Raw genomic sequence first — 54913 nt, 5'->3', positions numbered from 1 at the left:
ATCATGCCCTGGATGCGGTCGAGCAGCAGGGCGTCGTAGAGCGGCTCCAGCCCGCCGGCCTGGCTCACGCGATTGCTGGCGGTGAGCTGGTCCACCATGCGGTTGGCGTTGGCGCTGTAGCGAAAGCCACGGATGACGCCCAGCTGGAAACGCTCGTTGCGAGCCACGTCGGCCAGCTTGGTGACGCCGGCGTCCTTGCGCACCAGCAGGTAGTACTTGTTGCTGAAGTACCAGGCGAAAGAGGCGAACTGGTCACGCTGCGCATTGGTGATGCCCGAGAGACTGAAGTCGAGCGCGCCGGATTCGATCAGTTGCCAGATGCGCGCACGCGACATCAGGCTGACATTGACCTTGCAGCCGCTGCGCCGGATCAGTTCATCGGCAAAGTCCTTGTCGATGCCGGTGTCGGTCGCCGATGAATAGAGCAGGCCGTGATCGTGCAGCGCCAGCGTATAGGGACGCGAGCAGTCGGGGCCGGATGCGGCAGAAGGGCTTGCGGCCAGGCTGGCGGGGGAGGCAGACAGCGCCAGACTCACTATGGTCGCGCTCGCGCAGACGCGCAGGACGCGCTGGCGAAAGAAATGACTGAAAATACCGCCCCCCCAATGGATGCTCAACATTCGGATGCGGCCGGGGCGTGGCGCAACGATGCGTTCGAACCCCTCCGACATCCCTCCCTGAACGGTCGCGTAGCAACCGTTTTTATTCATTTACTGATTTCCGGACCTGAAGGAAAACTGGTCATGTGGTATGACAACTCTAACCAACAATTGTGCCGGAAGGCGCAACAGCACTGGCTTAGCGCCTGATCAACGTCGGGGGATGTTACCCGAGCACATTCCAATGTGCAACATAATGCGGGGCGCTTTCCACAGCATTTAAGGGAGGTGGGCGCAGGGGCAACTGCGCAGCCGCGCAGCGCTGCAGCGCTGCGCCAGCTCGTCAGTACGTCCGCTACGCCCAGAGCGGCGTAGGCAAGGACGAAGCGCTTCAGATGAACATGCCGCCCGAGACTTCCACGCGCTGGGCATTGATCCAGCCATTGTCCGGTCGCAGCAGCGAGGCAACGGCCGCGCCGATGTCGTCAGGCAGGCCGGCCCGGCCCAGCGCGGTCTGGTTGGCCACGAAGCTGTTGAGTTCGGCATTGTCGCGCACCCGGCCGCCGCCGAAGTCGGTTTCGATGGCGCCCGGCGCCACGGTGTTGACGACGATGCCACGCGCGCCGAACTCCTTGGCCATGTAGCGCGTCATGACTTCGATCCCGCCCTTCATGCTGGCGTAGGCCGCATAGCCAGGCAGCGAGAACCGCGCCAGTCCGCTGGAAATGTTGATGATGCGGCCACCCTGCGCCAGCAGCGGCAGCAGCGCTTGGGTCAGGAAGAAGGGGCCCTTGAGATGGACCTTGAAGAGCTCGTCGAAGACCGCCTCGCTGGTTTCCTCGATGGTGGCATGCATGCCTATGCCGCCATTGTTGACCAGGTAGTGGAAGTGCTCGGCCTGCCAGTGCGTCTTGAGCGCCTCGCGCACGGCCTGGGCAAAGGCGGGGAAGCTGGCGCTGTCGGCCAGGTCCAGTCGCAGCGCCACGGCCACGGCGCCCAGCGCCTGGAGTTCCGCCACGGTCGACTCGGCGGCCTGTTGGTTGCCGACATAGGTGAGGATGACGCCGACGCCATCGCGGGCCAGATGCACGGCTGCGCTCTTGCCCAGGCCGCGGCTGCCGCCGGTGATCAGGGCAATGCGGGGGGCTTGGGTGGGGGTATTCATGTGAGGCTCCTTGGTGTTGGGATGAAGTGATGGACAACGGAGCCCAGTATATTGAGAAGATTTTTCTTAATAAATTTCGTAATTGCTATTAGACTTTTCAATATTCAATAATAATCATCCATCTACTCCCGGGCAGGATCATGCATCAGCTAGACACCCTCAGGATCTTCCAGCGCGTGGCCGAACTGGCCAGCTTCAGCGGTGCGGCGCGCCAGCTGGGCCTGCCCAATGCCAGCGTGTCGCTGGCCATCCAGCAACTGGAGCAGATGCTGGGCACGCGCCTGCTCCAGCGCACCACCCGGCGGGTGCAACTGACCGCCGACGGCGAGGCCTTCTACCGGCGCAGCAGGGAATTGCTGGACGAGTTCGAGTCGCTGCGGGGCATGTTCCACGATGGCGCCCAGGCCTTGACCGGTCGGTTGCGGGTGGACATGTCCAGCGCCATGGCGCGCGAGGTGGTGCTGCCGGCCTTGCCGGGCTTCCTCGAAAAGCATCCGCAACTGGAGATCGAGCTGTCGGCCAGCGACCGCCGCGTGGACCTGGTGGCCGAGGGCTTTGATTGCGTGCTGCGCACCGGCACGCTGGATGACTCCTCGCTGGTGGCCCGTCCCATCGGCCATCTGGTGCAGATCAATTGCGCCAGCCCGGATTACCTGCAGCGTTATGGCACGCCGCAGACGCTGGAGGACCTGGCGCAGCACCGGCTGGTGCATTACCGCCAGGTGCTGGGCGGGCGTTCACCCGGCTGGGAATGGTTCGACGGCCAGCAGACCCGCAGCCTGCCCATGGCCGGCAGCATCACCGTCAACAGCACCGAGACCTATTACGCCGCCTGCCTGGCCGGACTGGGCCTGATCCAGCTGCCGCTGGTGGGCGCGCAGAAGCGGCAGATGCTCGATGGCGGCCACGTGGTCGAGGTGTTGCCGCAATATCGCCCCGCCCCCATGCCGGTGAGCCTGCTCTATGCCAGCCGTCGCCATGTGCCGGCGCGGCTGGCCGCCTTCATGGACTGGCTGCATGCCCTGATCTTCCCGCTGACCGAGGAAGGCGGCCTGACCCGTTGATGCGGCCAGCACGAGCGGACATCAGGCCAGCAGGGTGCGTCCCACCGGTTCGATGCTGACCGTGCCGCGCCCGATCTCGATGACGCGCCCGCCGACGCGGATCGCGCCTTGTTCGGACACGTCCAGATACAGACGGGAAGGGCGCTCCACCGCCGCTCCCTGGTCGATGGCATGGCGCGCCGGCAAGGGGTGGCCATTGGCAAGGAGCCAACCGCCCAGGTTGGCGCAGGCCGAACCGGTGCCCGGGTCTTCGGCTACGCCGCCGCCTTGCTTGGTGAAGAAATAGCGCGACAGCACCTGACCCGGTTCGGCCGGATCGAAGGCGAACAGATAGGCGGTCTTGCGCCCCAGGCTGCTGACCGGCCACTGCTCCAGACGGCTGCTGTCGGGCCGGGCGCGGCGCACCGCCTCGGGCGTCTTCAGCGGCACCAGGAACTGGTCGGCGCCGGTATCGACCCACACCGGATCGCCGGCCAGGTCGCTTTCCTGCAAGCCCAGCAGCGCTGCCGTCTGGGCGCGCGAAAGCGCGGCCGGGGTGGTCCTGGGGCCGCCGGGGCAGGGCGCGGTGAAGGTCCAGATATCGCCGCGCGCCTGCACCGGTACGACCCCGGCCTTGAATTCCAGCGTCAGTGCATCGCCACCGCCCAGCAAGTCGCGCACGACGTGGGCGCTGCCCAGGGTGGGATGGCCGGCGAAGGGCATCTCGTAGCCGGTGGTGAAGATGCGCACCCGCGCATCGGCGACGGTCGAGGGCAGGATGAAGGTGGTCTCGGAGAGATTGAACTGCAGCGCCAGCGCCAGCATGGTGGCGTCATCCAGGCCACGGGCGTCTTCGAACACGCACAGGGGATTGCCGCCGAAGGTCGATTCGGCGAAGACATTGAGCAGGCGATAGGCGTAGGTGGCAGGCATGGAAGTCTCGCAGCGGGTTGATGAGCCTCCGGGAGGCGGTCTTGAGGACGTGGCCACCGAAAGCAGGAAGGCCGATTGTAGCCACGGCTCCCGCAGCAAGACAGATACAGTTCACTCGTCCACGGCGATACAGTCACGGCCCAGCTGTTTGGCGCGGTACAGGCGGCGGTCGGTCTGTTCCAGGAAAGCGATGCGCTGGTCCATGGGCGAGGGCAGTATGGTGGTCACGCCCAGGCTGATGGTGATGTGCTCGGAAATCTGCGATCTGGCGTGCGGGATGGCCGCTTCGTTGATCAGCGCACGGCAGCGCTGGGCCACCTGCAGGGCGGCCTTTTCATCGCACTCGGGCAGGATCAGCACGAACTCTTCGCCGCCATAGCGTGCAAAGAAATCGCGGCTGCGGGTGGCGCTCTGGCTCAACAGCTGCGCTACCTGCCTGAGGCATTCATCGCCACGGATATGGCCGTAATGGTCGTTGTACTGCTTGAAGTAATCGATGTCGAGCATGATCAGCGACAGCGGCGCGCGCGTACTCACCGCATTGGCCCATTCCACCTCCAGCGCTGAATCGAACATGCGGCGATTGGCCACGTTGGTGAGACCATCGCGATAGGACAGCGCCTCCAGCTCCTTCTGCAATTCGATCAGGCGCGCCTCGGTCTTCTTGCGCTCGGTGATGTCGAACATGAAGCCGATGAGCGCATTGGGGCTGCCGTCAGGGTTGCGCACCACGTGCACCACGTCGCGAATCCAGATGTGTTCGCCATCGCGGGTCAGGGCGCGGTAGTCGGCTTCGTGATCGGCGCCGGCCTTGGATTGCGAGATGCAGAAGTTGACCACCGCCTCGCGATCTTCTGCGTGGATGCGCATGGCCCAGTCCTCGGCCGTCTTCCAGCTCTCCGGGGTCCAGCCCAGCAACTGCTCGATCTGCGGGCCGATGTAGGTGAACTGCATGGTGCTCCAGTCGATCTTCCAGGGAATCGCCTTGGTCGATTCCAGCAAGGTCTTGTAGACGGCGCTGTCGGGTTCCATCTGGTCCTGGGTCGGGTTGCTCATGATTCTTCGTGGCGCTTTCGTTGCGGTTCGTTGCGCCTTTGTGGCGCTTTGCTTGTCGTCGGGAAATGCTGTCAGTGCAGCACAAAAAATGTGCCGGCAAGCATAGCGCGCCTTGCTGTCAAAAAGCTGAAGAAGCGGCGCAAACCCTTGCGGGAACTGCTCGGGATTGCTGTGTAGAAAGTTGCTGTAACCCATTTTTCTTCTGCAAACGGGTGGGTCATCGTTTTTTCTTATACCCCTATCCTCATTCGGTATTTCCGGATTCTCCAGCCCTGCGGATAGACTTCAGTCACAGCAGTTTTCGAGACGGAGATTGTTGTGTTGACCGCTACCACGGTCGAAGTGTCTGGCAGTGATGCACCGTACCCGGCGCAGTAATGGCAGACGCTATCTGAAACAAAAATTTTGGAGACAAGCAATGCAGATCCGTTCGGCAGCTGAGCCTGCCGCAGCGACCACGCCTACCGTAGAAGGCGTTGGCGGCTGCGACCAGGCTGCGACCCAAGTGAGCGCTCACTGGCCGGTCCCTTCTCCGGAGTCTTCGGTGTCTTCCGATACTCCTGAAGCGGCCCCCCTTGCGAAAGACGGCTTGCCTACCGTCCTCGCCCCCTCTACCGATGAGGTCCCGCTGGCCCCGGTCAGCCTGGACGACAAATACACCGCCACGACCGGCGCCATCTATCTCTCCGGCATCCAGGCCCTGGTGCGCCTGCCGCTGCTGCAGCAGATCCGCGACCGTGCGGCGGGCCTCAATACGGCCGGTTTCATTTCCGGCTATCGCGGTTCGCCCCTGGGCGGACTGGACGAGGCGCTCTGGCACGCCCAGCCGCATCTGGCGGCGCACCGCGTGAAGTTCCAGCCGGGCGTGAACGAAGACATGGCCGCCACCGCCGTATGGGGGACGCAGCAGGTCAAGCTGATCGGCCCCTCCGACTATGACGGCGTCTACGCCATGTGGTACGGCAAGGGGCCCGGCGTGGACCGCTGCGGCGATGTGTTGAAGCACATGAACCATGCCGGCACCTCGGCCCATGGCGGCGTGCTGCTGGTGGCCGGGGACGACCATGGCGCCTACTCTTCGACGCTGCCGCACCAGTCCGACCACATCTTCTCGGCATCGATGATCCCGATGCTCTATCCCTGCAATGTGCAGGAATACCTGGACCTGGGTCTGCATGGCTGGGCCATGTCGCGCTATTCCGGCTGCGTGGTGGGCTTCAAGGCGCTGGCCGATACGGTCGAGTCGAGCGCCTCGGTGGATGCCGATCCCTTCCGCGTCCAGATCAGGCTGCCCAGCGACTTCGTCATGCCCGAAGGCGGGCTCAATGCACGGCTCTCCACCGACACGCTGGGCGTACAGGCGCGCAAGCAGGAAGCGCTGATGCAGGACTACAAGATCTATGCCGCGCTCGCCTACGCCCGCGCCAATCGCCTCAACCGCGTGATGATCGATAGCCCCAAGGCGCGGCTGGGCATCATCGCCTCCGGCAAATCCTATCTTGATGTGCTGGAAGCCTTGTCCGAACTGGGTATCGACGAAGCCTTTGCGGCCGAGATCGGTCTGCGTCTGTTCAAGGTATCGATGCCCTGGCCGCTGGAACCGGATGGCGTGCGCGAGTTCGCCCAGGGCCTGGACGAAATCCTGGTGGTGGAAGAAAAACGCCAGATGGTCGAGTATCAGCTCAAGGAACAGCTCTACAACTGGCGCGACGATGTGCGCCCGCGCGTGATCGGCAAGTTCGACGAGAAGGGCGAGTGGGTGGCCCCGCGCGGCGAGTGGCTGCTGACTTCCAAGGCCGATTTTTCGGTGGCGCAGATCGCCCGCGTGATCGCCGCGCGCATCGCGCGTTTCCATACCAGCGACCTGATCAAGGCGCGCCTGGCCTTCCTCGACGCCAAGGACGCGGTGCTGTCCAAGGCCGTCAACACACCGCCGCGCCCGGCCTATTACTGCTCAGGCTGCCCGCACAACAGTTCCACCCGGGTGCCCGAAGGCAGCTTCGCGCTGGCCGGCATCGGCTGTCATGTGATGGCCACGGCCATCTATCCCGAATTCAACAAGCTGACCACCCACATGGGCGGCGAGGGCGCGCCCTGGATCGGGCAGGCGCCTTTCTCCAAGGTGCCGCATGTGTTCGCCAACCTGGGCGATGGCACCTATTTCCATTCGGGCTACCTGGCCATCCGCGCCGCCGTCGCGGCCAAGGTCAACATGACCTACAAGATCCTCTACAACGATGCCGTGGCCATGACCGGTGGCCAGCCCGTCGATGGCACGGTGTCGGTGCCGATGATCGCCCAGCAGATGGCCGCTGAAGGCGTGCAGCGCATTGCGCTGGTCTCTGAAGACCCAGGCCGCTACGCCGATCGCAGCAGCCTGCCCGCCGCCGTCACGGTGCATGACCGCAAGGACATGGATGCGGTCCAGCGCGAACTGCGCGAGCTGCCTGGCGTCACCGTCATCATCTATGACCAGACCTGCGCCGCCGAGAAGCGTCGCCGCCGCAAGAAAGGGGAATATCCCGATCCCAACCAGCGGCTCTTCATCAACGCCGCCGTCTGCGAGGGCTGCGGCGATTGCGGCGTGCAATCGAACTGCACCTCCATCCTGCCGCTGGAGACCGATCTGGGACGCAAGCGCGTCATCGACCAGTCTTCCTGCAACAAGGATTATTCCTGCGTGAAGGGCTTCTGCCCCAGCTTCGCGACCGTCACCGGCGGTAAGCTCAGGAAGTCGCGCACCGGCGTCTCCCGGCAGGAAGAGCGGGATGACTTCGGCCCCTTGCCGCAACCGGTCTTGCCGGCCTGCGACACGCCCTTCAACATCCTCATCAATGGCATCGGCGGCACCGGCGTCATCACCATCGGCGCGCTCATGGGCATGGCCGCGCACCTGGAAGGCAAGGGTGCGTCGGTGCTGGACATGACGGGCATGTCGCAAAAGAATGGTTCGGTGACTTCCCACGTGCGCATCGCCGCCCGCCGCGACGCCATCCGCGCCCAGCGCATCGCCACCGGCGAAGCCGATCTGGTGCTGGGTTGCGACATGCTCACTGCGGGCGCCTTCGACGCCATTTCCAAGATGCGGCCCGGTCGCACCCGGGCGGTGGTCAACCTGCACCAGCAACCGCCGGGCCAGTTCGCCAGGAATCCGGACTGGCAATTCCCGGTCGAGGAGGTCAAGGCGCTCATCGTCGAATCGGTGGGCCAGCAGGCCGACTTCATCGACGCTACCCGCCTGGCCACCGCCCTCATGGGCGACTCCATCGCCACCAACCTGTTCATGCTGGGCTATGCCTGGCAGCGCGGCGAACTGCCGTTGACGGAGGCGTCGCTGCTGCGCGCCATCGAGCTCAACGGCGTGGCCGTGCAGGCCAACAAGACCGCCTTTGCCTGGGGCCGCCGCGCCGCCGTCGATCTGGCCAGGGTGGAACAGATCGCCGTGCCGGCGCAACCGATGCTGCTGCATCTGCCGCAAAGCCTGGACCAGCTCATCAAGCGCCGCGTGAGCCTGCTCACCGACTATCAGGACGCCGCCTATGCCGCCCAGTTCCTGGAAGTGGTCGAGGCCGTGCGTGCCGCCGAGGCGGCGCTAGGCGGCGACAAATTGGCCACGGCGGTGGCGCGCAACCTCTCCAGGTTGATGGCCTACAAGGATGAATACGAAGTCGCGCGGCTCTATACCAATGGCCAGTTCCAGAAGGAACTGGCGCAGCAGTTCGAGGGCGACTTCAGCCTCAGCTTCCATCTCGCGCCCCCCCTCCTGGCCCGCAAGGATGGCCAGGGCCACCTGCTCAAGGCGCGCTACGGCGGCTGGATGATGCAGGCCTTCAAGCTGCTGGCGCGCATGAAGGGCCTGCGCGGCGGGCTGCTGGACCTGTTCGGCCACACCGAAGAACGGCGCATGGAGCGCGAGCTGATCGTCCAATACCGCCAACTGGTGCTGGATCTGCTGCCGCGCCTGACGGCCGCCAACCTGGCCACGGCCATCGAACTGGCGCAATTGCCGGAACAGGTGCGCGGCTACGGTCACGTCAAGCAGAAGGCCGTGCACGCCATGCGCACGCGCCAGCAGCAACTGCTGGCGGTGTTCGCACAGGCCGGCCAGTCAAGGTTGGAAGAGGCGGCCGGAGCCGAGGCTGGCGCGCTGTCGTTATCAATGTCGCGCCAGTGACAACTGCCCTGCATGATTTCCATTAAGCTACAGGCCACTGGCGGGATACCCTGAGCCCGCAAGGCCAAGACAAGACAACGAACAGGAGACAAGCATGGATTTTGAACTGAACCAGGACCAGCTCGCCTTCCAGCAGAGCGCACGCGACTTCGCGGCGGGCGAGATGGCGCCCTTCGCCGCCAAGTGGGACGAGGAGGCGCATTTCCCCCTGGACGTGATTGCCAAGGCGGGCGAGCTGGGTTTCTGCGGGCTCTACACGCCCGAAGCCGATGGCGGCCTGGGCCTCTCGCGCCTGGACGCCACGGTGGTCTTTGAAGAACTGGCGCGGGCCTGCACCTCGACGGCGGCCTACCTCACCATCCACAACATGGTCAGCTGGATGATCGCCAGCTGGGGCCAGCCTTCGCTGAAGGCGCAATGGTGCGAACAGTTGGCGGCGGGCCGCAAGATCGGCTCCTACTGCCTGACCGAGCCCGGTTCCGGTTCCGATGCAGCCTCGCTCAAGACCACTGCGCGGCTGGAGGACGGCCATTATGTCCTCAACGGTTCCAAGGCCTTCATCTCCGGCGCGGGCAGCACCGATGTGCTGGTGGTGATGGCGCGCACCGGCGGCGAAGGCGCACGCGGGGTCTCGGCCATCGTGGTGCCGGGCAATGCGCCCGGCGTCAGCTATGGCAAGAAGGAAAGCAAGATGGGCTGGAACAGCCAGCCTACCCGCACCATCAGCTTCGACAACGTCAAGGTGCCGGCGGATCATCTGCTGGGGCAAGAAGGGCAGGGCTTCATCTTTGCCATGAAGGGGCTCGATGGCGGGCGCATCAACATCGCCACCTGTTCGGTGGGCGCGGCCCAGGCGGCGCTGGATGCGGCCCATGCCTACATGAAGGAGCGCAAGCAGTTCGGCCGCCCCATCGCCGATTTCCAGGCGCTGCAATTCAAGCTGGCCGACATGCAGACCGAGCTGGTGGCTGCGCGCCAGATGGTGCGCCTGGCGGCCACCAAGCTGGACGCCGGTTCGCCCGAGGCCACCACCTATTGCGCCATGGCCAAGCGGTTGGCCACCGACCTGGGCTTCCGGGTCTGCAACGAAGCCCTGCAATTGCATGGCGGCTATGGCTACATCCGTGAATACCCGCTGGAACGCTATTTCCGCGACGTGCGCGTGCACCAGATATTGGAGGGCACCAATGAAATCATGCGCGTCATCATCTCGCGCAAGCTGCTGGACCGCGACAACCTCGACGACATCCGCTGACCTATTGCAAGGAAGAGCATGACCACCTATACCAACCTGAAGCTGGAAAAGACCGGCCACACCGCCGTGCTGACCCTGTCCAACCCGCCCGCCAACACCTGGACCCGCGCGGCGCTGGCCGACCTGACGCGGCTGGTCAAGGAGCTCAACGCCGACCGCGACATCTACACCCTGGTCGTGACGGGCGAAGGCGAGAAATTTTTCTCGGCAGGCGCCGACCTGAAACTCTTCGCCGATGGCGACAAGGCCATGGCGCGCGAGATGGCGCGGCGCTTCGGTGAAGCCTTCGAGACCTTGTCGGCGTTTCGCGGTGTCTCCATTGCCGCCATCAATGGCTATGCCATGGGCGGCGGGCTGGAGTGCGCGCTGGCCTGCGATATCCGCATCGCCGAGGAACAGGCGCAGATGGCCTTGCCCGAAGCCGCCGTGGGCTTGCTGCCCTGCGCGGGCGGCACCCAGAACCTGCCCTGGCTGGTGGGCGAAGGCTGGGCCAAGCGCATGATCCTGTGCGGCGAGCGCGTCAATGCCGAGACCGCCCTGCGCATCGGCCTGGTGGAAGAAGTGGTGCCGCGCGGCCAGGCCCGCGAGCGTGCGCTGGCCTTGGCGCAGCAGGCGGAAAAGCAGAGCCCCTCGTCGGTGGCGGCCAGCAAGCAGCTGATCCAGGGAGCGCGTCACAATCCCCTGGGCACGATCCTGCAGACCGAACGCGAACTGTTCGTCGATCTCTTCGATACGCAAGACCAGCAGGAAGGCGTCCAGGCCTTCCTCGAAAAGCGCAGTCCGCAATGGAAGAATCAGTAAAAGCCATTGAGCAAGGGCTGACGTTTTCTGCACCATGACCTGGTTTGACGCCTGAAACCCGGGCCTGGCGCGGTATGCCTGCGTGGGCGATCCGCTGTTGGATGAGCGTCGACGTTTTGTGTTAACGTGGGCGGCTTCGATCACCAGCGAGTCCGCGCATGCCTATCGTCTATCGCACCGACCACCGCATCACGGTGGAGCAATTCATCGATATCCTCTCCCGCACCTCGCTGGGAGAGCGCCGCCCACTGGACGACCGCGCCTGCATGCAGGCCATGGTCGAGCACGGCAACCTCATCGCCACTGCCTGGGACGGCGAGCGCCTCATCGGCGTGGCGCGCTGCGTGACCGATTTCGTCTATGCCTGCTACATGTCGGAGCTGGCCGTGGATACCGGCTACCAGCGCCAGGGCATCGGCAAGGAATTGATCCGCCATGCGCGCAGCCGCCTGGGGCCGCGCTGCCGCCTGCGCCTGCTGGCGGCGCCCGAAGCCACCGATTACTACGCCCATATCGGTTTCGCCCATAGCCCGCGCTGCTGGGAGCTGACGCCCGGCCATGAGCTGGTGGACTGAGACCACCTGCCACCCTCAATGCATTACACATTCCATTGCCTTCCATGATCCAGATACACGCTTTTTCTCCCGAGCACGCCAGCGGCGTGGTCGATGTCATCCTGCCGATCCAGCAACAGGAGTTCGAGATTCCCATCACCCTGGAAGGCCAGCCCGACCTGAAGGATATTCCCGGCTTCTACCAGAAGGGGCGGGGCAACTTCTGGGTGGCGCTCGATGCGGGCAAGGTGGTCGGGACGATTGCGCTGCTCGACATTGGCAATGAACAAGTGGCGCTGCGCAAGATGTTCGTGGCGGCCAGCCATCGTGGCCGGGAACATGGCACGGCGGCGCGCTTGCTGGAAGGGGCGGTGGCCTGGGCGCGGGCGCAGGGCGTGCGCCAGATCTTTCTCGGCACCACGGCCAAGTTCCTGGCCGCGCACCGCTTCTATGAAAAGAATGGCTTCAGGCAGATCGCGCAGGAGGCACTGCCTGCCGCTTTCCCGGTGATGGTGGTCGATACCCGCTTCTACGCCCTGGACTGCGCCTGAGCGCAGGCAGGGTCAGAGACGACGCTCGCTGTCCACGCCGAAATAGAACCACTCATTGCCCGGCAGCGCGCGCGGGTTGGGGAAGACGATGTAGCCATCGCCCGGCGCTGTCACTGCTGCGCCATCGTGGCGGTGACCGATGAGCTCGCCGGCGCGCACGCGGTCGAAGCTGGCCCATTCGCGCTGGAAGCGGTCCTCAGGATGGTCCATGTCGATCACATCGACTAGCCGGATGATCTCGATGCCGTCGGCAGGCGGGGCCAGCGGCGCCTCGATCATGCCGTGCAGGGCCAGCGTCTGGCGGATGGCCTGATAGGCCACTTCCGGCGCCTGCGGGTCGTCGTGCTGCCCGCATTCCAGCGTCACGCCATACAGGCCACGGCCGCGCGCGTATTCGGTGGTGCCCACGCCATATTGCGTATCCAGCAGATCGGGCGAGACCGCACGGCCTTGCTGGCGGCGGCGCTGCACGCCACGGACATAGGCGCTCATCCATCCTTCCACCACGCGCTGGCAGCCCAGGTGCGCCACCATGCGCTGCTCGGCGGCGGCAAGGGCGAACGGTTCGACCTCGCCGGTATTGTCCTGCGGGCCCAGCATGGCGAAGGGAACGCCGCCGGTGTGGAAGGAATGCAGGTCCAGCAGCACCTCGTGCTCGTCGATCCAGGGGCAGAGCACGTTGCAGAGGCGGTCCTCGAAGTTGGCCGGGTCCGGATGCGGGCGCAGGTTGCGGTTGAGGTTGCGCTCGCCCTGGCGCTGATGGCGCGCATAGGCCAGCGGATTGGTAACCGGCACCAGCGTCAGCAGGCCGCGTGCCAGGTGCAACTGGCCGCTGTCGAGTTCTTGCCGCAGGCGCGTGATGGCTTGCGTACCGCAGGTTTCGTTGCCGTGGACGGCGCCCAGCACCAGCAGGCGCGGACCGGGTTGGAAGGCAGCATACTGGAAGCGTTGCAGGGAAGAGGGCAGCAAGGTGGACATCATCTAAATCATTTACGCAAAACGGACCATCACGATACCCCGGTTCTTCCCCGAGGGCCAGCGCCCCAGCGAGGCGACCTGGATGTCAGCGCAACTGGCCCGACCAGCCCGGTGAAGCCGTCGCCGCCACGGCGTCGTGCGCGTGCAGGCTCTCGACATGGCTGACCCTGATCGCGCAAGCGCCAAAACGCGTCTCCACGGCCTGCCGCAGCCGCCTGGCGGCATCTTCCACATACATCAGGTTGGCGCCGTTGGCCAGGGCGAAGGCCTGCTCGTCGGCGCGCCGTACTGCGGTCTGCACGGCGGTGCCCAAGGCTTGTTCGGCGGTGTCGATGAGCGCCAGCAAGGGCAGCTCGGCCGCCTCCTGCGCTACCGTGACGCCCAGGTCGGCATAGCTGCGCTGGCTGTGCGGCGTGGCGCGGCTGCCATGGCGCCCCAGCCAGTCCAGCACGGCCGGCTGGGCCACCGTGGTGTGCGGCCCGAACTCGCTGGCAAAGGCGTCTTGCAGCGCTTGCCGCGACAGCGCCGCTGAACAGGGGCAGGTGGACGAATAGGCGATGCGCACCTGCAGCGTCAGTTGCAGACGGTCTTGCAGCAGCTCGGCCCCCAGCGTGAAGGGATAGCTCTTCCATCCCGCCAGCTCCGGTGTGACCAGCGCCGCGCGCTGGTGCAGCAGCGCGAAATCCAGCCGCAGCGAGGCTGCGCGCGAACCGCAATCGGCATGGCTGGCGCGCATCTGGTCCAGCAGGGCGTGCAGCGCCGCAGGATTGAGCGTGGCCTGGGCTGCGAATCGATCCAGCAGCAGGTACAGGCGCGACATGTGGATGCCCTTGGCCTGGGCATGGGGCAGGTCCACCGCGATCTCGGCGCTGGCCGGCACGATCTGGCCGCTGTCCAGGCGCACGGGCAGGGCGATGCCGTGCATGCCGACCCAGTCCAGTGGCAAGGCAATGCTGGCGCGTTCTTCGCGCGCCACGTCGGGCAGGACTGCAGCCATGCTCACCCCCACAGCGGGAAAGGATCGCGCATGCGCGCCCAGCCCAGCGGCCCCTGGGCCATCTCGGCGTCGCTCAGCAGGCAGGCGTCCAGGCGGGCGCGCAGGGCCTCCTGGTCCATGGCCATGCCGATGAGGACCAGCTCCTGGCGGGCGTCGCCGACGTTTTCGTCCCAGTGCGCCAGGATGAAATCGACCGACTCCTGGTCTTGCGGCCACTGTTCGCGGGGTACGGCCGCCCACCATTTGCCGGCCAGCCCGTGCCGGCATACCGCGCCGGCCTGCGACCACGAGCCTGCCTGCGTTGGTCGCGAGGCCAGCCAGAAGAAACCCTTGGAACGGACCACGCCCGGCCATTCGGTGTTGATCAGGTCAAAGAAGCGTTGCGGATGCAGGGGACGGCGCGCCTGCCAGGCAAAGCTGCTGATGCCGTACTGCTCGGTCTCGGGCACGTGCTCTCCACGCAGTTCCTGCAGCCAGCCGGGGGCCTGGCTGGCCTGCTCGAAATCGAACAGGCCAGTGTCGAGCACCTGCTCCAGCGCCACCTTGCCGAATTCGGCGCGCGCGATGCGGGCACGCGGATTGAGCTTGTGCAAGATGGCGTGCAGGCGCTCCAGGTCGTCCGCTGCCACCAGGTCCAGCTTGTTGAGTACGATCACGTCGCAGAATTCGATCTGCTCGATCAGCAGGTCCACCACGGTGCGGTTGTCTTCCTCGCCCATCGATTGGCCGCGCTGCTCCAGGCTGTCCTGGGAGCTGTAGTCCTTGAGGAAGTTGAAGGCGTCCACCACCGTCACCATGGTGTCCAGCCGCGCCACGTCCGAGAGGCTGGCGCCATCCTCGTCGGTGAAGGTAAAGGTCTCGGCCACCGGCAATGGTTCGGAGATGCCGGTGGACTCGATGACCAGCTGGTCGAAGCGGCGCTCGCGGGCCAGCTTGCGCACCTCCATGAGCAGGTCTTCGCGCAGGGTGCAGCAGATGCAGCCATTGCTCATCTCCACCAGTTTTTCCTCGGTGCGGGAAAGGTCAGCACCGCCATCGCGCACCAGCGCGGCATCGATGTTGACCTCGGACATGTCATTGACGATGACCGCCACGCGGCGGCCCTCGCGGTTGTGCAGGATGTGGTTGAGCAGGGTGGTCTTGCCTGCGCCGAGGAAGCCCGAGAGCACAGTCACGGGAAGCCGGCGGTCAGCGGCCTGGCGTTGGGAGGAGGTCATGGCGATGAGCAATGGATGGCGGGAAGGGAGGATTGAACCGGGTGGGCAATCCATTTTTGCAACAGAGTTGCGAATATCTCATAAATGCAACCAAGTTGCAAATAAAGGCGTCGCCTGGTGCTGCGCCGGCCGGCCTTTCGTGCATGTGCTAGCATTGCGCCTCGCAACAAGGAGGTGTCTTACATGTCCCAGATCTTCCCGTACCGGGGAAACGCCGTCATTCCAGAACTCAGGAAACTCGACAACGGTAAATTCATGGCCTGCTTCGTGATTCACGAGGGCAAGGACGGCAGCGGCAAGCTGCGCTACCAGCGCAAGGCGCCCACCAATGAATTCGATACCGAAGACGAGGCCATTGCCTACATCCTCGACTTCTCGGGCGACTGGATCGACGAAAACCCGCTGTAAGCCCAGCCCAGGGGCGCGCGCCCATGGCTGCGCCCACCGTTCTACCGTTGGCAGCAAGGCAAGAGCCGCAGGGGCATCCGGCGGCTCTTTTTCATTGGCGCGGCGACCCCGCTGCGACAAATTGCCGCATTCGCAGCCAGACCGCCAAGACCTACAATGCGCGCTTCCCGTCAGCCAGCCCGCGCGCGCCAGATGCGCCTTCCTTCCATGACCACCCACTCCTTCCAGCCGGCCAACCAGGCCCAGGCTGCTGCACGCCGGCAAAGCGCCACCGCCTTGCAAGCGCTGCTGCTGCGCATGCATTTCTATATCGGCCTGTTCGTCGGTCCCTTCATCCTGGTAGCGGCGCTGACGGGCACGCTCTATGTGCTCACGCCCCAGATCGAGTCGCACCTGTACGCCACCCAGCTCAGGAATGCCTCACAAGGTCCGACCCAGCCGCTGGCCGCCCAGGTGCAGGCGGCCCAGGCTTTCCTGGGCCCGCAGGCGCGCCTGTTCGCGGTGCGGCCGGCCAAGGGGCAGGGCTGGAATACACGGGTCATGTTCAGCCAGCCTGGCCTGGGCGATTCGGAAAGCCGCGCCATCTTCGTCGATCCGGTGAGCCTGCAGGTGCGCGGCGACCTGGTCGTCTATGGCACCAGCGGCGTGCTGCCGCTGCGCACCACGCTGGATTACCTGCATCGCAACCTGATGCTGGGCGAGCTGGGCCGCAACTACAGTGAACTGGCCGCTTCCTGGCTCTGGCTGGGGGCGCTGGGCGGAGTATGGCTGTGGTGGCGCGCTCGCGCCCGTGGCCGCGCGCAGGCTTCGCGCCCCTTGACGGCGCGGCGTCTGCATGCGCTGGTGGGCCTATGGATCGTGATCGGCCTGGTGTTCTTCTCGGCCACCGGCCTGACCTGGTCGCGCTGGGCCGGTGAACGGGTCAACCTGATGCGCGCCCAACTGGGCTGGATCACGCCATCGGTCTCGACCCAGTTGCAGCCGGGCGCGCCAGCCATGAGCATGGGCGAGCACGCCGACCATATGGCCGCCCATGGCATGGCGATGGCCATGCCTGCGGTGGATGATCCGGCCCGTTTTGACATGGTGCAGTCGATTGCCCGCGCCGGCGGCATCGACGCGACCGAGATCGAGATCCGCCCGCCGCGCGCGGCGCAGCAAGCCTGGGTGGTGCGCGAGGTGGACCGCTCCTGGCCGACCCAGGTCGATACAGTGGCCATCGATGCCGACCGCATGCGCATCACCAGCCGCGCCGACTTTGCCAGTTTCCCGCTGATCGCCAAGCTGATCCGCTGGGGCGTGGATGCCCATATGGGCGTGCTCTTCGGCGTGGCCAACCAGATCCTGATGGCCGCATTCGGTATCGCCTTGACGGGCCTGATCGCGCTGGGCTACCTGATGTGGTGGCGCCGTCGTCCGGCTGCCGGGGCCAGCCTGGTGCCGCTGTCGGCGGCGTTCATGCAGATGTCGCTGGCCCAGCGCGCCAGCGTGTTGCTGCTGGCGCTCTTGCTGGGCTGGAATCTGCCGCTGATGGGTGCAAGCCTGTTGGTATTCCTGCTGGTGGATGTGATCCGTTATCGGCGCGCAAGGCGCTGAGCAAGCGGATCACGGAGAGCACCGAGATCAGGGATCGGTCGCAATCTGGCCGTCGGCCAGTTGTTCGAACCATTCGCTGCCGCGTTGCACGAAGGTCTGCGACGCATCCAGCCCGAAGGCTCTTTCTTCGGCGCGCCAGCCCAGGCGGTGCACCACGATCTGGTGCGCCTCGATCTGCAAGACATTGAAGGAATTGGCCTCGCCCCGGCCCCGGGTCGAGGTGGCTGTCCCCGCCTGCACGACTAGCGCCGAATAGCCGGCGATGCGGTAGCGTGCGGCGCTGCTCATGGCCGAACTGGCATGCACATGACCGGCCAGCAGCAGGTCCGCGCCGCACAGCGCAAAGGCGCGCATGGCTGGCAAGGCCTGGCCGACCAGGCCATGGTGCTGCGGCCCGGCCGGCAGGTCGAAGGGGTGGTGGGTGACGATGATCTTGACCAGGTGATCGCCTACCGCTGCCAGTTCACGTCGCGCCAGCTCGATCTGCTGGTCATTGACGCGGCCGTGCTGGATGGTCAGCGCTCGCGCAGTATTGATGCCGACCACGGCGATCTCGTCGTCCACGTACAGCGGCTGCAGATCGGGCGTGATATGGCGCTTGTACTTGCGCAGCGGTTGCAGCATCCGCGCAGCCACGTTGAACAGCGGCACGTCATGATTGCCCGGCACTACCAGTTGGGGCTTGGGCAAGGCATCCAGGAACTGGCGCGCCTGTCGGAACTGGCCGCTGCGTGCGCGCTGGGTGAGGTCGCCCGAGACCACCACCAGGTCGGGCTGCAGCTCGTGGATCTGGGCAATGAGCGGCTCGATGATGGCCGGGTCGGTGCGGCCGAAATGCAGGTCGGAAAGATGGATCACGCGGCGCATCAGGATTCTCCCCACAGCTTGTCCAGCAGGCCGCCTGTCGGCGAGCTTGCCGTCGATGCCGGCGCCTGCGGCACGATCACTTCCAGCGAGGCCGGACGGATACGGTAGGACAGCGGTGTCTGCATCAGCTGCACCTCGCCATCGGTGGCCACGCGCATGCGGCGTTTGCGGGTCTCGATGTGGATGTCGGTGGCGGTGAGCATGTCGAAGTCATGGGCTTGGCGCAGGCGTCCGAAGAGCGCATGCAGGGCCAGGCGCAGCAAACCCCAGCGACCTGTGTGGTGGCAGACGTAGAGACTCAGGCAGCCCTCGGTGAGGCTGGAGCGCTTGCCGATGTCCAGGCCGCTCATCAGGTAGGGATTGTTGCCGATGAAGACAAAGGGGGTGCGCCGCCAGTGTTCCTGCCCATCGATGGACAGGCGCACGCGCAGGAAGGGATAGCGCCGCAGCGCGCCCATGGCGGCCCAGGTAAAGGCCAGCCATTTGCCCCGGCCCAGGCGGGCCTGCTGCTTTTCGCGCTCGCGCACGATGTCCGGATACAGCCCCAGGCTGGAATTGTTGATGAAGGCGACGCCATTGACCTCGGCGCTGTCGACTCGCAGCCGGCGCCCGCTGGCGATGTTGGCGATGGCGTCCTCCAGCGTCAGCGGGATGTTGAGGTCCTTGGCAAAGTGGTTCAGCGTTCCCAGCGGCAAGACACCCAGGGCGCTCTGGCAGTGCTGGTCGGCCAGCAGCGTCGATGCGACCGCATTGACGCTGCCATCGCCACCACCCACGGCCACCACCGGCACCCGGTCACGGACTGCCTGGCGCGCCGTGGCGAGCATGTCCTCGCCGCTGCTGGCCAGGTGCACCGTGGCATTGCGGCCGTGGCGAGCGAATTCTGCGCTGATGTGGGCGGCCAGTTCCTTGGCGTGGCCACCGCCGGCCTTGGCATTGATGACGGCGACCACGTCGGGACGGGCCTGCGGGTGGGGAGGTGAAGGGCTGGTCGTGTTCTGGTCTGGCATCCGCAGCTTGTGAGAGTGGGAAAGTCAGTTGGAGCGTGTGCCGCCGTAATAGTGCCGCTGCAGTGTGAAAACCACCGTGGTCCAGAGCGCGAACCAGGCCGTTCCCAGCAGCATCGCCCCCATAACATCGCTGAGGAAATGCGCGCCCAGATAGACGCGGCTGAAGGCCGTCAGCGCCACCATCAGCAGGGCCGCGCCGACGACGGCCAGTTGCACGCCGCGTTGGCCGCCGCCCAGGCGTCGGCTGAGGGCGTCCGAGAGCGCGGGCTGATTCAGTACATAGGCCGCCACCATGGTGTAGAGCAAGGTCGCGCCGATGGTGTGGCCGCTGGGGAAGCTGTAGCTGTGCAACACCAGCAGGGGATCCTCGAAACTGGGGCGCAGCCGCGCAAACAGATGCTTGAGCAGGTAGTTCAGCAGCATGCCGCCTGGCAACACCAGCAGCAGGTCGATCACCCACGGCCACTGGCGCGCGCGCACCATGTGGCGCAACAGCAGCCCTCCCATCACCAGCACACCGATGGTGCCGTGCAGATGGGTATAGCCCAGCACCAGTTCGGTCAGGGGAGAGAAGGCGCGCTGGTTGAACCAGTCGGCCAGTTGCTGATCCAGGCGCGTGAGCGCGCCATGGGTATGGACTTCATAGGCAATGAGCGCGAACAGCAGGGCCGTGGAGAGCACGGCCAACAGACCCGTGCTCAGCGGCAGGCCCAGATGATGGTCACGCGCCAGGCGGGCGCGCAGGAAGCGCTTGAAGGCGCCGGGGGAGCGGGGGGCGGAGAGATGTCGTTCTGTCATCCGCCCATTCTAGCGTCTCCCGCGGGGGATGCGGCAAGGCCGGCTCAGTGCTGGCTAAGGGCTGGTTCAGTTCGCCTCAGGCGCAGGGATCGTTGCCCAGGGCGACGGCGCGCAGGGTCGGCAGGTCGCACAGCTCGACGTCGCGGTGGTTGACCTCAATCACGCCGGTCTTCTTGAAGTTGGTCAGCAGGCGGCTCACGCTTTCCACCGCCAGGCCCAGATAGTTGCCGATTTCCTCGCGCGTCATGCGCAGCTGGAAGCGGGTGGAGGAATAGCCGCGGCTCATGTAGCGGCTGGAGAGATTGAGCAGGAAGGCGGCCATCTTCTGTTGCGCCGTCATGCTGCCCAGGGTCAGCATGACGCGTTGTTCGCGCGAGATCTCCAGGCTCATCATGCGATGGAACTGGCGCAGCAGCGTGGGCATGTCGCGGAACAGGTCTTCCAGGCTGGCAAAGGGGATCTCGCACACTTCGCTGTCTTCCAGCGCCACCGCCTCGCACAGGTGGTGACCGGCGCCGATGGCGTCCATGCCCAACAGTTCGCCGGCCATCTGGAAGCCCGTGATCTGCTGGCCGCCATTGGGATTGTGCTGGAAGGTCTTGAAATGGCCCAGGCGGATGGCGTAGAGCATGTCGAACTTGTCATTGAGGCGATACAGGGTCTCATCGCGCTTGACCTTGCGGCGGCGGTTGATGACCTGTTCCAGCCGCTGCATGTCGCCCTGGTCCAGGCCCATGGGCAGGCACAGCTGGTGCATGCTGCAGGCCGAACAGCTGGCGCGCAGCGCATGCAGGTTGACCGGGGGCGGCGAATGCTTGTGGGTGGAAGCGGGTAGGCTGGACATAACGGTTGGAGTTCCTCTTTGTTGTGGCAGCGTCGGCTGGCCAGGGCTTGGCGTGATGATTTGTGCTTGCACCACAATCTCATGCGGCTGCGCTGCTGTATTTTCTGTCTAGTTTTACCACAATTCCCGCCAAATTGACGCATTGAGCGGGAGGGAGAGTGAAACTTTCATCGGTTCACGCAGATAGGTACTTTTCAGTTACGTGAGAATATCTTCCTGACAACTGGGAAAAAATGGTCTATTTGACCAGTTTCAACACCTCCCTGAATTGCGCATGGCTGCTCTGTCCCAGCCATTCGTAGGCCACCATCTCCAGCGTCACCGGCACCGCACCGGCGCCGCGCAGGCGCGCGAAGGCAGCGTCGCGGTCGGCCGGGCGGCGCGAACCGCAGGCCTGCAGCAGCGGATAGACCTGGTAGCCGGCTTGCAACAGCGACAACGCGGTCTGCAGCACGCAGATATGCGCCTCGCAGCCGCTGACGATGATCTGCCGCGCCTGCGGCGGCAAGGTGGCCGCCAGCCCATCGGCGCAGGCGTCGAAGTGCTGCTTGGCCAGCGTGCTTTCGCACAGCCGGGCGATGTCGGGATGATTGGGGCCGAGCTTGTCCGGCATCTGCTCGGTGGCCAGCACCGGCACGCCGAGCAGGCGCGCAATCTCGGCCATGCGCACGGCCTCGGCCAGGACCTGCGGCCCTTCATGGATGGCAGGCAGCAGCTTCTGCTGGAGGTCGACGATCAGCAGGACGGATTGGCGGGCATCGATGAGCATGGGGCCTCTTGGTTGGGCTGCTGGGCTGGCGGGTTGGCAGGAATTGAAGGTGTTGTGTCATTGACGCCAACTGGGCGCGCTCCGACAATTTTTCCATCAAAGACCGTCCGGAGCAAATCGCATGACCATTACCACCTCCACCGCCGTCCCGGCCAGTGCTCCGGATGCTTCCGGCCCGCGCAATGCTCGCGTGCTGGCGCTCTGCCAGGGCTTGTTCACCTGCGCCATCTCGATCGACCTGACCCTGACCGCATTGACCGGCTGGCAACTGGCCCCGGACAAGTCCCTGGCGACCTTGCCCTTTGCCTTGATCACGGTGGCCGGGGCGGTGGTGACCTGGTTTGCCGCCTTCCTGATCCAGCGCCTGGGGCGGCGCTGGTCCTTCGTGCTGGGCGCGGCCAGCTGCTGCGTGGGCGGGCTGGTGTCGGTGTGGTCGGTGTGGCAGGGCCACTTCTGGAGCTTCTGCGCGGGTACGGCGCTGGTGGGGGTGTTCCAGGCATTTGCCCAGTATTACCGCCTGGCCGCCGCCGACGCCGTGCCGGAGGCGGCCAAGAGCCGCGCCATTTCCACTGTGCTGGCCGGCGGTGTCATCGCCGCCCTGGTGGGCCCGGCGCTGGCGGCGTGGAGCAAGGACTGGATTCCGACGGCGCTGTTTGCCGGGGCCTACCTGGTGGTGGCGGCCATGGGCTTGTTGTCGGTGCTGGCCTTGCTGCTGTTCTATCGCGATCAGCCGGTGGCGACGGTGCGCACAGAGATGATGGATGCCGCCCCGGCGCGCGCGCTGGGGCAGATCGTGCGCACCCCGGTCTTCATGGCCTCGGTGGCCAACAACGTGGCCGGTTCCATGGTGATGATGTTCATCATGACCGCAGCACCCCTGGCGGCAGTGGCCTGCCATCATGGCATCGATGACGGCGCCGCCATCATCCAGTGGCACCTGATGGGCATGTATGCGCCATCCTTCTTCGCCGGGCGGCTGGTGCAGCGCGTGGGCCTGGGACCAGTGCTGCTGGCCGGGCTGGCGATGAACCTGGGCTGCGCCGTGGTGGCGATGCTCTCGACGACCCTGCCGGCCTTCTACCTGGCCTTGCTGTTGCTGGGAGTGGGCTGGAATTTCATGTTCGTTGGCGGCACCACGCTGCTGGCGCAGTCCTATACGCCCTCGGAGCGGGCCAAGACCCAGGGCTTCTCGGAACTGCTGCGCTATGCCGCCACGGCGCTGGCCACCCTCGGGGCAGGACCCTTGCTGGCGCGCTTTGGCTGGCAGACGCTCAACCTGGCCATCCTGCCGGTGCTGCTGCTGTCGGCCCTGGCCACGCTGCGCTGGATGATGGTGCAGCGGCGCGCCGCCACGCTGCAGCCAGCCGGGCTGCGCTAACATCCTTGCCTGGTCTTCTTTCGCCCATCCCATGAATTCCGTCCACCCGCCACGGCGCGTCGTCTTCCTCGCCTATGCTGGCATGAACCTGCTCGACCTGTCCGGCCCCATGCAGGTGCTGGCCACCACCAATCGCCTGCAGGGCCGCGAAGTCTATCGCCTGCACGTGGTCTCGGCCCAGGGCGGGACCATCCTCACCAGCGCCGGATTGCCGGTGGGCACGCAATCGCTGCAGGAGATGGACAGGCTGCTGGAGGTCGCGCCGGACCTGCATACGCTGGTTTCGCCGGGCGGCAGCAGCGGCGACCAGTTTCCGCTGGATGCCGCGCTGGTGGCCTGGATACGGCAGCACGCGGAGGCGGCGGTGCGGATCTGTTCAGTCTGCACCGGCGCCTTCCACCTGGCCGAGGCCGGGGTGCTGGATGGCTTGCGCGTGACCACCCACTGGGACTGGGCGCAGGAGTTGCAACGTCGATATCCTGCCTTGCAGGTGGATGCCGACCCGATCTATATCCGCCAGGGGCGCATCTGGACCTCGGCGGGCGTGACGGCCGGCATCGATCTTGCGCTGGCGCTGGTGGAACAGGACCTGGGCCACGCCAGCGCCATCGCCACGGCGCGCCAACTGGTGATGTTCATCAAGCGTCCGGGCGGGCAGTCGCAGTTCAGTACGCCGCTGGCGACCCAGTCGACCGGAGCAGGGCGCTTTGCCGAGCTGCACGCCTGGATCGCCGCTCACCTGGCCGATGACCTGCGCGTAGAGAACCTGGCGCACCAGGCCGGCATGAGTCCGCGCACGTTTGCCCGCCTGTATGTGGCCGAGACCGGCCGCACCCCGGCGCGCACCGTGGAACTGATGCGACTGGAAGCGGCGCGTCGCGCCCTGGAGGAAACCCGGCTGCCCTTGAAGCGCATCGCCAGCCAGGCCGGCTACGGGGAGGAGCAGAACCTGCGGCGGGTATTCCTGCGCCAGCTGGGAGTGAGCCCGGGCCAATACCGGGAGCGCTTTGCCGCTGCGCCGGCTGCCTTGAGCATGGCTCAGGCAGAACCTGCTGCCGGCTGAGCTTCCAGCGAGCCCAGGTTGGCCAGCGCATCCAGCCACCATGAGAGCGCCGGTCCGGCGCGATGATCCGGCTTGTAGACGCACTGGATCGGCAATTCGGCTCCCTGCGGCGGGTGGTGGATGGTGCTGATGCTCACCAGGCGACCTGCGGCGAGGTCTTCCTTGACCACATGCAGGGGCATGTTGCCCCAGCCCATGCCCGCGCGCAGCAGCGCGTGCTTGGTGCCCAGGTCGCTCATGCGCCAGGTCAGGCGCGAATGCACCGAGAAATCCTGGCGCGCCGTCAGTTCGCTACGGTCGCTGAGCACCAACTGGGTCTGCTGCAGCAGCATCTTCTCGGCGATCCTGCCCTTGACCTTGGCCAGTGGATGATGCGGAGCTACCACCGCCACCAGCCGTACGCTGGGCAGGGTGATGCGCATCAGGTTGGGCGGCGTGGTCGGCAAAGTGCCCAGGATGCCCAGCATGGCGCGGCCATCGATGACCCGTTCGGCCACCGCGCCCAGGGCTTCCACCTCCAGCCGCACCGTCACCGCCGGGAAGGCGGCGCGAAAGCGTTGCAGCAAGTCCACCAGGCAATCCAGCGGAAAGAACACGTCCACCGCCAGCGCCATCTCCAGTTCCTGCCCGCGCGCATAGGAACTGGCCCTGACCTGCAGCGAATCCACATGGTCCAGCACCTGGCGGGCATCGGCCAGCAGCGCCTCGCCGGGCGCGGTGAGCTGCGGCCGGTAGCCGCTGCGGTCAAACAGCAACAGCCCCAACTGCTCTTCCAGCGAGGCAATGGCATAGCTGACCGCCGACTGCGCCCGCGCCAGCTTGCGGGCAGCCGCCAGGAAACTGCCGCTGTCGGCCACTTGCACGAAGACCCGCAACTGATCCAGGGAAAGACGCTCGATATTCATGGGATGGGCCCGCAGGGGAGGAAGTGGGGGGAAATGAAACTATATCTAAAAATCAGATCATGATTATAAAAAGATAATCAGTTTTATGTTGGAAGAAACTTGCCTATTCTGTCGTCACTGGCTGCAGCAAAACGCAAATGCAAGCGCGCAAACATGAAGCCGGGGGCCATGCAACACATCAACACATGGCAAGGCAGATGAACAAGAACACTTACCAAGACATTCACACCCAACATTGAGAGGCTCACCATGATCACCCACTACTCCACCTACCGTATCGGCCGCGTCCTGCTGGCTTCGCTGTTCGTCATTTCCGGCATCTTCAAGATCATCGGCTTTGCCGGCACCGTGGGCTACTTCGGCAGCCTCGGCCTGCCGCTGCCGACCCTGGCGGTGCTGGCCACGATCCTGGTCGAGGTCGGCGGCGGACTGCTGCTGATGACCGGCCGAGGTGTGCGGCCGGTCTCGCTGGTGATTGCCCTCTTTACGGTGGGCGCAACCCTCTCGGCCCACCATTTCTGGACGCTGGAAGGCGCCGCCGCCCAGGGCCAGATGATCCACTTCCTCAAAAACGTGGCCCTGATCGGCGCCTTGCTGCTGGTTTCCTCCATCGATCCGGAAGCCCAGCCTGAGCAGGCCCGCTGATCTGAAGCGGCAGTTCTGATCCACCGAATCCACCGCAGCAACCGAATCAACCGCTCCCGCCCAAGAGGCGGGAGCCAGCAAGGAGAATGAAGATGAGCACCTCCCTCTATACCCGCCAGATCGAACGCCTGGTCAACGGCATCCCCACCCAGGATGGCGCTGGCGTGAGCCTCACCCGCGTGCTGACCCACGACCTGCAGCGCCGTCTGGACCCCTTCCTGATGCTGGATGCTTTCCATTCCGACGAACCCAGCGATTACCTGGCCGGTTTCCCCGACCATCCGCACCGTGGCTTCGAGACCGTGACCTACATGTTGGCCGGGCGCATGCGCCATCGCGACAACGCCGGCAACGAAGGCCTGCTGGAGCCAGGCGGCATGCAATGGATGACCGCAGGACGCGGGCTGGTGCATTCGGAACTGCCGGAGCAGGAAAACGGCCTCATGAGCGGCTTCCAGCTCTGGGTCAACCTGGCCGGCAAGGACAAGATGACCGAGCCGGGTTACCAGGACATCCCGGCAGCCGGCATCCCGGAGACCTCCCCGCAACCGGGCGTGAAGGTGCGCGTGCTGGCCGGCAGCGCCTTTGGCACCGACGGTGCGATCCGCCGCGAGACCACCGAGCCGCTCTACCTGGACCTGGCGCTGGAAGCGGGCACCACGCTGGAGCTGCCGATCCCGGCCACGCACAATGCTTTCCTCTACGTGTATGAAGGCGCCCTGGCAGTGGGAGGAGCCGATGGCGAAACCCGCCCGGCCGAGGCGGGACGCATGGCCGTGCTGTCCAATGTCCCTGGTTCGGCGGGTGTGACGGTGCGCGCCGAGCAGGCTAGCCGCTTCCTGCTCATCGCCGGCAAGCCGCTCAATGAGCCCATTGCGCAGTGGGGACCGTTCGTGATGAACACCCGCGAGCAGGTCGAGCAGGCCATCGATGATTTCCGCGCAGGCCGCTTCTGAGAATTTCTGAGCATTTCCGAGATCTTCAGCGCTGCCGCGCACTTGAATCCAGGCGGGCGTCTGCCTGACGTCCCGCCCCACCAGGAGAACACCATGAGCAACATCCGCCACAAGATCCACGGCCTGACCCGTGACATCGGCTTCCCCGTGCGCCGCCTGCTGCCGGCAGCCGCTGCCCGCACCGTCGGTCCCTTCGTCTTCTTCGATCACATGGGACCGGTGGAATTCGACGCCGGCACCACCGAAGGCGATGTGCGCCCGCATCCTCACATCGGCCTGGCCACCGTCACCTACCTGTTTTCCGGCGCGATGATGCACCGTGACAGCCTGGGGGTGGTCCAGCGCATCACCCCCGGTGCGGTGAACTGGATGGCGGCAGGGCGCGGCATCGTCCATTCCGAGCGCATTCCCGACGATATCCGCGAGCAGAAGGTGCCGGTGCACGGCCTGCAGATGTGGGTGGCCTTGCCGGCCGAGCAGGAGGACGGCGCACCGCTGTTCCACCACTATGCGGCCGACGAGATGCCCGATACAGTGGTCGGCGGTGCGCGCCTGCATGTGCTGGCCGGCTCGGCCTTTGGCGTGAGCTCACCGGTGCAGACCGCCAGCCCCACGCTCTATGTGGCCGGCAGCACCACGGATGGCGCTACGCTGGAGATCGCCGCCGAGGTGCAGGAGCGCGCCGTCTACGTGGTACGTGGCGAGGTGAGCCTGGATGGCGAGCGGCTGGAAGCCGGTACCCTGGCGATCCTGGAGCCGGGTGCGGCGGTGACTTTGCAGGCCGAGGGCGAGACCGTCTTCATGATCCTGGGCGGCGCGCCGCTGGATGGCCCGCGCTTTGTGTGGTGGAACTTCGTCTCGACCTCGCGGGACAAGATCGAGGCGGCTAAGCAGGCCTGGAATGCGCGCGACAAGTCGGTCTTCCCCGATATCCCGGGTGAGAGCGAGTGGATTCCGCTGCCGGCGCACTGAACGGTCCATACGCCGGCTTGAAGTAAAAACGCCTGCCGCATTTATTGCGGCAGGCGTTTTGTTGTTACTACTATGTCGCCGGCTGCGGCGCTCAGAGCAGACCGATGATGCGCCCCATTTCAGTGATGTAGGGGCTGTCCCGCAGGACCTGGTTCTCGATGCTGTCGGCAGCGCGGCGCAGGGCGTGCCAGGAGTCGCGCACCGATTCCTCGTGCGGTTGGGCATGGCTCAGGTGCTGCCGCAGGCGGGCGATGTCTTCGCGCAGTTGTTCGGCTTCGGCGCTGCCGGCGGGCAGCTTTTCCAGTTCGGTCTCGAACTGGCCGACCATGTCCAGCAGGCGCTGGTGGTCGAAACGCGGGGTTTGCGCAGGCTCGCTCATAGATTCTCCTTCGGTGATTGACCGGCGTCCATCATAGGCGCATTGGCGCCGGTGCGGCAAAAAAAGCGGTCGGGGTTTGCCCGGCATCAAGTTCTCCTGTTTGGTTGCAGAGGGACGCACTAAGTTCCAGCGCCGGCAGCCGCCCATGCTTTGTTACACTGGCGGCTGTTTTTGCGCGCGGCGCACCCTGCGCCGCCATTGCTGATCCTGATTCATGACTCCACACGACGATTCCCTGGCCTGGCTCACCTGGCAGACTGGCTCCACCCAACAGCAGCTGCGCTGGCATTCCGAGGCCGGCAATCCGCCTCCCAAGCGGGTGCAGGAGGCCGATGACCAGATCGCCGCCGATACCGCCTACAAGCTTGCCTGCGAAGGTTGCGGCCTGCTCTGGCGGGGCGACTTCCAGAACGCCCGCCAGTTGCTGCAAGCGCTGGGCCGGCGCATCGACAAGGCGCGCGAACGCGCCTTGGCCAAGGCCAAGGACAAGCCCGCTGCCGGCGCGGTTACCGGGGCTGGTGTTGCGGCCCAGGCCTTCCATCAGCGTCGCCAGATGCAGGCCCAGCGCGCCCGCATCCTGGGCATGCTGCTCATCCCGGTCGAGCCCGGCTTCGTGGTGCCGCTGCGGCGCGCGCCAGATGTCCAGGCAGCCTGCCGCGAAGCCTATGCACCGGCCCTGGCCGATACCGCCTTCGCGGTCTCGCTGCGGGAACTGCAAGGCCTGATCGGTGCGCATGAATGGCGCAAGAAGGGCGTCGAGATCGGCGCGCTGGGTGCGCGCATCCATCCCTGGTATGGCGTGTTCTCGCCGGTGCGCGGCGAGTATGTGGACCTGGTGGCGCAGGCCGCCTTGCCGTCCACGGAACTGGCCTTCGATATCGGCGTGGGCAGCGGCGTGCTCTCGGCGGTGCTGGCGCGGCGCGGCGTGCGCAAGATCGTGGCCACCGACATGGACCCGCGCGCACTGGCCTGCGCCCGGCAGAACCTGCAGCAGCTGGGCCTGCATCAGCAGGTGCAGTTGCAAGAGGCCGATCTCTTCCCCGAGGGCCGGGCGCCGCTGGTGGTGTGCAATCCACCGTGGCTGCCGGCGCGTCCCAGCTCGCCCATCGAACATGCGGTCTATGACCCGGACAACCGCATGCTGCTGGGTTTCCTCAACGGTCTGGCGCAGCATCTCACGCCGCAGGGGGAGGGCTGGCTGATCATGTCCGACTTTGCTGAACACCTGGGCCTGCGCGCGCCCGGCATGCTGGCCGAGGCCATCGCCAAGGCCGGCCTGGTAGTGGCGGGACGGCATGACATCAAGCCGCGCCACGGCAAGGCCGTCGATCGTGACGATCCCCTGCATGCCGCCCGCAGCAAGGAAACCACCACCCTGTGGCGCTTGCGCGCCCAGGCCTGACCAGAGATTCCCGTCCGTCCAGGAGCCGCTCATGACATCGTCCCGCCTGTTTGCCATCCTCCTGTGTGCGCTTGCGCTGCCGGCGACCGCCCAGGTCACCACACGCGACCTCGGCGGCCATTACGGCACGCATCAGCAGGCCGTGCCGGTCCCGGTGCCCGTTCCGGTGCCGGACACCTTCAATCGCAACGCAGCGCCCAGCGAACCCATCACCACCAGCGGCAACAGCTGCACCTGCCAGGTGGCCGAGACCAGCGGCGGCGCCTGCATGATCTTCCTGCGCACCAATGCGGCGGACTGGATCGCCAGCAACGCGCCGCAGACGCCGCTGCGTTCCTCGGCCAGCGGACGCTACTACGATGCCCCCTTTGCCCTGGCCGCCAGCGCCTGCGCCGGGCGCAAGGTCGCGCCTGGCGGTATCAAGGTGCATTGGCTGGATCGCCGCAGCGCCATTCTGGAATGGAAGTAATCCTGCTTCAGACCGCCTCGGCCGGCGCTTTCCAGGCCGGGAAATCCAGCACCACGGCGAAGTGGCCCACCGGCAGATAGGCAAAGCGCAGTTCGCCGCCGTGGGCGCGCATGACTTCTTCGACGATGGACAGCCCCAGGCTGGCCCCCATGCGCTGCTCGCCACGCGGCGAGAAGGGCTTGCGCAGGCGTTCCCAGTCGGCCGCCGGAATGCCCGGACCATCGTCGATGAAGCGCAGCCAGTGGCGCTGGCCGTCGCTTTCCAGGCGTACCTGCAACAGGCCGGGCGCGCCATATTGCAGGGCGTTGTCGAGGATGTTCTTGATCGCCTCGCCTAGGCTGATGGCGTCGCCCCGGATCAGGCAGGGTAGCGGCGGCACGTCCAGCGACAGATCGTGGGGCGTGCGGCTGCGGTTGGAGAGCACTTCCGTCATCTGCGAACGCACCAGCTCGCCCAGGTCGATGCGGGCCTGCAGGCTGCTGTCATTGCGATGCTGGACCATGGCATGGTTGATCAACTGGTTCACCAGCGCGCCCAGGTTGCGGGTGCGCTCACGCAAGAGCGTGAGGTGGCGCTGGCGCTTTTCCTCGTTGTCTTCAGTGGCCAGCAATTCCATCTGGGCCACCAGCGCGGTCACGGGCGTGCGCAATTGATGGGCGGCGTCGCCGATGACGCGGCGCATGGTCGTGCGATGCACCGCCAGCCGCTGCATGAAGGCATTGATGGCCGAAACCAGTGCATGCGTTTCCGCCGGCACGGTCAGCACCAGTGGCGAGAGGTCGTTGAGATCGCGTTCGCGGATGGCCGCTTCGATACGTGTTAACGGGGCCAGTGCTTGGTAGAGCGTAAACATCGCTGCCACCAGCGTGAGCACGCTCATGGCCACGATCACCACCAGCGCCCGGCTGCCCAGGCTCTGGGCGAAGGACATGCGGGCGTTATTGGTCTGCGCCAGCACGATCACGGCCCAGGGATGCGGGCCTTCGACCGGCATGCGGCGGCCGATGATGGCCATGCGCACCGGCGTGCCCAGGTATTGGCCGTCACGCAGCAGCGGCCCCTGTTCCAGCTCCTGCCAGGGAATCTCGGGGCGGAATTCGGCGTCGCCGGCGATGACCCGGCCACGCGGATCGAACACCGCATAGATGGCATGGTCGCCGGTGCCCAGCATGGACAGCGCCGCCAGGGGCACATCGACATTGACCTCGCCATGGTCGTACCAGGTGTTTTCGGCGATCTGCAAGGCGCTGCCGGCCAGGATGCGGTCGTAGGCTTCGCGCGCGGCGAACTGGGTGGAAATCCAGATGGCGATCAGCAGCGCCGCCGCGCTCACCAGCAGCACCGCACCCACCCGGATGACCAGGCGGGTGTAGAGCGAACGCCCGGCGATGATGTGTTGCGTACGGCCCTGCATCAGTGCAGCGGACTGGTGTTGGAGTGGGCGGCCGCGCCGGACTCGGCCGGCGCGTGCAGCACCAGCTGGTAGCCCAGTCCGCGCAGGGTGCGGATTTCAAAGGCGGCCGCTGCCAGCTTCTTGCGCAGGCGTGCCACGTATTGCTCCACGCTGTTGGCGCTGGGATTGTCATCGACCGTGAAGAGCCGGTCCATCAATTCATCCTTGTTGAAGATGCGGCCAGGACGGGCGGCGATGATTTCCAGCAGCGTCACCTCGCGCCGGGTCAGCTCGATGGGCTGGCCGTCCAGGGTGGCGCTGCGGCTCTTGCGGTCGATCGACAGGTTGGCGCAGTGCAGCAGGTTGGTCGATTCGCCGCCGCTGCGGCGCAGCAGCACGCGGATGCGGGCATCGAGTTCGCGGAAATCGAAGGGCTTGACCAGGTAGTCGTCCGCGCCCAGGTCCAGGGCGCGCACCCGCTCCTCGATCTCGGCGCAGGCGGTCAGCATCAGCACCGGCGTATGTTGTCCGCGCGTGCGCAGTTGCTGCAGCAGGCTGAAGCCGTCCTGCTGCGGCAGCATCACGTCCAGGATCAGCAGGTCATAGGATTCGGAGAGGCGGCGGCTGGCTTGTGCGCCATTGCTTTCCCATTCCACGGTATGGCCGATGCGGTTGAGGTGGGTGACGATGGCCTCGGCCACGTCGGCAGTGTCTTCGACCAGCAGGATGCGCATGGGATCTCCGTTGTTGTTGCGATGCCGCAGCTGTGGGCGCTGCTTGGGCAGGCGCCATTGTATGCCCTAACCGTAACGGAAAAACAAGCGTCAGGATTTAGTCAGATTCGTTACAGCTTCGCGGCCTAGCATCCTCTCCAACATAAATCCTATAAATCATTTGGAGACTTGCATGAGCGACCATGCCCAAGGTGCGTCGAGCATCGACCCATCGCGCCCGCTGCTGGAAATCGACCGTGTCACCCTGCAATACAAGACCACCGATTCGTTGGTGACGGCCACGCAAAGCGTGAGCTTCAATGTCCATCCGGGCGACCGCTACATCCTGCTGGGCCCCTCGGGCTGCGGCAAATCCACCTTGTTGAAGGCCATCGGCGGTTACCTGCAGCCGACCTCGGGTGCGATCCGGCTCAAGGGCAGGGAAGTGCACGAGCCCGGTCCAGACCGCATGATGGTGTTCCAGGAATTCGACCAGCTGCTGCCCTGGAAGACCGTGCGCCAGAACGTCGAATTCGCGCTGCACGCCAGTGGCCGCCTGCAAGGCCGTGCCGCCGCCGAGCGTGCCGAGTACTACATCAGCAAGGTCGGCCTGGCCAAGTTCATCGACAGCTATCCGCACATGCTCTCCGGCGGCATGAAGCAGCGCGTCTCCATCGCCCGTGGCATGGCCATGGAGCCGGATGTGCTGCTCATGGACGAACCCTTCGCCGCCCTCGATGCGCTGACCCGCCGCAAGATGCAGGACGAGCTGCTGCGCCTGTGGGACGACACCCAATTCACGGTGCTCTTCGTGACCCACTCGATTGAAGAAGCGATCCGCGTGGGCACCCGTATCCTGCTGCTGACACCCCATCCCGGCCAGGTCCGCGCCGAACTCAACAGCATCGATCCGTCCCAGCTTGGCACGGCTGCCCAGGCCGAGCTGGAAACCCGCATCAACGACATGCTGTTCGCCCATCACTGAGCCGCGCCGGAGACCTCATCATGCACACCAATCTGCCCTTCGTCCGCCCGGAAATCCTGGTGGACCCCAATCCCAACGCCACCGCTGAAGTCCAGCGTCCGCTGTCGGCCTTCGAGTCGCTCTACCGCATGGGCTGGCTGCGCAAGACCGTGATCCTGCTGGTGCTGGCGGCGATCTGGGAAGTCTATGGCCGCTGGCTGGACAATGCCTTGCTCTTCCCCAGCTTCAGCGAGACGGTGCAAGCCTTCCTCTCCGGCATCGGCAGCGGCGTGCTGCTGGAGCGCGCGGCGGTATCGATGCAGACGCTGCTGGTCGGCTATGGCCTGGGCATCCTGCTGGCCGGGCTGCTGACCACGGTAGCCATCAGCTCGCGCATCGGCAATGACCTGCTGGAAACCCTGACCTCCATGTTCAACCCGCTGCCGGCCATTGCGCTGTTGCCGCTGGCGCTGATCTGGTTCGGCCTGGGCACCGGCAGCATCATCTTCGTGCTGGTGCACTCGGTGCTGTGGGCGGTGGCGTTGAACACCCATGGCGGCTTCCGCGCTGTTTCCAACACGCTGCGCATGGTGGGCCAGAACTATGGACTGCGTCGCTTCTCGCTGGTGAAATCCATCCTCATTCCGGCTGCCTTCCCGAGCATCCTCACGGGTCTCAAGGTGGGCTGGGCCTTTGCCTGGCGTACGCTGATCGCAGCCGAACTGGTCTTTGGCGTGTCCTCCGGCGCGGGTGGCCTGGGCTGGTACATCTTCGAAAACCGCAACCAGCTGGAAACGGCCAATGTGTTCTCGGGGCTGTTCTTCGTGATCATCATCGGCCTGGTGGTCGAGAACCTCATCTTCGCCCAGATCGAAAAGCGCACCATCCGCCGCTGGGGCATGCAGCACTGAGCCGTCGGGCCTTGTCTGCAGACAAGGTCCGCGCGAGCCATACATCAATATCCAACAATCCATACAAGACCGATAAACTGACGACCTTCAGGAGACAACAATGCAACGACGTACCTTTACCAGCCTGATGTTGGCCAGCGCCCTGGCGCTGTCCGGTGTAGCGGGCACGGCCCACGCCGAAGCCCAGGAAGTGCGCATCTCGCACGGCTATGGCCTGCTGTACCTGCCGCTGATGGTGATCCGCGACCAGAATCTGGTGGAAAAGCACGCCAAGGCCATGGGCCTGGGTGAGGTCAAGACCAAGTGGGTGCTGCTCGATGGCGGCAACGTCATCAATGACGCCATGCTGGCCGGCAACCTCGACATTGCCGGCACCGGTGCGCCGGGCTTCGTGACGCTGTGGTCCAAGGCGCATGGCATCCCGCGTTCGGAAGTGGTGGGCCTGGGTGCGCTGTCGACTTCGCCGCTCTGGCTCAACACCAACAACCCCAACGTCAAGTCGCTGAAGGACTTCACGCCCAAGGACAAGATCGCCATCCCCGGCATCAAGACCTCGCTGTCGGCGGTGCTGCTGCAGATGGCCGCCGCCAAGACCTTCGGCATCGAGAACTACGCCAAGCTGGACCCGCTGACGGTAAGCCTGTCGCACCCGGAAGCGATGGCCTCGCTGGTCTCGGGCAAGACCGAGATCACCGCGCACTTCACCTCGCCGCCGTTCTCCTACCAGGAAGCCAAGGCCCCCGGCATTACCCGCGTGCTGAATTCCACCGACGTGCTGGGCCATATCACCATCGACGTGGTCTTTGCGCTGAAGTCCTTTACCGACAAGAACCCCAAGCTGACCCAGGCCTTCATGGCCGCGCAGGAAGAGGCCAACGCCTACATCGCCAAGAACCGCAAGGGTGCGGCCGAGATCTTCCTGCGCGTGTCCAAGCTGAAGCTGCCGCAGGAGGAAGTGGAACAGATGCTGGCTGACCCTGGCACCGAGTTCACCTCGACACCGGTGGACATCATGCAATACGTGATCTTCATGAGCAAAGCCGGCACCATCAAGACCAAGCCGGCGGTGTGGCATGAGATGTTCGTGCCGGCGTTCAAGGAGCGCAAGGGGAGCTGAACGCAGATCTGCGACAGCCTGCGGTGCAGGCCGCAGCTGTCGTATCATGGGGCATCTTTGTCTGACGTACCGTTCTTATGCGTGAGAATCAGGCCCTCCACTGGATCATCGATGAAGACCGCCTCTTCACCGACATGGCCGACTCCCCCGACAATCCCTGCACCGCTTGCGGCGGTTGCTGCGCACATTTCCGGGTGTCCTTCTATTGCGGCGAGCTCAGCGATGGGCTCGGCGGCATGGTCCCGGTGGAACTGACCAGCAAGGTCAACGACAGCCTGGCCTGCATGAAAGGCACCGAACACGGCCATGGCCGCTGCATTGCGCTGGTAGGTGAACTGGGACAGCCGGGCGTGGGCTGCAGCATCTATCCTCGGCGGCCCAGCACCTGCCGCGAATTCTCTCCCTGGGAGGCCGATGGCCGTCCCAATCCCGAATGCCAGCAGCGACGCCAGGCCCTGGGCTTGCCGGCGCTGGCTGCCTTGCCGCCGGAACAGGCTGCGCCCGGACTGCCGGCCTGAGCCGCTACTGCGGCGCGGCTTGCTGGCACAACGCCATCAGCGCATCGCCCAGTGATTCCGGCCGTCCCTCGAAGAGCCTCTGCAATGCGCGCGGATCGGCCAGGTGCGCATACAGCGCACTACGCGCCGGATAGTCGGTGGCCATGCGCACGGCGGCCTGGATGTAGTCGTCCAGCGTGGCGGCAATGGTCCAGTCGGGCAGCCCGACGCGGCGGAACAGGCCCTCGTCGATGCGCTCGAAGACTTCCGGCCCGGTCTTGCAGACTCCCGGCAAGCCCACCGTGAAGGCGTCGATGATGCCGTTGGTATTGCCGAAGGGAATAGGCGAGAGGAACATGTCGCACTGGTTGAAGATCGACAGGTATTGCTGGTAAGGCTGGTGCGCATAGACCTGCGCGCTGGGCACGTAGCGCAGGATCAGCCGTTGCAGCTGCGGATACAGCAAGCCCTGCGCCTGTCCCACCAGGAAGTGCAGGCGCACTTGTCGGCCCGGCTGGCCTCCGGGCGGATTGGCCGCCAGCGCCACGATCTGCTGGCAAGCCATCAGGAAGCGCGGATTGAGCTTCATCGTCGTGGCGGCGATGGCCACATGCACCTCTGGCCGGTCACTGCGCTCCCGTGGCGGGATCTCGAACGGGAGCGCCGAGGGCCGGTAGGGCTGACCGTCAGCCGGCAGACGCAGCAATTGCTCGCTGAAGCAGGCGGGGTCGCCGACAAAGTCTTCTTCCACACTGATGTAGTCGATGTGCGGTGAATGCGTGGTGGCCGGATGACCGAGCCCGGCCACCTGCAACGGGGCCAGCCGCAGGTTGGCGGCGAACATGGTGATCGGGAACATCCCCACGCTGGGCATGTAGAACACCTGGGGCTGACGTTCGCGGGCGATATCGCGCAATTTCCGGATGCTGCCGATCAGGTCGGAGGGCTTACCCAGGTCGATGAATTCATCGAAGACGGCGCGCCCCAGCGCATCGGTATTGGCCTCGAAGCCCAGGCCCACCAGATGGAAATGCCGCCGCGCCGCTTCCATCGTCTTGGAGTGGGTGCGGTAGATCGAATGTCCGCCGGAAAACCATTCCACCAGCACCAGCATGATGGGCTTGCCCTCCACGCGTGCGGCGCCATCCTGGTCCAGGTCGTCCAGGCCTTCACTGCGCAGGGTCTTCTGCAGCAGGTGATTGATCGCGCCCTTGATGCGGTGCCGCTGCGGCAGGTCGGCGTAGCTGCAATGCATGTAGACGTCGTGCAGCACCGCCACCGGCAGGCCGGCCAGCGAATCGAGCTGTTGCAGTCGATCCGGCAGCCAGCCCAGCAGCGCTTCACGCTTGGAGTGGGCGGCGGGTGTGCCCAGGAAGCGGGGCGACATCAGCGCCAGGAACAGCGCCGCTGCCAACAGTGGGTTCTGTGCCCACAGCATCTCCACATCCAGGGGCAGCTCCGATTCGGGCGAGTAGAGCAGGCAGAACTTGACCAGGTCCAGTGGCTTGACCTCCACCGTTTGCGCCTGCGGCCCGCCCGGATTGAGCGCGCGCAGGATGTGGTCGGCATGGATGAAGGGACTGGCCGCGAAGAGCGAGGCCAGCCAGCGCTGAAAATGGATGAGCTGGCCGAAGCCATCCGGGCTGATGTGGAAGCTGGGGTCCGAGAACAGGGCCGAGATGGCGCTGGTGATGCGGGCCAGGATGTGCTGCTCCAGCGCCGCCGCCGGCACGGCTGGCGAGACCGACAACGGGAATTGCCCGGTCAGTTGACCGTAATGCCGGTCGATCAGGGCCAGCAGCCTGACCAGCTCGCGCGCAGCGGCCTCGTGCTGGCGGGCGTAGCAGAGGTACTCGAAGTTATCGAGGGAAAACGCGGGGGCGGGGCTGGCCGTCATGGCATGGTCTCGTCGTCAACAGAGGGGCAGGGCGCATTGTGCCGCGTCGGCGCGCGGCCGGCCAGCATTACTCAGCCGCAGCGGCCAGGGGCGCATGGCCGGGGAAGATCCAGCCGACCGCCTCGGGACGTCCGAAGAGCCGCTCCGCGCCATGGGCCGCGCCGGGAATCAGGCGTTGTTCGTGGCGCACCGGCCGCTGCCATTGCTGCGCCAGAAACTGCTCATAAGCCATATAGGCGAGCTGGCGCGCCACCCGGCTGGCGCCCTGCAGCGCTGCGGCGCAGCTGCGGTCCAGGAAGCGGTGCTGCGGATCGGTATCGCGCTGACCCACCATGTAGCGCACGTCGCGCCCGGCATAGCGGGCGAACAGCCGGGGGCCGTCCAGGTCTTGCCGGGCCAGGTAGGGCGGCGCTTGCTGCAGGCCATAGCGATAGTCGTCGTAGTCCGGGCAGGCCGCCGCCTGGGGACGCGCAAAGCCGCTGCCGTCGGGACGCTCCGGGCTGACATACAGATACGAGGAGGGGCTGGACACCACATAGCGCAGGTGGATGTTGCGCTGTTGCAAGGCTTCGTCCAGGCTGTTCAACATTGCGTAGCGTTGCATCAGTTGCGCGCCGGCGGAGTGACCGATGAGCACGATCTCGCGCAGGGCCGGAAAGCGCCCGGCATCGGCCAGCCAGCGCAGGAGGTCGTCCAGTGCCTGGAAGCTCGTTACGCCGGTCACACCGTCCTTTGACGCTTCGCCCTGCATCCAGGCATCGCCCGCCCATAGCGCCATCTGCGCCGAGGCCCCGCTGTCTCTGGCGGTCATGAAGCGTGGGGCCAGCAGCAAGGTGGTGGCCGGTGACAGCTGCGCCACCTCCAGCAGGCGCTGGCCGATGGCGAAGTAATCGTCGGCATTGCGCTTGATCCCGTGGACGATCACGACCGCGCGTTGCAGCGCGGCAGGCGGGTGGCTCAGGTCGGCATTGGCGTAGAGCGTGAGGGTGTAGGGCGTGGGGCCGGGCAGGGTGAGTTGCTGGGCGGCCGGGGCCGCGCTGGCGGAGCGGGCCGTGATCGGCGTCAGCATCATGAGCGCCATGAACAGCGTGACCAAGGGCAGGACAGGCAGCGAACGCAAGCGAGAGAGGATCATGGCGGTGGCGGGTGGGCATGCACATGCATGGCCCGGCAATATAGCCCGAAAAACCGGGTGGCGCTCAATGCCGCGAGCGCGCCTGCAGCATGGCCGAGGGCGTCTGGCCGAACAGCTTCTTGTAGTCGCAGGAGAACTGGCTGAAATTGGCAAAGCCCCAGGCCGCTGCGATGTCGCCGATGCTGCCCACGGCCTGGCGGCCATCGCCATGGCACAGGGCGCGGCGCACGCCGTTCAGGCGCAGCGAGCGCAGGTAGCTCATGGGGCTCATGCCCAGCACATCTTCGAAGCAGTATTGCAGCGTGCGACGGCTCACATGGACCGCCTCGCACAGCATGGGGACGGTGACCGGGCTGTCCTGGTGGGCCATGGCGAACTCGCGGGCGTCATTGACGATGCGGCGGCGGCGCAGGAAGCTGGCGCCGGCCTCGGCCTCGATCTCGCCCTCATCCAGCATGGCCAGCAGCGCCACCAGTACGGCCTCCTGGCGCAGTTGCAGCGCCGCATGCGCGCCGCTGTCCTGGCCAGCCATGGCCAGCAGGGCCGCTATCTGCTGGCGGCAATCCGCCAGCCCGCCATGATCGACCTTGAGCAGCTCGGCCTGGCCCAGTCGCTGCCAGTCCGGCTGGCAGCCCAGCCGTGCAGCGCTGGCCTGCAAGGCGTCGCGCTGCACCACGATGCCGTAGATCTCATGCGCATCCGGCGTGACCAGTTCGAACTCGCAGGCGCCCGGGCGGGTCATCACCACATCCTCGCCGACCTGGCGGCCATTGATGCGCATGCCCGTGGTGCGCGCCTCGATGCCGAACCAGTAGGCGTGCGGCCACACCTGGCACGACTGGCGCACCGCCCGGCTGCTGGCTTCGCGGAAGATCTGCAGGCCATCGCTTTGCCACTCTTGCAATACGCCTTCGAAACTGCCGCAGGTGATCTGGTCGTAGCGCTGCTCCCAGTGCGTCAGGTTGTGGGCATGCTCATCCACGTCACGCGCAACGACGGTGCGCAATGCCCGCTGAACGGGCGTGGCAGGTGTGTCAGGCTGGGACAGTAGGGAAGAGGACATGGACGGACTCCTTGATCGACCAGCGGCCCGCAAGCCGCGCAGTTTTGCCGAATTTCGATAACGCCGCCGAAATCGCCGTTGCTATATTGCGTCGCTAGGGCAGCGTATTGGCCGATATCTAGCAAGCGCCATGCCCACCAGCTCTAAAGTGGCTGCCACCAAGCGGCCTGTCCTTCGCGCCAACAGGAGAATCCGATGAATGCAAGCTCTTCAGGGCAGGGCCATACGCTCAAGCCCGTCCTGTCCACCCTGCAGCTCTGGGCCATTGCGGTCGGGCTGGTGATTTCGGGTGAATACTTCGGCTGGAGCTATGGCTGGGCCAGCGCCGGCACGCTGGGCTTCACGGTGACGGCGCTGTTCATCGCCGCCATGTACGCCACCTTCATCTTCAGCTTCACCGAACTGACCACCTCCATTCCGCATGCCGGCGGGCCGTTTGCCTACAGCAAGCGCGCCTTCGGGCCGGTGGGGGGCTATCTGGCCGGGGCGGCCACGCTGATCGAATTCGTCTTTGCCCCGCCGGCCATTGCGCTGGCCATCGGCGCCTACCTCAATGTGCAGTTCCCCCATATCGACCCCAAGCTGGCGGCGCTGGGCGCTTATCTAGTGTTCATGACGCTCAACATCGTTGGTGTCCAGATCGCCGCCACCTTTGAACTCTGCGTGACCCTGCTGGCGATCTTCGAATTGCTGGTCTTCATGGGTGTGGTGGCGCCGGGCTTCTCGCTGGCCAATTTCACCAAGGGCGGCTGGTCGGGCAGCGACGGCTTCAGCCTGGCTGCGGTGCCGGGCATGTTCGCGGCGATCCCGTTTGCGATCTGGTTCTTCCTGGCCATCGAAGGCGTGGCGATGGCCGCCGAAGAAGCCAAGGATCCGCGGCGCTCCATTCCCATCGCCTACATCACCGGCATTCTCACGCTGGTCGTGCTGGCCATTGGCGTGATGCTCTTTGCCGGCGGTGCGGGCGACTGGACCAAGCTGGCCAACATCAATGATCCGCTGCCGCAGGCCATGAAGCTGATCGTCGGCGAGAACAGCAACTGGTTGCACATGCTGGTCTGGCTGGGCCTGTTCGGGCTGGTGGCGTCTTTCCACGGCATCATCCTGGGTTACTCGCGCCAGATCTTTGCGCTGGCCCGAGAAGGTTACCTGCCGACCTATTTCGCCCGTGTCCATCCGCGTTTCAAGACGCCGCACCGCGCCATCCTGGCCGGTGGCGTGGTGGGCATCGCCGCCATCTACAGCGATGAACTGATCAAGATCGGCGGCCAGACCCTGACCGCCAATATCGTCACCATGTCGGTGTTCGGCGCGATCCTGATGTACATCCTCTCGATGCTCTCGCTGTTCCGTCTGCGCCGCGCCGAGGCTGGCCTGGAGCGGCCCTTCCGCGCGCCGCTGTACCCGTATTTCCCGGCCTTCGCCTTGTTCGGCGCACTGGTCTGCATGGCGACCATGATCTATTACAACCCGCTGATCTTCGGCATCTTCGTGGCGCTGCTGGGGCTGGGATATCTGTGCTACCTTGCCTTGGCGCGCCAGCGCTCCGGACGCGGCTTGCTGGCCTGAAGCGGGCCGGGGCGCTACAGCTTTTCAGGGAGGTGCAGATCATGGCTACACATCGTTTTCGTCACAGCATGGGGAGCGCCAGCTACGCCTTTGGCGATCTCAAGGAACTGATGGCCAAGGCCAGCCCATTGCGATCAGGCGACCTGCTGGCCGGCGTGGCGGCGGGCAGCGCCGAGGAGCGCGCCATTGCGCAGATGGCGCTGGCCGAGCTGCCGCTGAAGACTTTCCTCGAAGAGCCGCTGATCCCTTACGAAGAGGACGAGGTCACGCGGCTCATCCTGGACAGCCATGACCGTGCCGCCTTCGCTCCGGTGGCGCATCTGACCGTAGGCGACTTGCGCAACTGGCTGCTGGCTGACGACACCGACAGCGCGGTGCTGGCGGCTGTCGCACCGGGGATCACGCCGGAGATGGCCGCAGCGGTGTCCAAGATCATGCGCAACCAGGACCTGATCCTGGTGGCCAAGAAATGCCGCGTGGTCACGGCCTTTCGCAATACCATCGGCCTGCCGGGCCGGCTCTCTACCCGCCTGCAGCCCAATCACCCCACCGATGACGCCAGCGGCATCGCCGCCAGCATGCTCGATGGCCTGCTATACGGCAATGGCGATGCCGTCATCGGCATCAATCCCGCCACCGACAATGTGCCGCAGGTGGTCAAGCTGGTCGGGATGATGGCCGACGTGATTGCGCGCTACGAGATTCCCACCCAATCCTGCGTGCTGACCCACGTCACCAATACGATTGCGGCCATTGAGCGCGGCGCGCCGGTGGACCTGGTGTTCCAGTCCATTGCCGGGACCGAGGCGGCCAATCGCGGCTTTGGCATCGACCTGGCCATCCTGGCCGAGGCGCGCGAGGCGGCGCTGTCCCTGAAGCGCGGCACCGTGGGCGACAACGTCATGTATTTCGAGACCGGCCAGGGCAGCGCGCTGTCGGCCAACGCCCATCACGGCATCGACCAGCAGACCTGCGAAGCCCGCGCCTATGCGGTGGCGCGCGCCTTCAAGCCGTTGCTGGTCAATACCGTGGTCGGCTTCATCGGGCCGGAATATCTCTACGATGGCAAGCAGATCATCCGCGCAGGCCTCGAAGACCATTTCTGCGCCAAGCTGCTGGGCCTGCCCATGGGTTGCGATGTCTGCTACACCAACCATGCCGAGGCCGACCAGAACGACATGGACGTGCTGCTGACCCTGCTGGGCGTGGCCGGCTGCACCTTCGTCATGGGCATCCCCGGATCGGACGACATCATGCTCAACTACCAGACCACGTCCTTCCACGATGCGCTGTATGCCCGGCGTGTGCTGGGTTCGCGGCCAGCGCCGGAGTTCGAGGACTGGCTGCACCGGATGCAGATCTTCAACCCCGGTGGCGAGCATCAGGCGTTTCGCCTGCATGCCGACATGCCGCCTGGTTTCCGCGAGACCTTGCTACGCCTGCAATGACCATGGACGACAAGAACATTTCCCCCCGATGTGCAGAAAACGCCAGCCCTGGTGCAGAAACGGTCACGGCCAATCCCTGGGAAGCGCTGCGCCGTTTTACCGCTGCCCGCATTGCTTTGGGGCGCAGCGGCGTGAGCTTGCCGACGCAGCCGCAGCTGGCCTTCCAGCTGGCGCATGCGCAGGCGCGCGACGCAGTGCATCTGCCGCTGGATGTGGCTGCGCTGAAGGCGCAGTTGCAGGAGCAGGGCGTCTGCGCTGCCGAGGAGGTGCTGGATGTGCAAAGCGCCGCAGCGGACCGACTGGTCTACCTGCAGCGGCCTGACTTTGGCCGCAAGCTGTCGGAACCATCGCGCCGGCAACTGCTTGAACATTTCGGCACCCAGCCGCAACGCCGTTTCGATGTGGGCTTGGTGATTGCCGATGGACTGTCGGCATTGGCCATCGTGCGCAATGCCGCTCCCTTCCTGGCCGAGCTGATGAAGCGGATCGCGCCGGAGGGATGGTCGATGGCGCCGCCGGTGATCGTGCAGCAGGGACGGGTCGCGGTGGCCGATGAGATCGGCGAGTTGCTGGGCGTGAAGCTGGTGGTGATCCTGATCGGCGAGCGGCCCGGACTGAGTTCGCCCGACAGCATGGGCCTGTATCTGACCTGGATGCCCGCACGCGGACTCACCGACGCCAGCCGCAATTGCATCTCCAATGTGCGTCCGGAAGGCTTGCCCTATCCGGAAGCGGCCTACAAGCTGCATTACCTGATGGCGCAGGCGCACCAGCGCAGTCTGTCGGGCGTGGCCTTGAAGGATGAGACGGCCAGTGAGGGGGAGGCGCTGGATGTGCGGCGCAATTTCCTGCTCGGCGACGCCTGAAGTCGCAGTCGCAGTCTCAGTCTCAGTCTCAGTCTCAGTCTCAGTCTCAGTCTCAGTCTCAGTCTCAGTCTCAGCCGCAGATTGCGACAGGACCATGCCTTGACTCCCGTTCGGACTGAGTAGCGGCTTTGCCGCGTATCGAAGATACTCCGTCGGTGCGTCTTCGATGCACCGCACTGGTGCGGCTACTCAGTCCGAACGGGAGTCAAGGCATTGGCGGCGGCTGGTCCTGCAGGCAAGCCCCGCCAAAGCAAAAAGGCCGCGAACTTGCATTCGCGGCCTTTTCGTTTTGCTGCAGGGAGGGCAATCAATGACTCACTTACACTCCCGCACCGGTCAATACCTTACAGCGTTTCCAGCGTCTGGTTCAGCGTGCTGCTCGGACGCATCACGGCGAAGGTCTTCTCGCGATCCGGCAGGTAGTAACCGCCGATATCAACCTGCTTGCCCTGCACCGAGTTCAGCTCTTCGACGATCTTCTGCTCGTTCTCGGCCAGTGCCTTGGCCAGCGGGGCGAACTGCTTGGCCAGCTCGGCGTCGTCCTTCTGTGCGGCCAGTTCCTGCGCCCAGTACAGGGCCAGGTAGAAGTGGCTGCCGCGGTTGTCCAGCTCACCGGTCTTGGGCGAGGGCGACTTGTTGTTGTCCAGCAGCTTGCCGGTGGCAGCGTCCAGGGTCTTGGCCAGGATCTTGGCGCGGGCGTTGCCGGTCTTGATGCCCACTTCCTCGATGGACACGGCCAGGGCCAGGAACTCGCCCAGCGAATCCCAGCGCAGGTGGTTTTCACCGACCAGCTGTTGCACGTGCTTGGGAGCCGAGCCGCCGGCACCGGTTTCGAACATGCCGCCGCCGGCCATCAGCGGGACGATCGACAGCATCTTGGCCGAGGTACCCAGTTCCATGATGGGGAACAGGTCGGTCAGGTAGTCGCGCAGGATGTTGCCGGTGACCGAGATGGTGTCCAGGCCGCGGATGACGCGTTCCAGGGTGTAACGCATGGCGCGCACTTGCGACATGATCTGGATGTCGGCGCCGGTCAGGTCGTGATCCTTCAGGTAGGTGTTGACCTTCTTGATCAGTTCGGCTTCGTGCGGACGGTACGGGTCCAGCCAGAACACGGCCGGCATGCCGGACAGGCGGGCACGGGTCACGGCCAGCTTGACCCAGTCACGCACCGCTGCGTCCTTGACCTGGCACATGCGCCAGATGTCGCCTTCTTCCACGTTCTGCTCCAGCAGCACCTGGCCATCCAGGGTGACGATGCGCGCCACACCGGCTTGGGCGATTTCGAAGGTCTTGTCGTGCGAACCGTATTCCTCGGCCTTCTGGGCCATCAGGCCGACGTTGGGCACGGTGCCCATGGTGGTCGGGTCGAAGGCGCCGTTGGTCTTGCAGAAGTTGATCATCTCCTGGTAGATGCGGGCGAAGGTCGATTCCGGCAGCAGGGCCTTGGTGTCTTCGGTCTTGCCGGCGGCGTTCCACATCTTGCCGCCTGCGCGGATCATGGCCGGCATGGAGGCGTCGACGATCACGTCGTTGGGCGCGTGCAGGTTGGTGATGCCCTTGGCGGAGTCCACCATGGCCAGGCGCGGGCGCTTGGCTTCATCGGCCTTCAGGTCGGCCAGCACTTCGGCCTTCTTGTCTTCAGGCAGGGTGTTGATCTTTTCGTAGACGCCGGACATGCCGTTGTTGGGGTTCACGCCGATCTCGGCGAACAGCTTGGCGTGCTTGGTGAAGGTGTCCTTGTAGTAGGTGCGCACGGCATGGCCGAAGACGATGGGGTGCGAGACCTTCATCATGGTGGCCTTGACGTGCACCGACAGCAGCAGGTCGGTGTCGAAGGCGTCCTGCATCTGTTCTTCGTAGTAGGCGCACAGGGCCTTCTTGCTCATGAACATGCTGTCGATGATTTCACCGGCCTGCAGCGAGATCTTGGGCTTCAGGACGATGGTTTCGCCGGACTTGGTGACCAGGTCCATCTTGACGTCCACGGCCTTGTCCAGGGTCAGGCTCTTTTCGCCGGCGTAGAAGTCGCCGCCGTGCATGTGCGCCACGTGGGTGCGCGAGGCCATGGACCACTTGGCCATCGAGTGCGGGTGCTTGCGGGCGTAGTTCTTGACAGCGTTGGGTGCGCGGCGGTCGGAGTTGCCTTCGCGCAGGACCGGGTTCACGGCGCTGCCGGTGACCTTGGCGTAGCGCTTCTGCAGGGCCTTTTCTTCTTCGGTGGTGGGGTTTTCCGGGTAGTCGGGCAGCTTGTAGCCGCGCGACTGCAGTTCGCGGATGGCCGCTTGCAGCTGCAGGATCGAGGCGCTGATGTTGGGCAGCTTGATGATGTTGGCGTCGGGGCTCTGGGTCAGTGCGCCCAGTGCGGCCAGGTTATCGGGGACTTTCTGTTCATCGGTGAGGTACTCCGGGAATTCAGCCAGGATACGCGCAGCCACCGAGATATCGCTTTCGACGACGTCGATGCCAGCCGCGGCGGTGAACTTCTTGACGATGGGCAAGAGCGAGTGGGTCGCCAGATAGGGTGCCTCGTCGGTCAGCGTATAGATGATGGTCGGGTTGCCAGTAGTCACGATGATGTCCTTGCGTTGGTGTGTTGATGTGCTTTGGTGCGATCCCCGCAGCGCCGGATGGGCGGCCCCGGCTCTTGTCGGCCTGGACGCGCGCCACCTCCTTGTCGGCTTGCTGCGTTGAAATTCGTCTCCCGGGGCGGCATGGCTGGCGTACTGCTGCCAGAGGGCCGCGGCAAAAAACAGCGGTAGTTTACTCCTAAGCGGGAGGAAATGCTTCAACTCTTATATAAGACTTGAAGAAATTTTTGTATTTCCCTTGATTGCCTGGGCCTCGCTTTGGCCTTTTCCTGGGTTCTATTAACCTTTTTGGTTTAATCACCTATCAGGTTAGAATCGTCATGGAGAAGCATACCGCCCACTGCAAGCTGCCAGTGGTCAGGAAACTGATCGAAGCAGGGAAGGTAAAAGCGACCGCTACCGCCTTCCAGGGCGCGAGGGCGTGCGGCATCGGGGACCTTGATGGCATCTGCGCGGTGATCCTGGGGCTCAGGCCCTGTGACTTCCATAAAAGCATGACGACCCACGCCGACCATCGCGTCTGGCAGGATGTCTACCACGCCAGGCTGCACAATGGCATGGTGGCTTATCTCAAGCTCAGCGTGGTCGACGACGTGCTGGTGGTTTCCTTCAAGGAGCTTTGAAAAATGAAATGTCCTTGCTGCGGCGCAGCCGAACTGGTCCACGAAACACGTGACCTGCCCTATACCTACAAGGGCGAAAGCACTCTCATTGCACAGGTGAAGGGGGACTTCTGTCCTGCCTGCGGCGAAGTCCTGCTCGATCGGGAGCATGGCGACCGCTACAGCGAACTGATCGGGCAATTCCAGCGCAAGGTGAATGCGGCCTACGTCGACCCCGCCTACATAGCCCGGGTCCGGCGCAAGCTCGATCTCGACCAGCGCGAGGCAGGCGAGCTCTTCGGCGGCGGCGTCAATGCTTTTTCCCGCTACGAGAACGGCAAGACCAAGCCGCCGCTCTCACTGGTCAAGCTGTTCAGGTTGCTGGACCGGCATCCCGACCTGCTGGACGAAATCCGCGCCGCCTGAGCTTGCCAGATGCGCATGGCAGCGTGATTGGATAAAAAAAGGCCACAGCTCAAGCTGCGGCCCGTTCAATAGCCAGTGCAACGCTAGTACAACAACCGTATTCAGGCCGGCACCGCCTGCCGCGCCGCCTTGTTGCGGTACAGGATCAGCGTGGCGATCAGGCCGCACACGGCGGCCGTGCTCATCCAGATGCCTGGCGCGGCCTTGTCATGGGTGTACTCGATCAGGCCGGTCGCAATGGCCGGGGTGAAACCGCCGAAGACGGCCGTGGCCAGGCTGTAGGCCAGCGAGAAGCCCGCCGTGCGCACATCGGCCGGCATCACTTCGGTCAGGGCCACCACCATGGCGCCGTTGTAGCTGGCGTAGAGGAAGGACAGCCACAGTTCCACGATCAGCATCTTGGCGAAGGTGGCGTCATGCACCAGCCAGTTCACGGCCGGATAGGCGGTCAGGATGGTCAGCACGGTGAAGGTCACCAGCAGCGGACGACGGCCGATGCGGTCCGACAGCGCACCCATGATGGGCAGCCAGATGAAGTTGGACAGGCCCACGCACAGGGTCACGATCAGGCTGGCCTCGGTGGAGAGCTTCAGGACGTTCTTGCCGAAGGTCGGGGTGTAGACCGTAATCAGGTAGAACGACACGGTGGTCATCGACACCAGCATCATCCCGGCGATCACCAGCTTCCAGTTCTCGATCATGGAGCGGAAGATCTGGCCAGTGCTGGGACGATGCTTGCGGCGCATGAACTCTTCGGTTTCCTGCAGCGAACGGCGGATCACGAACAGCACCGGCACGATCAGGCAGCCGATGAAGAAGGGAATGCGCCAGCCCCAGTCACCGACCTGAGCCGGTGTCAGGTTGGTCGAGAGCGCATAGCCGATGGCTGCGGCCACGATGATGGCCACCTGCTGGCTGGCCGACTGCCAGCTCACATAGAAGCCCTTGTTGCCGGGCGTAGCCATCTCGGCCAGGTAGACCGACACACCGCCCAGTTCCACGCCGGCCGAGAAGCCCTGCAGCAGGCGGCCGATCAGCACCAGCAGCGGAGCCAGTGCGCCGATGGTGGCGTAGGAGGGCACAAAGGCGATGAGCATGGTGCCCAGCGCCATCAGCGCCAGGGTCACGATCAGGCCCTGGCGACGGCCCACGCGGTCCACGTAGGCGCCCAGGATGATGGCGCCCAGCGGACGCATCAGGAAACCTGCGCCGAAGGTCATGAAGGTCAGCATCAGCGAGGCGAATTCATTGTCGCTGGGGAAGAAGGCCTTCGAGATATGGGTTGCGTAGAAACCGAACAGGAAGAAATCGAACATTTCCATGAAGTTGCCGCTGGTCACGCGCAGCACGGTGGAAAACTTCGATTGCGAAGCTGTGGATGTAGTCATGATAAGTGCCTCATTATGTGTTGGGCGGACCGTGTTGATTCCGGTCTTGCGCCTGTCTCGTCCTGCCATCGCGGCAGGTTTTGTCAGGATCTTTTTTTAATGGGAAAGCTATTGCGCCGCCGATTCTAGTCCCGAATCGGGGCGGACGGACGGCTTGGCCAGGGGAGTGACGCAAATATCGGTTTTTTCGATAGCTGGATGAAAGCTTCGGGCGCCGGCCAGCCATCCAGCGGGCTGTTTGTCCCATCCCTGCGTTGCGTCAATGCCGTCGCCGGCCCGATCTGTTGCAATGCCGCATGGATCCTCTCGATCCCGTGCCGCGAACCAGGAGAATGATTGCATGAAGACCGCCGTATTCAGCGCCCGCCGCTACGACCAGACCTTGCTCGCCCGCGCCAATGCCGCCCATGGGCACGAACTGGTGTTCCTCCAGGATCGCCTCGATGCCGGCACCGCCCAGTTGGCTGCCGGCTGCGAAGCGGTCGCAGCCTTCGTCAATGACGATCTGGGCGGCATCGTCCTGGAGAAGCTGGCAGAACTGGGCGTGCGCTTTGTCACCACCCGTTCCACCGGCTTCAACCACATCGATGTGGCCGCCGCCCGGGCGCTGGGACTGACGGTGGCGCGGGTGGCGGACTATTCCCCGTATTCGGTGGCCGAATTTGCCGTCGGCCTGCTGCAGGCGGTCAACCGCAAGATCGCCCGCGCCAGCATGCGGACCCGGGAGGGCAATTTCGAGCTGGATGGCTTGATGGGCGTGGACCTGCATGGCAAGACCGTGGGGGTGATCGGCACCGGCAAGATCGGTGTCCTGTTCGCCCGCATCATGGCTGGTTTCGGTTGCCAGATACTGGGCAGCGACGTCCATCGCAATCCCGATTTGGAAGCCCTGGGCGGGCGCTACGTGGAGCGCGCCGAACTGTTCGCGGCCAGCGATGTGGTCTCGCTGCATTGTCCGCTCACCGAGGCCACGCGCTATCTGGTCAACGCCCAGTCGCTGGCGCTGGCCAAGCCGGGCGGCATCCTGGTCAACACCAGCCGGGGCGGCCTGGTCGATACCGAAGCCGCCATCGCGGCCCTCAAGAGTGGACGCCTGCGCGGCCTGGCCATCGATGTCTATGAGCAGGAGGCCAGCCTGTTCTTCCAGGACCTGTCTTCGACCATCATCACCGATGACGTCATCCAGCGCCTGGTGTCCTTCCCCAATGTCATCGTCACCGGCCATCAGGCTTTCTTCACCGAAGAAGCCATCGGCCAGATCATGCAGACCACCATCGAGAACCTGAGCGCCTTCGCCGCTGGCCACAGCCTGGGCGAGCGCCTGGTGGCCTGATCAGGCGCCGCCGGCGCGGCGCTCGAAGAGCGAATGCAGTTGTTCGCCGATGCGGGGCTTCAGGTGCGCATGCACCCTTTGGATGATCAGCTCGGCATCGGCTGGGCCATAGGTATCGGCCAGTTGCCGGTGCATGTCGAAGTGCAGGTAGAGCAGGCCGCGCAGGCTCTGGAAGGCCGTCGGATGGGGCTCGCCGCAGACTTGTTCGTTGTTGTCCATGACCTGGTTGAGAATGCCCGGATCAAACAGCCGCACCTGGCAGATCACGGCGTGGCGCACGATTTCCATGTCCAGTGCTTCCAGTTCCTGGCTCAACTCATCGGGGGTGTGGCGCTGGGCGCTCAGTTTCTCGGTCATGGTCGTCTTTCGGCGGGAGGAGGGGGAGTGCACAGCCTACCATTTGCTGCGCCGCCGAAAGTTGTCGAAGATCAATGATTGCCTGATCCGGCGTAGGTCTTCGCGCAAAACGTGCAGACTATCCGGAAAAACTTGCTGCATGGCAGCGCACCCGGCGCCGCCATGCAGGCTCAGAGTCAGGCTGCTTCCACCATCGGGTAGAACTCCCGGTTCTCGCGTCCGATCCGGTCGAACAAGGTCTTCAGGACCCGGTTGGCGTCGGCGCGGAACTGTTCCGGCTGTTCGGCGATGCGCTGGGCATCGTTCCACTGGCGTGAAAACTGGCCGTACTGCGCCGCGATGTCGGCCATCTCTTGCTGGTACTGCTGGGCCTTGGCAGCCAGCGCCGGATCGGCTTTCTGCAGCGCCGGATAGAGATAGCGGTCTTCCACCGACAGGTGCAGCTTGATCAGCGAGCTCATGGCGATCACTTCGCGCGCGATCGCGGCCGCCTGGGCGGCGATGCCTTGCGCGCTCAGGCGCTTGAGCTGCTGTACGTGGCTGATGATGTCGGCATGTTCGCGGCGATATTTGTCCAGGTTCATCGTGGGTGGTCCTCTCTTGTTGGTCTGCTTGTCAGGTCTCGCTGCGCCTCAGTCCAGCGACGCTGCCGGACCGAAGAATTCGTAGCGGCTCTGCGCGGCCGGTACGCCCAGTTCGGCCAATTGGCGCTTGATGGCCTTCATGAAGGACTTGGGGCCGACGAAGTAGGCGTCCAGGTCCGGATTCCCAGGTAGCCATTGCTGCAGCAGCGAGCGCTCGATCAGCCCGGTGGCATGCGGCGCAGCGTCGCCTTGGCGGGGCTGCTCGTAGCAGAAGCGCACCTGCAGCTGTGGATGGCGCGCCGCCAGTTCTTCCAGCTGGCGGCGGAAGGCATGTACGCCGCCATGGCGCGCCGCGTGGATGAAGTGGATGGGACGGCCCGAGGGCAGGGCTGCGGCCAGCATGGACATCATCGGCGTGATGCCAACGCCACCGCTGATGAGCGCCAGCGGCTTGTCGCTGGCGGCCAGGGTGAATTCGCCCGCGGGCGGGAACAGTTCGACCACCGAGCCGACGTGGATCTGGTCATGCAACTGGCGCGAGACCTTGCCGCCCAGTTCGCGCTTGACGCTGATGCGGTATTGCGGCGGCTGGCCAGCCTGGCGCAGCAGGGCCGAGAGTGAATACTGGCGACGCTGTTCCTCGCCATCGACCACCATGCGCAGGCCGATGTACTGGCCCGGCTCGAAGTCAAGCAGTTCACCGCCGTCTTGCGGCACGAAATGGAAAGAGGTGATCTCTTCGCTCTCGGCTACCTTGCGGCTGACGATGAAGTTGCGCGCACCGCTCCAGCCGCCGGGGGCCTGGGCCTTGGCCTCGTATTGCTGGCGTTCGGCACCGATGAGGATGTCGGCCAGCTGGCCATAGGCGGCGGCCCAGGCGTCGATGACCGCATCGGTGGCGATCTCGGCACCCAGCACTTCGCGGATGGCGCGCAAGAGGCAATCGCCGACCATGGGATAGTGTTCCGGCAGCACCTGCACGGCGACGTGCTTGTTGATGATCTGCGCGGCCAGCGGACCCAGTTCTTCCAGGCGGTCGATATGGCGCGCATACATCAGCACGCCATTGGCCAGCGCACGCGGTTGGTCGCCGCTGGCCTGGTGGGCGCGGTTGAACAGGGGGCGCACCTGCGGGTAGTCGCGCATGAGCATCTTGTAGAAGTGGGTGGTCAAGGTCTCGCCGCCCGATTCGAGCAGGGGAACGGTGGACTTGACGATGGCGAGTTGGGCGTCGGTGAGCATGGCAGGCCTTTCTTGGCAGCTAGTGTGGAGAATCCGGTATTCCGGTCTGTCTTCTCCATTACAAGAGGCGTGCCAAGTTGAGAGTCTTTAAGAATCAATGACTTGGATATCAACTGTGTATTCATGACACGTGTCATAATGACCGCATTCAGTTTGAAGGTAGTCAGTATGACCTCAAGAACATTGCTCGACGCCCTGGTGCCGCTGGTAGCCGATCTCTCCCGCGAGATCGATGACCGGGAGCGCTATCGGCGACTGCTGCAGACCCTGCGGATGCTCTTTCCTTGCGATGCGGCGGCGCTGTTGCGGCTGGAGGGGGAAGTGCTGGTGCCACTGGCCATTGATGGACTCTCCAGCGACACGCTGGGACGACGTTTTCGGATCAGCGAACACCCGCGCTTCGGCATCTTGCTGGGCAATGCCGCACCGACGCGCTTCGCCGCCGATTCACCGTTGCCCGATCCCTACGACGGGCTGGTCGATGGTCTCAACGACCAGCATTCGGGCGAGCTGGAGGTGCACGACTGCATGGGATGCGCGCTGACCGTCAATGGGCGCGCCTGGGGCCTGATGACGCTGGACGCGCTGGGGCGGGGGCGCTTCGACAGCGTGGACATGGACTCGCTGCAAGCCTTTGCCGCCTTGGCGGCGGCCACCGTCAATGTGGCCGAACGCATCAGCGATCTGGCGCAGGCGGGGCAGCAGGCCCAGCAGCGCGCCGAGGCCTACCGGCTGGGTCTGGAACAGAGCCAGGGCAAGCGCGAGCTGATCGGGCAAAGTCCGGCGCATCGCCAACTGATGCAGGAAATCGGCATGGCCGCCCCCAGCGACATGACCGTGCTGGTCGCCGGCGAGACCGGTACCGGCAAGGAACTGGTGGCCCATGCCCTGCATGCGGCCTCGCCGCGCGCCCACAAGCCCATGATCAGCCTGAACTGCGCCGCCTTGCCCGATACTTTGGTCGAGAGCGAGCTGTTCGGTCATGTCCGCGGGGCGTTTTCCGGTGCGGTGGCCGACCGCCGTGGCAAGTTCGAGATGGCCGATGGCGGCACGCTGTTTCTCGATGAAGTCGGCGAGTTGCCGCTGGCGGTGCAGGCCAAGCTGCTGCGGGTACTGCAGAGCGGACAGTTGCAGCGGGTCGGGTCGGACCGGGAGCACAGGGTCGATGTGCGCCTCATCGCAGCCACCAACCGCGACCTGGCCGACGAGGTCAAGCGCGGCCATTTCCGGGCCGACTTCTACCATCGCCTGTCGGTATTTCCCATCCGCGTGCCGCCGCTGCGCGAGCGCGGACGCGACGTCTTGCTGCTAGCGGGCTATTTTCTGGAACAGAACCGGGCGCGGCTGGGCCTGTCCAGCCTGCGCTTGTCCGCCGATGCGCAGCGCGCCTTGCTGGACTATGCCTGGCCCGGCAACATCCGCGAACTGGAACACCTGATCGGACGTAGCGCCTTGCGTTCGCTGGCAACACACCGCACCCGGCCCGCCATCCTGACGCTGGATGCGGCAGCGCTGGAATTGCATGCGCCGTCTCCGGCGCCGGCCGCTGCAGCCGAGCCTCGGCTGCTCGCCGAGCAGATCCCGCCAGATACTGGCGGCTCCCTGCGCGACGCGTTGGAGCGCTATGAACGCCAATTGGTCAGTGCGGCCCTGCAGCGCCATGGGGGCAATCTGGCCGCAACCGCACGCGAACTGGGGGTGGACAGGGCCAACCTGAACCGTCTGGCCAAGCGCCTAGGATTGCGGTGAAGGCCGATACGGTGCAGGGAGACGGAAGGGGAGGAGTAGAAGGAGCAAAGGAGCCAGGATCAGGACCTGCATGAACAGGCCGCGACCCTGGCCAAGGCTGAACGGATTCTGGTCAGCCTTGCTGCGGCTCGCCGTCCACCTCAGCCAGCTGGCCGCGAATGCGGATGGCGGTGAGGTGACGGGCCGCAGCGGCGTCGTCGTTGACGTGTTGCAGGTCTTCGGTGACGCCGGCTGCGGCTTGCGCCGGGTTGAGTTGGTCGTTCTGGGCGAGCTGGCCCTGGTTGAGTTGCGACATGATGATCTCCAAGCGATGAAAATCCCGAGCACGTAGCCAGCAAGCACTGCATCCCAGAAGGAGTTGCAGCCGGCGACGCGGGCAGTTCGACAGACCCGCCATTTGCAATCATTGTAATCGTTCAGGTTGCACTGCAACAGGTAGCGCCTGGCTGATGTTTCTGTAGGAATGCCGGCGACGTCGGCGATCAGCGGCATTGCGACGCAGCAAGCTTTCCGGTCTGCATGCTGCGTTGCAGGCAGCGGGGCAGGGTGGCGCGTCGTCGCTGCTTTTCCTACCTCCAGTGTGGGCGCGCACCGATACCCGGCATGGATGGATGTTCATAGGCTCAAGCCTCAGTGCGGTGAAGGTCTGATCCCTTCACCTTTCTCGTTCACCTTCCATCCAACAGCAAGGAGCCCAGCATGAATGAACGCAAGCTCGACAATTCCAACACCTACAAGATCATCGAAGTCGTCGGCAGCTCACCCAACAGCAGCGACGAGGCCATCCGCAACGCCTTGGCTGACGTGGTCAAGACCGTCAAGCACGTGGACTGGTTCGAAGTGACCCAGTGCCGGGGACATGTGGACAATGGCAGCATCGGCCATTTCCAGGTCGGACTGAAAATCGGCTTCCGGGTCGAAGCGTGATCCTAAGCCTGATCCTTCATACGCCTCACCTGACGCCGCCCGCTACTGCCGAGGGATAGCAGCGGTCAATGAAGCCTGCGCTCAGCACTTGGCAAGGTTCAATTGGCCCGTTTCCGTGAAGGCGGCTACAGTGAGCTCAGTTGCAGCGCCTGCGGGGGCAGGGCTGCCAGAGGCCGGGTGGCGCGTCATGCGCTGCAGCACGCCGGCCCCATCATCCTGGCTTTCTTCTCCGTTGTTACCGTTGTTGGTCCACCCCGCGTGCCCGCTTTTGCAGGGCCGTCCTCGCGCTGCCTTTCGCCGCAGTGCAACAGTAGGATTCATCCTACGCCATCTCAGGCCGCTGTCCGATAGTGGCTG

At 64.9% G+C, this 54913-nt stretch carries 54 protein-coding genes (1 of these 54 cut by a window edge); 28 read left to right on the top strand and 26 right to left on the bottom strand.

Translation table 11 applies throughout. The annotated features are described in order from the left end of the window. A protein-coding gene (locus BGK68_RS20410) for a substrate-binding periplasmic protein (protein WP_075259920.1) crosses the window boundary here: on the bottom strand, nt 1-620 show its 5' portion. Its footprint begins 253 nt before the window's first position; the window shows 620 of its 873 coding nt (coding positions 1-620); the start codon lies at nt 618-620; its stop codon lies beyond the left edge, outside the window. Here BGK68_RS20410 and BGK68_RS27640 point away from each other — a divergent pair. Continuing rightward, nucleotides 582-809, top strand: a complete 228-nt coding sequence (locus BGK68_RS27640; protein WP_143433126.1) for a hypothetical protein — start codon at nt 582-584, stop codon at nt 807-809. The genes BGK68_RS20410 and BGK68_RS27640 overlap by 39 nt on opposite strands. Nucleotides 810-990: 181 nt before the next feature. Here BGK68_RS27640 and BGK68_RS20405 read toward each other — a convergent pair whose 3' ends face one another. Beyond that, on the bottom strand, nt 991-1764 hold the full coding sequence (locus BGK68_RS20405; protein ID WP_075258589.1) for an SDR family NAD(P)-dependent oxidoreductase: 774 nt from the start codon (nt 1762-1764) through the stop codon (nt 991-993). Nucleotides 1765-1904: 140 nt separating this feature from the next. On the opposite strand from BGK68_RS20405, the gene BGK68_RS20400 reads away from it, so the two are divergent. Next, on the top strand, nt 1905-2828 hold the full coding sequence (locus tag BGK68_RS20400; protein WP_075258588.1) for a LysR family transcriptional regulator: 924 nt from the start codon (nt 1905-1907) through the stop codon (nt 2826-2828). A 21-nt stretch (nt 2829-2849) separates the two neighbouring features. On the opposite strand, the gene BGK68_RS20395 is transcribed toward BGK68_RS20400, so the two are convergent. The 3 genes from BGK68_RS20395 to BGK68_RS27885 form a co-directional block, all read right to left on the bottom strand. Then, nucleotides 2850-3740: a PhzF family phenazine biosynthesis protein gene (locus tag BGK68_RS20395; protein ID WP_075258587.1), complete on the bottom strand. Its 891-nt coding sequence runs from the start codon at nt 3738-3740 to the stop codon at nt 2850-2852. Nucleotides 3741-3851: 111 nt separating this feature from the next. Next, nucleotides 3852-4796, bottom strand: a complete 945-nt coding sequence (locus BGK68_RS20390) for a sensor domain-containing diguanylate cyclase (RefSeq protein WP_233149366.1) — start codon at nt 4794-4796, stop codon at nt 3852-3854. 71 nt (nt 4797-4867) lie between these two features. Continuing rightward, a complete protein-coding gene (locus tag BGK68_RS27885) occupies nt 4868-5017 on the bottom strand; it encodes a hypothetical protein (protein WP_158035487.1) in 150 nt (49 codons plus the stop codon). 368 nt (nt 5018-5385) lie between these two features. Between BGK68_RS27885 and BGK68_RS20385 the strand changes: the two genes are divergently transcribed. The 5 genes from BGK68_RS20385 to BGK68_RS20365 all read left to right on the top strand — a co-directional run bounded on the left by BGK68_RS20385 (nt 5386) and on the right by BGK68_RS20365 (nt 12131). Then, complete coding sequence (locus tag BGK68_RS20385; RefSeq protein WP_075258586.1) at nt 5386-8970, top strand: indolepyruvate ferredoxin oxidoreductase family protein; 3585 nt, start codon at nt 5386-5388, stop codon at nt 8968-8970. Nucleotides 8971-9064: 94 nt separating this feature from the next. Further along, complete coding sequence (locus BGK68_RS20380) at nt 9065-10225, top strand: acyl-CoA dehydrogenase family protein (protein WP_013234528.1); 1161 nt, start codon at nt 9065-9067, stop codon at nt 10223-10225. Between the two features lie 18 nt (nt 10226-10243). Next, nucleotides 10244-11026, top strand: a complete 783-nt coding sequence (locus BGK68_RS20375) for an enoyl-CoA hydratase (protein WP_069374096.1) — start codon at nt 10244-10246, stop codon at nt 11024-11026. A gap of 158 nt (nt 11027-11184) precedes the next feature. Further along, on the top strand, nt 11185-11601 hold the full coding sequence (locus BGK68_RS20370) for a GNAT family N-acetyltransferase (protein ID WP_013234526.1): 417 nt from the start codon (nt 11185-11187) through the stop codon (nt 11599-11601). A gap of 44 nt (nt 11602-11645) precedes the next feature. Then, nucleotides 11646-12131 carry a GNAT family N-acetyltransferase gene (locus BGK68_RS20365; protein WP_075258585.1) on the top strand — a complete coding sequence of 162 codons (486 nt, stop codon included), beginning with the start codon at nt 11646-11648 and terminating at the stop codon, nt 12129-12131. Nucleotides 12132-12143: 12 nt separating this feature from the next. Here the strand turns inward: BGK68_RS20365 and BGK68_RS20360 are convergent, their stop codons facing one another. The 3 genes from BGK68_RS20360 to zigA form a co-directional block, all read right to left on the bottom strand. Next, nucleotides 12144-13109: a M14 family metallopeptidase gene (locus BGK68_RS20360; protein WP_083657950.1), complete on the bottom strand. Its 966-nt coding sequence runs from the start codon at nt 13107-13109 to the stop codon at nt 12144-12146. A gap of 85 nt (nt 13110-13194) precedes the next feature. Continuing rightward, nucleotides 13195-14106: a GTP cyclohydrolase FolE2 gene (gene folE2, locus BGK68_RS20355; RefSeq protein ID WP_075258583.1), complete on the bottom strand. Its 912-nt coding sequence runs from the start codon at nt 14104-14106 to the stop codon at nt 13195-13197. A 2-nt stretch (nt 14107-14108) separates the two neighbouring features. Continuing rightward, the gene (zigA, locus tag BGK68_RS20350; protein ID WP_075259918.1) at nt 14109-15323 is read right to left on the bottom strand and encodes a zinc metallochaperone GTPase ZigA; all 1215 of its coding nucleotides are present in this window, start codon (nt 15321-15323) and stop codon (nt 14109-14111) included. A gap of 183 nt (nt 15324-15506) precedes the next feature. Here zigA and BGK68_RS20345 point away from each other — a divergent pair, with 183 nt between their 5' ends. Both BGK68_RS20345 and BGK68_RS20340 read left to right on the top strand, forming a co-directional pair. Continuing rightward, nucleotides 15507-15731 carry a hypothetical protein gene (locus BGK68_RS20345; RefSeq protein ID WP_041310778.1) on the top strand — a complete coding sequence of 75 codons (225 nt, stop codon included), beginning with the start codon at nt 15507-15509 and terminating at the stop codon, nt 15729-15731. A 192-nt stretch (nt 15732-15923) separates the two neighbouring features. After that, the gene (locus BGK68_RS20340) at nt 15924-17327 is read left to right on the top strand and encodes a PepSY-associated TM helix domain-containing protein (RefSeq protein ID WP_083657949.1); all 1404 of its coding nucleotides are present in this window, start codon (nt 15924-15926) and stop codon (nt 17325-17327) included. Between the two features lie 27 nt (nt 17328-17354). Here BGK68_RS20340 and BGK68_RS20335 read toward each other — a convergent pair whose 3' ends face one another. The 5 genes from BGK68_RS20335 to BGK68_RS20315 form a co-directional block, all read right to left on the bottom strand. Next, the gene (locus BGK68_RS20335; protein WP_075258581.1) at nt 17355-18194 is read right to left on the bottom strand and encodes a metallophosphoesterase family protein; all 840 of its coding nucleotides are present in this window, start codon (nt 18192-18194) and stop codon (nt 17355-17357) included. Further along, entirely contained in the window at nt 18194-19204 is a 1011-nt protein-coding gene (locus tag BGK68_RS20330; protein WP_075258580.1) for a diacylglycerol/lipid kinase family protein, read from the bottom strand. Before BGK68_RS20330 ends, BGK68_RS20335 begins: the two co-directional genes overlap by 1 nt. A 24-nt stretch (nt 19205-19228) precedes the next feature. Next, nucleotides 19229-20002 carry a phosphatase PAP2 family protein gene (locus BGK68_RS20325; protein ID WP_075258579.1) on the bottom strand — a complete coding sequence of 258 codons (774 nt, stop codon included), beginning with the start codon at nt 20000-20002 and terminating at the stop codon, nt 19229-19231. Between the two features lie 76 nt (nt 20003-20078). Beyond that, the gene (fnr, locus tag BGK68_RS20320; protein WP_075258578.1) at nt 20079-20846 is read right to left on the bottom strand and encodes a fumarate/nitrate reduction transcriptional regulator Fnr; all 768 of its coding nucleotides are present in this window, start codon (nt 20844-20846) and stop codon (nt 20079-20081) included. Nucleotides 20847-21084: 238 nt separating this feature from the next. Then, nucleotides 21085-21615, bottom strand: coding sequence for an isochorismatase family protein (locus BGK68_RS20315; RefSeq protein ID WP_075258577.1), 531 nt, complete (start codon nt 21613-21615; stop codon nt 21085-21087). 121 nt (nt 21616-21736) lie between these two features. Between BGK68_RS20315 and BGK68_RS20310 the strand changes: the two genes are divergently transcribed. Both BGK68_RS20310 and BGK68_RS20305 read left to right on the top strand, forming a co-directional pair. Continuing rightward, nucleotides 21737-22993 carry an MFS transporter gene (locus tag BGK68_RS20310; RefSeq protein WP_075258576.1) on the top strand — a complete coding sequence of 419 codons (1257 nt, stop codon included), beginning with the start codon at nt 21737-21739 and terminating at the stop codon, nt 22991-22993. Between the two features lie 31 nt (nt 22994-23024). Beyond that, nucleotides 23025-24056 (top strand): GlxA family transcriptional regulator, encoded by a 1032-nt coding sequence (locus BGK68_RS20305; RefSeq protein ID WP_075258575.1) that lies wholly within the window; start codon nt 23025-23027, stop codon nt 24054-24056. Here the strand turns inward: BGK68_RS20305 and BGK68_RS20300 are convergent. Continuing rightward, nucleotides 24032-24961, bottom strand: coding sequence for a LysR family transcriptional regulator (locus tag BGK68_RS20300; RefSeq protein WP_013234512.1), 930 nt, complete (start codon nt 24959-24961; stop codon nt 24032-24034). The genes BGK68_RS20305 and BGK68_RS20300 overlap by 25 nt on opposite strands. Nucleotides 24962-25210: 249 nt before the next feature. Between BGK68_RS20300 and BGK68_RS20295 the strand changes: the two genes are divergently transcribed. The 3 genes from BGK68_RS20295 to BGK68_RS20285 all read left to right on the top strand — a co-directional run bounded on the left by BGK68_RS20295 (nt 25211) and on the right by BGK68_RS20285 (nt 27534). After that, complete coding sequence (locus tag BGK68_RS20295) at nt 25211-25606, top strand: DoxX family protein (RefSeq protein WP_013234511.1); 396 nt, start codon at nt 25211-25213, stop codon at nt 25604-25606. Between the two features lie 92 nt (nt 25607-25698). After that, complete coding sequence (locus BGK68_RS20290; protein ID WP_075258574.1) at nt 25699-26562, top strand: pirin family protein; 864 nt, start codon at nt 25699-25701, stop codon at nt 26560-26562. A 93-nt stretch (nt 26563-26655) separates the two neighbouring features. Beyond that, complete coding sequence (locus BGK68_RS20285) at nt 26656-27534, top strand: pirin family protein (protein ID WP_075258573.1); 879 nt, start codon at nt 26656-26658, stop codon at nt 27532-27534. Nucleotides 27535-27625: 91 nt separating this feature from the next. On the opposite strand, the gene BGK68_RS20280 is transcribed toward BGK68_RS20285, so the two are convergent. Then, entirely contained in the window at nt 27626-27913 is a 288-nt protein-coding gene (locus tag BGK68_RS20280; protein ID WP_041310772.1) for a hypothetical protein, read from the bottom strand. A gap of 214 nt (nt 27914-28127) precedes the next feature. On the opposite strand from BGK68_RS20280, the gene BGK68_RS20275 reads away from it, so the two are divergent. Both BGK68_RS20275 and BGK68_RS20270 read left to right on the top strand, forming a co-directional pair. Next, on the top strand, nt 28128-29315 hold the full coding sequence (locus BGK68_RS20275; RefSeq protein ID WP_075258572.1) for a methyltransferase: 1188 nt from the start codon (nt 28128-28130) through the stop codon (nt 29313-29315). A 31-nt stretch (nt 29316-29346) separates the two neighbouring features. Continuing rightward, the gene (locus tag BGK68_RS20270) at nt 29347-29784 is read left to right on the top strand and encodes a hypothetical protein (RefSeq protein WP_075258571.1); all 438 of its coding nucleotides are present in this window, start codon (nt 29347-29349) and stop codon (nt 29782-29784) included. Between the two features lie 7 nt (nt 29785-29791). On the opposite strand, the gene BGK68_RS20265 is transcribed toward BGK68_RS20270, so the two are convergent. Then, nucleotides 29792-31198 carry a sensor histidine kinase gene (locus BGK68_RS20265; RefSeq protein ID WP_075258570.1) on the bottom strand — a complete coding sequence of 469 codons (1407 nt, stop codon included), beginning with the start codon at nt 31196-31198 and terminating at the stop codon, nt 29792-29794. After that, a complete protein-coding gene (locus tag BGK68_RS20260; protein ID WP_075258569.1) occupies nt 31198-31911 on the bottom strand; it encodes a response regulator transcription factor in 714 nt (237 codons plus the stop codon). Before BGK68_RS20260 ends, BGK68_RS20265 begins: the two co-directional genes overlap by 1 nt. Before the next feature lie 172 nt (nt 31912-32083). Between BGK68_RS20260 and BGK68_RS20255 the strand changes: the two genes are divergently transcribed. The 4 genes from BGK68_RS20255 (at nt 32084) to BGK68_RS20240 (ending at nt 35400) form a co-directional block, all read left to right on the top strand. Continuing rightward, a complete protein-coding gene (locus BGK68_RS20255) occupies nt 32084-32875 on the top strand; it encodes an ABC transporter ATP-binding protein (protein ID WP_013234504.1) in 792 nt (263 codons plus the stop codon). 20 nt (nt 32876-32895) lie between these two features. Next, complete coding sequence (locus BGK68_RS20250; protein ID WP_075258568.1) at nt 32896-33765, top strand: ABC transporter permease; 870 nt, start codon at nt 32896-32898, stop codon at nt 33763-33765. Nucleotides 33766-33865: 100 nt separating this feature from the next. Then, nucleotides 33866-34882, top strand: a complete 1017-nt coding sequence (locus tag BGK68_RS20245) for an ABC transporter substrate-binding protein (RefSeq protein ID WP_075258567.1) — start codon at nt 33866-33868, stop codon at nt 34880-34882. A gap of 77 nt (nt 34883-34959) precedes the next feature. Next, nucleotides 34960-35400: a YkgJ family cysteine cluster protein gene (locus BGK68_RS20240; protein ID WP_075258566.1), complete on the top strand. Its 441-nt coding sequence runs from the start codon at nt 34960-34962 to the stop codon at nt 35398-35400. Nucleotides 35401-35404: 4 nt separating this feature from the next. On the opposite strand, the gene BGK68_RS20235 is transcribed toward BGK68_RS20240, so the two are convergent. From BGK68_RS20235 to BGK68_RS20225, 3 genes are all read right to left on the bottom strand, one after another. Further along, a complete protein-coding gene (locus tag BGK68_RS20235; RefSeq protein ID WP_075258565.1) occupies nt 35405-37276 on the bottom strand; it encodes a peptide transporter in 1872 nt (623 codons plus the stop codon). A gap of 67 nt (nt 37277-37343) precedes the next feature. Continuing rightward, the gene (locus BGK68_RS20230) at nt 37344-38411 is read right to left on the bottom strand and encodes an alpha/beta fold hydrolase (RefSeq protein ID WP_233149365.1); all 1068 of its coding nucleotides are present in this window, start codon (nt 38409-38411) and stop codon (nt 37344-37346) included. A gap of 64 nt (nt 38412-38475) precedes the next feature. Continuing rightward, on the bottom strand, nt 38476-39474 hold the full coding sequence (locus tag BGK68_RS20225; RefSeq protein WP_075258564.1) for a helix-turn-helix domain-containing protein: 999 nt from the start codon (nt 39472-39474) through the stop codon (nt 38476-38478). Nucleotides 39475-39669: 195 nt separating this feature from the next. Here BGK68_RS20225 and eat point away from each other — a divergent pair, with 195 nt between their 5' ends. The 3 genes from eat to eutC are packed head-to-tail and all read left to right on the top strand — an operon-like array spanning nt 39670 to nt 43357. Next, complete coding sequence (gene eat / locus BGK68_RS20220; protein ID WP_075258563.1) at nt 39670-41043, top strand: ethanolamine permease; 1374 nt, start codon at nt 39670-39672, stop codon at nt 41041-41043. A gap of 41 nt (nt 41044-41084) precedes the next feature. Next, entirely contained in the window at nt 41085-42491 is a 1407-nt protein-coding gene (locus BGK68_RS20215; RefSeq protein WP_075258562.1) for an ethanolamine ammonia-lyase subunit EutB, read from the top strand. Continuing rightward, a complete protein-coding gene (gene eutC, locus BGK68_RS20210) occupies nt 42488-43357 on the top strand; it encodes an ethanolamine ammonia-lyase subunit EutC (protein WP_075258561.1) in 870 nt (289 codons plus the stop codon). The genes BGK68_RS20215 and eutC overlap by 4 nt, the downstream gene beginning before the upstream one ends. Before the next feature lie 344 nt (nt 43358-43701). Here the strand turns inward: eutC and BGK68_RS20205 are convergent, their stop codons facing one another. Continuing rightward, complete coding sequence (locus tag BGK68_RS20205; RefSeq protein ID WP_075258560.1) at nt 43702-45930, bottom strand: NADP-dependent isocitrate dehydrogenase; 2229 nt, start codon at nt 45928-45930, stop codon at nt 43702-43704. Nucleotides 45931-46268: 338 nt separating this feature from the next. On the opposite strand from BGK68_RS20205, the gene BGK68_RS20200 reads away from it, so the two are divergent. Together BGK68_RS20200 and BGK68_RS20195 are read left to right on the top strand one after the other, a co-directional pair. After that, nucleotides 46269-46571, top strand: a complete 303-nt coding sequence (locus BGK68_RS20200; protein WP_075258559.1) for a type II toxin-antitoxin system MqsR family toxin — start codon at nt 46269-46271, stop codon at nt 46569-46571. Nucleotides 46572-46574: 3 nt separating this feature from the next. Next, entirely contained in the window at nt 46575-46976 is a 402-nt protein-coding gene (locus BGK68_RS20195; RefSeq protein WP_013234491.1) for a type II toxin-antitoxin system MqsA family antitoxin, read from the top strand. 101 nt (nt 46977-47077) lie between these two features. Here the strand turns inward: BGK68_RS20195 and tcuC are convergent, their stop codons facing one another. Then, complete coding sequence (gene tcuC, locus BGK68_RS20190) at nt 47078-48364, bottom strand: MFS transporter (protein ID WP_075258558.1); 1287 nt, start codon at nt 48362-48364, stop codon at nt 47078-47080. A 340-nt stretch (nt 48365-48704) separates the two neighbouring features. Between tcuC and BGK68_RS20185 the strand changes: the two genes are divergently transcribed. Further along, on the top strand, nt 48705-49697 hold the full coding sequence (locus tag BGK68_RS20185; protein ID WP_075258557.1) for a 2-hydroxyacid dehydrogenase: 993 nt from the start codon (nt 48705-48707) through the stop codon (nt 49695-49697). On the opposite strand, the gene BGK68_RS20180 is transcribed toward BGK68_RS20185, so the two are convergent. The 3 genes from BGK68_RS20180 to hmpA form a co-directional block, all read right to left on the bottom strand. Beyond that, the gene (locus BGK68_RS20180) at nt 49698-50054 is read right to left on the bottom strand and encodes a hypothetical protein (RefSeq protein WP_075258556.1); all 357 of its coding nucleotides are present in this window, start codon (nt 50052-50054) and stop codon (nt 49698-49700) included. Between the two features lie 176 nt (nt 50055-50230). Beyond that, complete coding sequence (locus BGK68_RS20175) at nt 50231-50638, bottom strand: hemerythrin domain-containing protein (protein WP_075258555.1); 408 nt, start codon at nt 50636-50638, stop codon at nt 50231-50233. A gap of 48 nt (nt 50639-50686) precedes the next feature. Beyond that, nucleotides 50687-51880 carry an NO-inducible flavohemoprotein gene (hmpA, locus tag BGK68_RS20170; RefSeq protein WP_075258554.1) on the bottom strand — a complete coding sequence of 398 codons (1194 nt, stop codon included), beginning with the start codon at nt 51878-51880 and terminating at the stop codon, nt 50687-50689. Nucleotides 51881-52048: 168 nt separating this feature from the next. Between hmpA and norR the strand changes: the two genes are divergently transcribed. Next, the gene (gene norR, locus BGK68_RS20165) at nt 52049-53629 is read left to right on the top strand and encodes a nitric oxide reductase transcriptional regulator NorR (RefSeq protein ID WP_075258553.1); all 1581 of its coding nucleotides are present in this window, start codon (nt 52049-52051) and stop codon (nt 53627-53629) included. A 112-nt stretch (nt 53630-53741) separates the two neighbouring features. On the opposite strand, the gene BGK68_RS20160 is transcribed toward norR, so the two are convergent. Next, nucleotides 53742-53924 (bottom strand): hypothetical protein, encoded by a 183-nt coding sequence (locus tag BGK68_RS20160; protein WP_075258552.1) that lies wholly within the window; start codon nt 53922-53924, stop codon nt 53742-53744. A 404-nt stretch (nt 53925-54328) separates the two neighbouring features. Between BGK68_RS20160 and BGK68_RS20155 the strand changes: the two genes are divergently transcribed. After that, the gene (locus BGK68_RS20155; RefSeq protein ID WP_075258551.1) at nt 54329-54556 is read left to right on the top strand and encodes a dodecin; all 228 of its coding nucleotides are present in this window, start codon (nt 54329-54331) and stop codon (nt 54554-54556) included. Nucleotides 54557-54913: the final 357 nt, after the last annotated feature.

The organism is Herbaspirillum camelliae, assembly GCF_001929405.1.
In the GTDB taxonomy this organism is placed as follows: Bacteria; Pseudomonadota; Gammaproteobacteria; order Burkholderiales; family Burkholderiaceae_D; genus Herbaspirillum; species Herbaspirillum seropedicae.
Note: the sequence above shows the minus strand (reverse complement) of the source record. Positions and strands in the feature narration are given on the sequence as shown.

What these genes read in the sequence shown, in the direction of transcription:
- BGK68_RS20250 (WP_075258568.1), top strand. Translation starts at nt 32,896, where the DNA reads ATGCACACCAATCTGCCCTTCGTCCGCCCGGAAATCCTGGTGGACCCC.
- BGK68_RS20275 (WP_075258572.1), top strand. Translation starts at nt 28,128, where the DNA reads ATGACTCCACACGACGATTCCCTGGCCTGGCTCACCTGGCAGACTGGC.
- BGK68_RS20225 (WP_075258564.1), bottom strand. Translation starts at nt 39,474, where the DNA reads ATGTCCTCTTCCCTACTGTCCCAGCCTGACACACCTGCCACGCCCGTT.
- BGK68_RS20380 (WP_013234528.1), top strand. Translation starts at nt 9,065, where the DNA reads ATGGATTTTGAACTGAACCAGGACCAGCTCGCCTTCCAGCAGAGCGCA.
- BGK68_RS20300 (WP_013234512.1), bottom strand. Translation starts at nt 24,961, where the DNA reads ATGAATATCGAGCGTCTTTCCCTGGATCAGTTGCGGGTCTTCGTGCAA.
- BGK68_RS20155 (WP_075258551.1), top strand. Translation starts at nt 54,329, where the DNA reads ATGAATGAACGCAAGCTCGACAATTCCAACACCTACAAGATCATCGAA.
- BGK68_RS20235 (WP_075258565.1), bottom strand. Translation starts at nt 37,276, where the DNA reads ATGACGGCCAGCCCCGCCCCCGCGTTTTCCCTCGATAACTTCGAGTAC.
- BGK68_RS20305 (WP_075258575.1), top strand. Translation starts at nt 23,025, where the DNA reads ATGAATTCCGTCCACCCGCCACGGCGCGTCGTCTTCCTCGCCTATGCT.
- zigA (WP_075259918.1), bottom strand. Translation starts at nt 15,323, where the DNA reads ATGACCTCCTCCCAACGCCAGGCCGCTGACCGCCGGCTTCCCGTGACT.
- BGK68_RS20365 (WP_075258585.1), top strand. Translation starts at nt 11,646, where the DNA reads ATGATCCAGATACACGCTTTTTCTCCCGAGCACGCCAGCGGCGTGGTC.
- hmpA (WP_075258554.1), bottom strand. Translation starts at nt 51,880, where the DNA reads ATGCTCACCGACGCCCAACTCGCCATCGTCAAGTCCACCGTTCCCCTG.
- tcuC (WP_075258558.1), bottom strand. Translation starts at nt 48,364, where the DNA reads ATGACTACATCCACAGCTTCGCAATCGAAGTTTTCCACCGTGCTGCGC.
- folE2 (WP_075258583.1), bottom strand. Translation starts at nt 14,106, where the DNA reads ATGGCTGCAGTCCTGCCCGACGTGGCGCGCGAAGAACGCGCCAGCATT.
- BGK68_RS20390 (WP_233149366.1), bottom strand. Translation starts at nt 4,796, where the DNA reads ATGAGCAACCCGACCCAGGACCAGATGGAACCCGACAGCGCCGTCTAC.
- BGK68_RS20240 (WP_075258566.1), top strand. Translation starts at nt 34,960, where the DNA reads ATGCGTGAGAATCAGGCCCTCCACTGGATCATCGATGAAGACCGCCTC.
- BGK68_RS20255 (WP_013234504.1), top strand. Translation starts at nt 32,084, where the DNA reads ATGAGCGACCATGCCCAAGGTGCGTCGAGCATCGACCCATCGCGCCCG.
- BGK68_RS20185 (WP_075258557.1), top strand. Translation starts at nt 48,705, where the DNA reads ATGAAGACCGCCGTATTCAGCGCCCGCCGCTACGACCAGACCTTGCTC.
- BGK68_RS20340 (WP_083657949.1), top strand. Translation starts at nt 15,924, where the DNA reads ATGCGCCTTCCTTCCATGACCACCCACTCCTTCCAGCCGGCCAACCAG.
- BGK68_RS20230 (WP_233149365.1), bottom strand. Translation starts at nt 38,411, where the DNA reads ATGATCCTCTCTCGCTTGCGTTCGCTGCCTGTCCTGCCCTTGGTCACG.
- eat (WP_075258563.1), top strand. Translation starts at nt 39,670, where the DNA reads ATGAATGCAAGCTCTTCAGGGCAGGGCCATACGCTCAAGCCCGTCCTG.
- eutC (WP_075258561.1), top strand. Translation starts at nt 42,488, where the DNA reads ATGACCATGGACGACAAGAACATTTCCCCCCGATGTGCAGAAAACGCC.
- BGK68_RS20325 (WP_075258579.1), bottom strand. Translation starts at nt 20,002, where the DNA reads ATGACAGAACGACATCTCTCCGCCCCCCGCTCCCCCGGCGCCTTCAAG.
- BGK68_RS20330 (WP_075258580.1), bottom strand. Translation starts at nt 19,204, where the DNA reads ATGCCAGACCAGAACACGACCAGCCCTTCACCTCCCCACCCGCAGGCC.
- BGK68_RS20345 (WP_041310778.1), top strand. Translation starts at nt 15,507, where the DNA reads ATGTCCCAGATCTTCCCGTACCGGGGAAACGCCGTCATTCCAGAACTC.
- BGK68_RS20400 (WP_075258588.1), top strand. Translation starts at nt 1,905, where the DNA reads ATGCATCAGCTAGACACCCTCAGGATCTTCCAGCGCGTGGCCGAACTG.
- BGK68_RS20285 (WP_075258573.1), top strand. Translation starts at nt 26,656, where the DNA reads ATGAGCAACATCCGCCACAAGATCCACGGCCTGACCCGTGACATCGGC.
- BGK68_RS20180 (WP_075258556.1), bottom strand. Translation starts at nt 50,054, where the DNA reads ATGACCGAGAAACTGAGCGCCCAGCGCCACACCCCCGATGAGTTGAGC.
- BGK68_RS20160 (WP_075258552.1), bottom strand. Translation starts at nt 53,924, where the DNA reads ATGTCGCAACTCAACCAGGGCCAGCTCGCCCAGAACGACCAACTCAAC.
- BGK68_RS20360 (WP_083657950.1), bottom strand. Translation starts at nt 13,109, where the DNA reads ATGTCCACCTTGCTGCCCTCTTCCCTGCAACGCTTCCAGTATGCTGCC.
- BGK68_RS20295 (WP_013234511.1), top strand. Translation starts at nt 25,211, where the DNA reads ATGATCACCCACTACTCCACCTACCGTATCGGCCGCGTCCTGCTGGCT.
- BGK68_RS20200 (WP_075258559.1), top strand. Translation starts at nt 46,269, where the DNA reads ATGGAGAAGCATACCGCCCACTGCAAGCTGCCAGTGGTCAGGAAACTG.
- BGK68_RS20215 (WP_075258562.1), top strand. Translation starts at nt 41,085, where the DNA reads ATGGCTACACATCGTTTTCGTCACAGCATGGGGAGCGCCAGCTACGCC.
- BGK68_RS20335 (WP_075258581.1), bottom strand. Translation starts at nt 18,194, where the DNA reads ATGCGCCGCGTGATCCATCTTTCCGACCTGCATTTCGGCCGCACCGAC.
- BGK68_RS20245 (WP_075258567.1), top strand. Translation starts at nt 33,866, where the DNA reads ATGCAACGACGTACCTTTACCAGCCTGATGTTGGCCAGCGCCCTGGCG.
- BGK68_RS27640 (WP_143433126.1), top strand. Translation starts at nt 582, where the DNA reads ATGACTGAAAATACCGCCCCCCCAATGGATGCTCAACATTCGGATGCG.
- BGK68_RS20280 (WP_041310772.1), bottom strand. Translation starts at nt 27,913, where the DNA reads ATGAGCGAGCCTGCGCAAACCCCGCGTTTCGACCACCAGCGCCTGCTG.
- norR (WP_075258553.1), top strand. Translation starts at nt 52,049, where the DNA reads ATGACCTCAAGAACATTGCTCGACGCCCTGGTGCCGCTGGTAGCCGAT.
- BGK68_RS20315 (WP_075258577.1), bottom strand. Translation starts at nt 21,615, where the DNA reads ATGCTCATCGATGCCCGCCAATCCGTCCTGCTGATCGTCGACCTCCAG.
- BGK68_RS20395 (WP_075258587.1), bottom strand. Translation starts at nt 3,740, where the DNA reads ATGCCTGCCACCTACGCCTATCGCCTGCTCAATGTCTTCGCCGAATCG.
- BGK68_RS20405 (WP_075258589.1), bottom strand. Translation starts at nt 1,764, where the DNA reads ATGAATACCCCCACCCAAGCCCCCCGCATTGCCCTGATCACCGGCGGC.
- BGK68_RS20260 (WP_075258569.1), bottom strand. Translation starts at nt 31,911, where the DNA reads ATGCGCATCCTGCTGGTCGAAGACACTGCCGACGTGGCCGAGGCCATC.
- BGK68_RS20265 (WP_075258570.1), bottom strand. Translation starts at nt 31,198, where the DNA reads ATGCAGGGCCGTACGCAACACATCATCGCCGGGCGTTCGCTCTACACC.
- BGK68_RS20375 (WP_069374096.1), top strand. Translation starts at nt 10,244, where the DNA reads ATGACCACCTATACCAACCTGAAGCTGGAAAAGACCGGCCACACCGCC.
- BGK68_RS20310 (WP_075258576.1), top strand. Translation starts at nt 21,737, where the DNA reads ATGACCATTACCACCTCCACCGCCGTCCCGGCCAGTGCTCCGGATGCT.
- BGK68_RS20290 (WP_075258574.1), top strand. Translation starts at nt 25,699, where the DNA reads ATGAGCACCTCCCTCTATACCCGCCAGATCGAACGCCTGGTCAACGGC.
- BGK68_RS20270 (WP_075258571.1), top strand. Translation starts at nt 29,347, where the DNA reads ATGACATCGTCCCGCCTGTTTGCCATCCTCCTGTGTGCGCTTGCGCTG.
- BGK68_RS20175 (WP_075258555.1), bottom strand. Translation starts at nt 50,638, where the DNA reads ATGAACCTGGACAAATATCGCCGCGAACATGCCGACATCATCAGCCAC.
- BGK68_RS20195 (WP_013234491.1), top strand. Translation starts at nt 46,575, where the DNA reads ATGAAATGTCCTTGCTGCGGCGCAGCCGAACTGGTCCACGAAACACGT.
- BGK68_RS20370 (WP_013234526.1), top strand. Translation starts at nt 11,185, where the DNA reads ATGCCTATCGTCTATCGCACCGACCACCGCATCACGGTGGAGCAATTC.
- BGK68_RS27885 (WP_158035487.1), bottom strand. Translation starts at nt 5,017, where the DNA reads ATGACCCACCCGTTTGCAGAAGAAAAATGGGTTACAGCAACTTTCTAC.
- fnr (WP_075258578.1), bottom strand. Translation starts at nt 20,846, where the DNA reads ATGTCCAGCCTACCCGCTTCCACCCACAAGCATTCGCCGCCCCCGGTC.